This window comes from Bifidobacterium simiarum (assembly GCF_002802905.1).
GTDB classification, from domain to species: Bacteria; Actinomycetota; Actinomycetes; order Actinomycetales; family Bifidobacteriaceae; genus Galliscardovia; species Galliscardovia simiarum.
In genome coordinates, this window is record NZ_PEBK01000014.1 from 1 (window position 1) to 45,822 (window position 45,822).

The following is a 45,822-nucleotide window of genomic DNA, read 5'->3' on the forward strand; positions in this document are numbered from 1 at the left end:
TCAGGGACTACGTCCTCAGCCTCACCGACTAGCACACGCTGGTGGCCCCGCCGGCACCCCCGGCGGGGCCATGTCATACCCAAACCAGTTCACTCTTTTCCGGCCGCCCCAAAGAGTGAACCGATTGTTGTCCGTTATTCATGAGCGGTGTTCGATTCGCCGCTCACGGGGCGTCTTCGCGTTCGATGTTGTTCGCTTCCGATTCACTCTTTGCCGAGGCACCCCAAAGAGTGAACTCAAGAATGCAGGTCCCGGCCTATTCCCCAAGTCTGCGCAGAATCTTCCGCTCATCGTAGAACGCGAAGATGATGCCTCCCAGTCCGCACAATGCCGCCGCGCAGAACGCCGACAGCCGGTATCCCGTCCCCGATCCGCTTGCCGCGCCGATCGTTGCCAATCCGGTGAACAGCAGCATCGACACGCTCTGCCCCATCTTCATGGCGAACGTGCGCGCCGCATAGAACATGCCTTCGCGATTCTCCCCGGTCTCCGCCGCACTCGCCCCGGCGATGTTCGCCACCACCGCCTGCGGCAGGATGCCGAAGATGGCCATGGGAATCGCCGCCACCACGGCCAGCGCCAGTCCCTGCACCATCGGCGGCAGTACACCGATCAGGGGAGAGCCCAGCAATCCCGCATAGGCGTACGAGCAGGTGAAGATGACGAAGCCGATCAGCATCAGCCGTTTCTTGCCGAGACGCCCGGCGAGCCGGTTGACCGGCAGATAGAAGCACACCGACACCACGGTCATCAGCACGAAATAGATGGTCGTGGTGGTTTCGGGCAGGCCGAGCAGACTCGTCACGAAGAACGGCAGTCCAGTCTGGAACATGGTCACCGCCACCCAGTACACGATGTCGGACCCGACGAACTTGCGGAACTCGCCGTTGCGGAAGGTCTGCGCAAGCGAACGCAGGGCGGACTCATCGGTGGGGTGGGAGTCGACGTAATCCCGTTCCCGGATCGAGAACGTCGGCACCAGCATGCAGACGAAGGCCACGGCGGCGATGATGGTGAACGTGACGCGAATGGCATTGACGCGACCCATCGCCGGCAGGAACAGGTTCCAGATCACCGGCGCCACGTAGGCGATCGCGGTGCCGGCCACCCAGGTGAACGAGATCGCCGTCGAGATGGTCAGCTGCTGCTTCGAATCGTGCCCGAGCTCGGCGATCAGCGCGTTGTACGGCGTGCAGTAGAACGTGAGCGCCACGTAATAGCCCATCACCATGAGGAACAGGAACGCGGCGTTGACCCAGCTCGTGCCGTTGATCGGGCTCCAGAACACCAGTACGGTGACCGCGGCGAGCGGCAGAGCCGCGAATCGCAGGAAGGGGATGCGTCGGCCGGCCTTGGAGCGGCAGCGGTCCGACAGGCTCGCCACGGCCGGATCCACGAAGGCGTCGAAGAATCGGGCGAACGCCGTGATCGCGCCGATGACGGTGAACAGTCCGATCAGCACCAGTCCCTGCGGCACGAAGACGGTCTGTCCCTGAGAGATGGATTCGCGATCCGGCTGATAGAAGTACACCAGCCAGTTGGAGATCAGTCCGGACAGCATGGCCCAGCCGAACTGTCCGATGGCGAAATGCCACACCTTAGCGATCGGCAGGTCCTTCGGACGGCGTTCGGCTTGTTTCCCCGGCGTGCGGTTCATGTCGGTGAAGTCTTCGGACTGCCGGTCCGTGGTGTGCGCTGCGGTCATATGAACCTCCCCGTAAGACGCCGATGTCGTCACCATGGTATGTCACGGGCAGGCTGGTATACTGTGTTCTCGTTGTTTTTGGCCCCGTAGCTCAGCTGGATAGAGCATGTGACTTCTAATCTCAAGGTCGCCGGTTCGAGCCCGGCCGGGGTCACGTCCAATCCCTTGAAATCGTTAGGATTCCAAGGGATTTTTGCTTTGGCCGCCGGTCATTCCGGACACGATGGGACCCGATGGCAGTGGTTTCGTCCGTGATGGTCCCTGATGAATTTGCCGGTTCGCATGCGGAGGGGCTTCCCCTGGCAGGGGAAGCTGTCAGCGGAGCTGACTGATGAGGTGAAGGTGGCCCATGGCCTCGATTTGGATGTTCGGCGGCCGTGCTTTGTCATCGTCACCTCATCCGTCCGACTTCGTCGGCCACCTTCCCCTCGGAGGGGAAGGCAAATCGGAGGGAAGGTGAGGATGGGCGGACTATCGTCATCCCGTTCTTAGTTCTTGTCGGCCACTTTCCCCCTCGGAGGGGAAGGCGAGTCGGAGGAGAAGGCGAGGGCTTCCGCCCGGCCGTCAGACCGATGGGGATGCCACGGTGGTGACGGGCAGGGTGATCCATTGGCTGGCGGCGTAGGGGTCGCCGGTCTTGTCGTCGCCGCGCGAGCGGATCTGGTCGAGCAGATTGCGTGCCGCCTGCCGTCCCAGCAGCTGCGGATCCTGTTCCAGCAGGTAGATGCCGTCCTGCACGTACTGCGACCAGCGCCAGTCGTCGAAGCTCACCAGGCCGATGTCCTGCGGATACCGGATGCCCAGCGTCCGAAGCACGGCGAGCACATCGAACAGCAGCGGGCCCATCAGTGAGATCAGCGCGGTCCGGCCGTTCAGATGATCCAGCGTGGTGCCGATCTCCCGTTGCAGCCAGTCGCCGTCGTGGGAATCCGCCTCGATGGTGAGCATCAGCATGTGCCGTTCCTCGGCGGCCCTGCGCAGTCCGGCGATACGGAGGGCCTGGGCGGAGACCTCGCTGCGCGTGCGGCTGACCACCACGAGGTTCTCGTACCCGAGGTCGGCGAGGGTCTCGCCCAGACGGCGGCAGGAGTCCTCGTTGTCGCTCACCACCTTGGAAACGGTTTCGGGCTGGTCGGTGGTTTCGCGGTCGACCATGACCAGCGGCGTGCGGGAGGAGATGATGGGTTCGTAGGTGGCGAACCGGCGGGAGTTCGGCTGGATGATCAGGCCGTCGACCTCCTGGGAGAGCAGCCGGTCGATCTCCCCGTGCTCCTGTTCGATCGCATTGTTGGAGTTCATGAGCATGACGTCGTATCCCGCGGGTTGCAGTTCCGCGTAGATGCCGTTGAACAGCAGCGAGGAGAAGACGTTGGAGATGTCGGCGACGATCACGCCGACTACATGGGTCGACTGCTGGCGCATGCGTCGGGCCGAGGCGCTCGGCCGGTATTCGAGCCGGTCCACGGTCTGCTGAATCCGGTCTCTGGTGGTCTGGCTCATCTTGCCGTAGTTGCCGTTGATGAACCGGGAGACCGTGGTCACGGAAACCTGCGCCTCGCGCGCGATGTCCGCGATGGTCACCTTGGCCATGTCGTCGCCTCCGTCGATGTCGTCTTCGTCCTCGTCTTCGTATCGGCCGCCCGTCCCGGTCTCCCGTGGCCGCCTGATACGGGTCACCAGTCTAGAACGGTTTCGCGCCGGCCGGACCATATGGCCGGATCCGGGGGAGAGGCGGGTTTCCGAAAGCCGTTGCAAACCGTGGCAACACGCCGTCGGTTGACGGTTTTTCCGACTCGGGTATATCTTTGGGGTATCGATACACCAAAACAAAACACAGCAGTTTTCCGGTATTGAAAATATCGATAACCTATACCGGTTACTATGCCTTACCCACCATCAAAGGAGATATGGATACCATGGCGGAGTTTTCCATCAACAGCTTCGAACTCACCGACAAGGTGGTGCTGATCACCGGTGGTGCCAGCGGACTGGGCCGGTACTACACGCAGGCTGTGAGCCGGGTCGGCGCCGACGTGTTCGTCGTGTCCTATGACGACAAGGGCTGGGACGAGACCCGCGCCGACGTGGAGGCCAACGGCCGCCGGGTCGTCTTCCTCAAGCAGGACATCACCGAACCCGGCGCCGCCAAGGTGATCGTGGAGAAGGCCCTAGAGGCGTTCGGCCGCATCGACGTGCTCATCAACAACGCCGGCATGCAGCGCAGGCACGATCTCGTGGACTTCCCCGACGAGGACTGGAAGGCCGTGATCGACCTCAACCTCAACGCCCTGTACTACCTCTCCCACGAGGTCGCCAAGGTGATGATCAAGCAGAACAGCGGCAAGATCGTGAACATCGGATCCATGCAGTCGTACCGCGCCGGCAAGTTCATCTACCCCTACGCGGCCAGCAAGCACGCGGTGATGGGCCTCACCCGCGCCTACGCGGACGCGCTCGCCCCGCACAACATCCAGGTCAACGGTCTGGCCCCCGGATACATCAACACCCCGATGACCAAGGCCCTGCAGGAGGATCCCGTCCGCAGCGTGGAGATCCGCGAGCACATCCCCGCCGGCCACTGGGGAGAGCCCAAGGAGCTCATGGGCGCCATGGTGTTCCTCTGCTCGGCGGCCTCCGACTACGTCACCGGCGTCATGCTCCCCGTCGACGGCGGCTACCTGCTGCGCTAGTCGGCATCCTCGGCCGGCATCCCCGGCCGGCCGATCTCGTCCCCGTCCCGATTCCCCAATCTTTCAACCGACAGTCATCCAACCCATAATCAAAGGAGATTATGATGACATCCGCAGTCAACCCGGCCTCCTCGCAGATGAGCGAGGCCGAATACGCCGATCAGCTCAAGCGGGCCACACTGGCCTCCAGCCTCGGCAGCGCCCTCGAATACTTCGACTTCGCGCTGTATGGCCTGTGCACCGCACTGATCTTCAACACCCTGTTCTTCCCGCAGGACAATCCGGCCATGGCCACGGTCGCCTCGTTCGCCACCTTCGGCGTCGGCTTCATCGCCCGTCCGTTCGGCGGTCTGATCTTCGGCCGTCTCGGCGACAAGATCGGCCGCAAATGGGTGCTGGTCGTCACCATCATCCTCATGGGCGGCTCCTCCACGGCCATCGGCTTCCTGCCCACCTACGAATCGGTCGGCATGGCCGCGCCGATCATGCTGGTGATCGCCCGACTGCTGCAGGGCTTCGGCGCCGGCGCCGAGCAGACCGGCTCCTCGGTGCTCATGGCCGAATACGCGCCCGTCAAGCAGCGCGGATTCTTCGCCGCCCTGCCGTACATCGGCATTCAGGCCGGCAGCCTCATGGCCTCCGTCGCCTTCTTCCTGCTCACCCTGATGCCCGAGCAGCAGCTCATGGCCTGGGGCTGGCGCATCCCGTTCCTCGCCTCGTTCCTGCTGATCCTGCTCGCCCTGTTCATTCGTATGCACCTGCGTGAATCGCCGACCTTCGTGGAGCTCAAGGCCGCCGATCAGGTCTCCGAGCACCCGCTGCGCGAGCTGTTCACCAGCGGCACCCCCGGCGTCGTGGCCGCGTTCGGCATGCGTATGGCCGAAAACGGCGGCAGCTACATGCTGCAGACCCTGTCGATGTCGTACTTCGTGGCCGTGGTCGGTTCCACCGCCGACAAGGGCATCCTCTCCTGGGGCGTGGCCCTCGGCGCGCTGATCGGCCTGTTCACCGTGCCGTTCTCCGGCGCCCTCTCCGACAAGTACGGCCGCCGCGCCGTCTACCGCTTCGGCTCCGTGTTCCTGCTGGTCTTCGCCTTCCCGGCATGGTGGCTGCTCTCGCTGGGCAACCACTTCATCGCCGTGGCCGTGGTCGCCCTCGGCGTCGGTTTCGGCGTGAACTTCATGCTCGGCCCGCAGTGCGCCATGTTCCCCGAACTCTTCGGCGCCCGCCACCGCTACCTTGGCGTGGCCATGGCCCGCGAGCTCTCCGCCGTGGTCGCCGGTGGTCTGGCCGGCGTGCTCGGCTCCTACATCATCGCGGTCAGCAACGCGAACTGGGTGCTCATGGCCGTGTACATGACGGTGCTCGCCGCCATCACCACGCTCTCCACGTTCATGGTTCCGGAAACTGCCGGCCGTGACCTGACCCGTCTGGACGACGCCGTGAAGATTTCCCAGCACGAGCGGTCCTCCGCGAGCGACCCGGTCGTCGTGCCCGAAGCCATCGCCACGCCGCTCGCCTCGGTGGCCTGATCAATCCGTGGCCTGAACGACCCAGTGGCCTGAACAACCCGGTGATCTGATCGCCTCGGTGGTTTGATCCGCCAGGCGATCCGATCCGTCCGGCAACCCGAACCATATTGATTGCAATGAAAGGAACCTCATTCATGACAACCGCAACCCCCAACGCCTCCACCGCACCCGTCGCCAACGCCTCGGCGACCTCGGCGTCCGACCGCCGACTGCGCGTCGTGGTGGCCGTGCCGCTGAACGAGCGACTCTGCCAGCTGGTCGAAACCCTGGAGCCCCGCATCGATCTTATCCGCGACCACACGCTGCTCAAGCCGATGCGCGGCCCCGCCGACTGGTCCGGCGACCCCGACTTCCACCGCACCCCCGAGCAGCAGCAGGCCTTCGATGACCTGGTCGACTCGGCCGACGTGCTGTTCGGCATCCCCGACGTCGAACCCGAGGCGCTCGCCCGCACGGTCAAGGCCAACCCCGATCTCAAATGGGTGATGACCACCGCGGCCGGCGGCGGCAGCCAGATCAAGGACGCGAACCTGAGCCGCGAGGACCTCGACCGCATCGTCTTCACCACCAGCGCAGGCGTGCACGGCGGCCCGCTGGCCGAATTCGCCGTCTTCGGCGTGCTGGCCGGCGCCAAGAACCTGCCGCGACTGCTCGCCGACAAGGGCACGAAGACCTGGCCCGACCGTTGGGAGATGCGTCAGGTGGACGAGATGACCGTGCTGGTGATGGGCCTCGGCGGCATCGGCTCCGAATGCGTGCGCCGTCTCAACGCGCTCGGCGCCCGCGTGATCGGCGTGGCCGAAGGCAATCCGCAGGTCGAGGGCGTCGACAGGGTGGTCTCCGCCGCCCAGCTGCCGGACGTCGTCGGCGAGGTGGACGCCATCATCAACACCCTGCCCGGCACCGACCAGACGTACCACATGCTTGGCAAGGACGTCTTCGCCAACATGAAGCCCGGCACGATCATCTCCAGCGTCGGCCGCGGTACCGTGATCGACGAAACCGAACTGCTCAAGGCTCTGGACGACGGACGCGTGGCCTTCGCCGCCATGGACGTGTTCGAGCAGGAGCCGCTGCCGGCCGACTCGCCGTTCTGGACCCACCCGCAGGTCGTGGTCAGCCCCCACACCGCCGCGCTGAGCAGCAAGGAGGAGGAGCGCATCGCCCGCAGGTTCGCGCAGGACGCCACGGCGTTCCTCGACGGCAAGCCGATGCGGGCCGTGGTCAACACCGTCGAATTCTACTGACGGATCCCCGTTGCCGACGGATGGTCTGACGGATTATCGATCCGACGGACCATCCGGCCAACCGATATGACGGACTGACCAACCGATCCGATGAATCATCGTTTCAGCCGGCTGATGGCCTATCGCCTCAGCCGGCTTTTTGCCGTATCCGGCGTCCTGATCGTCATCGGCTGTTTACTGGCTTATCGACTTACTGGCTTATCGGCCCAGCCGGTCCAGCACCCGTTCGCCGATCCGATCGGCAGTCAGACCGTACCGTTCGCGCAGCATGGTCATGGGGACCTTGTCGGTGACCTCCTTGGCCGCCCCGACGTTCAGCACCTGCATGGGGGAGCGGCCGGTCGTATGATCCGTATGGTCCGCGGTGTGGTTTGCGTAGAACGCGGTGATCTTCTCGCCCCAGCCGCCGTCAAGCTGACCGTCCTCGATGGTGACGACCATCCGGTGATCGGCCTGCAATCCGAGCAGCGTCTGCTCGTCCAGCGTGGAATACTGACGGGGGTTGATCACCGTGGCGTCGATGCCGTGGCCGGCCAGCGTCCGCGCGGTGGATTCGGCCAGCGGATACGCATTGCCCAGTCCGATCAGGGCGACCTCATGCCCGCGGTGGGTGATGCGGTATCGGTGATAATCGTCAGCCGTCGGAGTGCAGGACGTCGTATCGGATGCCGACGGATATGCCGGATACCCACCCGCCCGTTCCGCGGCGAGCACCGCCTCGCCGGGTACGCGGATCGCCACCGGATGCTTCGCCGGGCCGGTCGCCCAGGCGAGCATGTCGAGGAATTCGTCTCCCGAGGTCGGTGCCAGACAGGTCAGGCCCGGGATGTTGCCGAACATCACCACGTCGGTCGCGCCGGAATGGGTGTTGTCGGTCCCCGAGACCCCGCCGCCGAAGATCAGCAGCGTCCCCGGCACCCGGTTGAGTGCGAACTCCTGATGGATCTGATCGTAGGCCCGCTGGAAGAACGTGGCCGACGTCGCCAGCACGGGGGTTCCGCCGGCCCTGCCGATGCCCGCCGCCAAAGCGACCGCATGCTCCTCGGTGATGCCGGTATCGAGGTAATGCCGACCCGCCGCCGCCCGGAATTCGCGGGTGATGCCGTTCGACCCCGGCGTGGCGGGGGAGATCACGATCAGACCGGGTTCGGCGTCGAAGCGGTCGGCCAGCGCATCCATCGCCCGCATGCCGTAGACCTTGCGCGCGCCGAGCGGCCGGCCGGCGGCGCTCACGGCATTGTGCCAGTGGTTGCTCTCCACCCGTCCCTCCTCGGACGGGCTCAGGCCCAACCCCTTCGTCGTATGAATATGGACGACCACCGGATGATCGAGGTCCTTCACCTCGCGGAACGCTCGGACCAGTTCGGCCACGTCGTTGCCCCGCTCCACATACCGGTAGTCCAATCCGAAATCACGGAACAGATTATGTTCCGCGGTGCCGTTGCTGGCCCGCAGCCCGGCCAGATTCGCGTACATGCCACCATGGTTTTCGGCGATCGACATCTCGTTGTCGTTGACCACGATCAGCAGGCCGCTGCCCAGCTCGCCGGCCTCGTTCAGTCCCTCGAACGCCACCGCGCTGGAGAGCGAGCCGTCGCCGATCACCGCGACCACATGGTTGGTTCCGCCGAGCAGATCGCGCGTGCGGGCCATGCCGCAGGCCAGTGAGATCGACGTGCCGGTGTGGCCGAGCACGAACGGATCGTCCGCGCTTTCCAGCGGATTCGTGAAGCCGGTCACCGTGCCATATCGGTCCGGATCGGTGAATGCCCGACGGCGTCCGGTGAGCATCTTGTGCGTATAGCTCTGATGGGAGACATCGAAGATGATGTGGTCCTCGGGCGAATCGAAGACGTAGTGCAGGGCGATGGTGGCCTCCACCACGCCGAGATTCGACCCCACATGGCCGCCGCACGCCGCGCAGTAGTCAAGCAGGGTATGGCGCACCTCGTCGGCGAGATCGGGCAACTGATCGATGCCAAGACGCTTGAGGTCCTCGGTGCCGTCGATGTGTGCCAGATAATCGCTCATCCAATGCTCTCCTTGGTGTGGCTCTCCCTGTGATGTCCGCCGTGGCGTCCGCGGGCGGACGGCTGCCACCGTGTCCACGCGTTCCGGCAACCGATTGTAACCGGGCAGCACGTCATGCGTCCCCCGTTGTCGGAACATTCTCACCATCTACCGATTTCGCGGTAGCGGTTTTCGCGGTGGCGGTGCCGCTTGCGGTGTGGCGGTGCCGCGAGGGAGCCGCCGGCCAGACGATAATGAAAGCAGACCGGAAGAAAGGAACGCCGATGAAAGCCGTATACGCCGCCGATGTGAACCCCGAGAACCCGCTCGCCGCGCTGGGCGTGGGCGACCAGTCCGAGCCGCAGCCGCGCGAATACTGGTCCACGATCACGGTGAAGGCCGCGACCGTGAACCACCATGATCTATGGAGTCTGCAGGGCGTGGGACTCTCCGCCAAGCAGACCCCGATGATCCTCGGCACCGACGCCGCGGGCATCCTCGACGAGGACGTCCCCGTGCGCAAGGGGCTCAAGGCCGGCAGCGAAGTGGTGCTGTACACCTTCGTCGGTACCGACGGCAACGGCGTGGCGCCGGGGGAGCGGCGCAGCATCCTGTCCGAGCGGTATCCCGGCACCTTGGCCGAACGGACGGCCGTGCCGAGTGCCAACGTGTTCGCCAAGCCCGCGAACCTTGACTTCGGCGAGGCCGCGGCGCTGGGCACCAGCTGGCTGACCGCCTACTCGCTGGTGTTCTCCGCGGCCAACGTGAAGCCGGGCGACACGATCCTGGTGCAGGGCGCCGGCGGCGGCGTGTCTACCGCGGCGATCCAGCTGGCCCACGCGGCCGGCCTCGAGGTGTTCGTCACCTCGCGCAGCGAAGCCAAGCGGGCCAAGGCCCTGAAGCTGGGCGCCGACATGGCGTTCGAACCGGGCGAGCGGCTGCCGCGCAAGGTGGACGCCGTCATCGAATCGGTGGGCGCGGCGACGTGGAGCCACTCCGTCAAATCCGTGCGCCCCGGCGGCGTCATCGCCATCTGCGGCGCCACCACCGGCGACCAGCCGGGAGCCGAACTCACCCGCGTGTTCTTCCAGGACATCCGCGTGCAGGGCGTCACCATGGGCACCCGGGACGACTTCGGCCGACTGCTGCGATTCGTGGAGCACGCCGATCTGCATCCCGTCATCGACGGCGTCTACGGGATCGATCAGGCTCCCGAGGCGTTCGCCAAAGTGCAGTCCGGCGACGTGTTCGGCAAGGTCGTGATCACCCTGTGACGACTCTGTGATCACCCGGTGGCCGGCCGATCGCCCGGTGACTGGACCGTGATCACCCGGTGGCCGGGCCGTGACCGCGCGGGCATGGCCCGACCATCGGCGTGCCGGGTGGCGGGTATGACGATTATTTGATACCGGCATACAGACGTCGCTTATATCCGACGGTGCCGGACCTGACGAAACCCTTGTCGTTCCAGTGATTTTCCAGCATCGGTCGATCCGACGTCCAGCGTTTTGCCGGCAACACTCCCTAGCGTGTGGCTGGAAACGATCGACAAACTGCAATACCATCGCAGACAGTGCATAGTGAGCGGAAGTGTGCGATGAAAGGGGGACTGCCTTGGCCGATTCGATAGTGATCCGTGACGTGACGAAGACGGTACTCACCCCGGACGGACCGAAATCCCTGCTGAAGGGCGTGGACCTGCATCTGGAACAGGGTCGCATCTACGGGGTGATCGGTCTTGGCGGTGCGGGCAAGAGCACGCTGCTCAAGCTCATCGCCGGGGAGATCCGGCCCACCTCCGGCACCGTGGAACTGTTCGGACGTTCGATCCGGGAGCTCGACGACGCCGATCGCACCGAACTGCTCGCCAACGTGGCGAAGGTCGGCGTGACCCCGGATCTGGCGCCGGACCAGACCATCATCGAATCCGTCGCCGAGGTCGCCCAGCATGCGCAGGAGAGGCGGGACCGTCTCGGCGAAGACAAGGACAAGCCGCGGCTGGAACCCTCCGAGATCGCACTGCACCTGCTGCGCGCCCTCGGACTGCGTGCCCTGCGGAACCTGTATCCCGCACAGCTGTCCGGCGGCGAACTGCAGCGGGCCTCCGTGGCCCGGGCGCTCGCGGACGAACCGCGGATCCTTCTGCTCGACGAGGTCACCGGCGCGCTCGACCATCTTGAAAGCCGGGAGATCCTGCGGCTGATCCGCCAGCTGGTGAAGGAACGCAACATCACCGTCGTGCTCGCCACCCACGAGATCTCCGCGATCAAGGAGATCTGCGACAACGTGATCGTGCTCGACCGGGGACTGGTCGTGGAGGAGGGGCCGGCCCACGCGGTGATCGCCGATCCGCAGGCCGACCGGACCCGCGCGTTCGTGCAGTCCGCGTCGAGTCTCGGCAAGGTCTCCGATCTGCTCGCCGGACCGGATCCGGTGGTGGATCTGCGCCCCGGGCAGAAGCTGATCTCCCTGCGGTACGTGAGCGAGGACGTCTCCGAACCGCTGGTTTCGCTGGTCACCCGCAAGTTCGGCATCGACGTGAACATCATGCTCGCCGACATCCAGATCGTCGGCAAGTATCCGATCGGCGGGATCGTCGGCATCTTCGAGGGGCCGGAGCGCAACATCCGCGACGCGATCATCTTCCTGCGCGGCAAGAAGGTGCGCGTGGAGGTCATCGCCGAAAACTGATCTTCGGAACATGGCTGCCCGGTGCGGGTCGAGGGGATTCGGTTGCCGGGCCCGGCCGATGTCTTATGGCCTTCCGGATTTGCCGGCGGTTGTTGGACGTCGGTTGTTGGATTTGTGCCGAGCAGTGCGTACAGTGGTGCGTGTTCCACGAACGGAGGTTGAGTCATGGCCGAAAACACGCCACTTGTCGCTGTCGTAATGGGGTCTGCCAGTGATTGGGAGACGATGAAGCATGCCTGCGAGATGCTCGATCAATTCGAGGTCCCGTATTCCAAGCAGGTGGTGTCCGCGCACCGCACGCCCGAACTGATGGCCGATTTCGCGCATTCCGCCCGTGAAAAGGGCATTCATGTGATCATCGCGGGCGCCGGCGGTGCCGCACACCTGCCCGGCATGGTGGCCGCCCAGACCACGCTGCCGGTGATCGGCGTGCCGGTGCGCTCGCATGCGCTGTCCGGCTGGGATTCGCTGCTGTCGATCGTGCAGATGCCCGGCGGCATCCCCGTGGCCACCACGGCCGTGGGCAACTCCGGCGCCACGAACGCCGGTCTGCTGGCCGTGAGCATCCTCTCCACCACGGACGAGCGTCTCGCCAAGGCCCTGCAGGAGTACCGCGAAGGTCTGAAGAAGAAGGTGGAGGAATCCAATGCCCAGCTTGTCTGAGGAGACGAACGGCAAGGTGACGATGCTTGAGCCCGGTGCCACGATCGGCATCGTCGGCGGCGGTCAACTCGGCCGCATGATGGCGCTGTCCGCCAAATACATGGGCTTCCGCATCGGCGTGCTCGACCCGACCCCGGACTGCCCGGTGGCCCAGGTGGGCGACTTCCAGGTGGTGGCCGACTATGACGACAAGCAGGCCATCCGCGAGCTCGCCGAGAAAAGTGATGTGCTCACCTACGAATTCGAGAACGTGGACGCCGACGCGCTGGACGAGGTGCGTGGGCAGGTGGCCGTGCCGCAGGGCACCGACCTGCTGCGCGTGACGCAGAACCGCATCGCCGAGAAGAGCTTCATCAACAGGCACGGCATCGAGACCGCGCCGTGGCGTGCGGTGAACAACCGCGCCGATCTGGACGCCGCGCTGGCCGAACTCGGCTACCCGGCCGTGCTCAAGACCTGCGAGGGCGGCTACGACGGCCACGGACAGATCGTGCTGCACGACGCCTCCGATCTGGAGCGGGTGTGGCCCGACGACGACTTCCCGCCGGCGATCCTCGAAGGCTTCGTGGACTTCGACTTCGAGGCGTCGATCATGGTGTCGGGCGACGGCGAGCATTACGTGACGTTCCCGATCGTGCGCAACATCCACAAGAACAACATCCTGCATGTGACGCTGGCCCCCGCTTCGGTGGCGCCGGCGGTGGAGGCCCGCGCCCACGAGCTGGCCAAGACCCTGGCAGGCGGCTTCAAGCTGGCCGGTACGCTCGGCATCGAACTGTTCGTCACCAAGGACGGTCGCGTGCTGGTGAACGAGCTGGCGCCGCGTCCGCACAACTCCGCGCACTACACCATCGAGGCGTGCTCGATCGACCAGTTCGACGCGCACATCCGCGGCATCGCCGGATGGCCGATCCCTCAGCCGAAGCTGCTCAGCCCGGCGGTGATGTTCAACCTGCTCGGCCAGCATCTCGGACCGGCCCGCGCGCAGATTCCGACGCATCCCGAATGGAACGTGCATGACTACGGCAAGGCCGTGGCCAAGCACAACCGCAAGATGGGTCATGTGACGGTGCTCACCGACGATCCCGAACGCACGATGGCCGAGATGGAGGCCACCGGGGTGTGGGACGATCTGAAGTGATTGGATGATCTGCCGGTCGGTGATATGTCAATCGATGATATCTTGACCGGTGGGTGATGCGATCAGTGTCAAGCCGTTTCGATTACGGAACCGAATCCGGTGCCTGTGATCGGGACGGCTTTTCTGTACATATGAAAAAGGCGGCCCTTGGCCGCATCGTTATGCAGATCTGATGATTATGAAGATCTGATGGTTCCGCAAACTTGGTATGCGGACGCCGTTGTCCGTACGCCTTGTCTGTGTATTTTGTCTGTGTGTTGCAGTTGTTGCAGTTGCTGCGCTGTCGCTATCGCCGCGTTCAGCGGGCGATGCCGCGACGCTGGGCCTCGGCCATCTTCTCCTGAGCGATGGCTGCGGGCATCAGGTTCTCGGCGCAGTAGTTGATGAAGCTGCCGAAAATGCTCTTGTTGGCCATGATCCTTACCTTACCTTTCGTATGGTGTTGTTCTTGGCTGATATTGTCGGTCGCTTGCTATCGGCGGTATGCCGAACGGGTTCAGCGCTCGTTGGCGATGTCGAGGATGGTCTCGGCAACCTGCTTGTTGGAGGCAACGCCGGTCATGGTGGAGGCGCCGTACATAGCGAAACCGTGGAGGATGCTCTTCTTGAAGTCCATGATGGTCTCCTTCTTGTCGATCCGTTTTCGGATCATCGGATGTCTGTTTGATCGTCGGCCTGTTTGGCTGACATGACTTACGATAGTCACCTTGCCTCGTTGTGCAAGCGCTGGCGCAAAATGCCTACCGGTTGGTAGGTTTTAAGCCGTTCTCTCGGCGTGTCGAATATGGGGTGAGATGACGTAAGGTCTTCTCTTTATTGGGAAATGTTATGGTTTGGTTATCTATGAATAGGTGAAATGAACATGCGTAATGTGCGGTTGCGCTTGTGGTAACGTGGGGGGGTGGGGATGGTGGCATGTGAGGGATGGGTTGGCGGCGTGCCGGTGATATGAGGTGGCGGCAGGCTGAGGTGCGTCGGCGGTGCGTTGATGGCGACGCTACGATGGGCGTGCGGCGGGGATGAGGTCCGTGGATCCTGCCGTGTGCCTCCGGAGGCGATGACCGTAGAATGGGAGACGATGATGACCGATAACGGTTTGCGATATCGGTGACAGTGCCGCCGCTGATACGGAATCGGCGGCGATGATGACGTCGGCGGCTATGCCGGCGGGGGAGTGATGTCATGGCCGAGCATGTGACGAGACGGACCGCGCAGAAGGAAGCGGTGCGTGAGGCGTTGCGGGAAACCCGGAACTTCGTGTCCGCGCAGGGTCTGCACCGGCGATTGGTCGACGCGGGTTCCAGGATCGGTCTGGCTACGGTGTACCGTCAGCTGAACAATCTGGCCGCCGAAGGCGAGGCCGACACGATCCGTATGGGCGGCGAGCAGCTGTTCCGCGACTGCGGGGAGGACTCCTCGCATCACCATCATCATCTGGTATGCGAGCGGTGCGGCAAGACCGTGGACATCGAGCCGCCGAGCGAAACCTGGTTCCGCCGCGTGGCGCAGGAGAACGGCTTCACCGTCAACAGCCACATCCTCGAGGTCTTCGGCACCTGCGCCGACTGCCGCGACCGCGACGAACGCGAGGATGCGGCGCCTCCCCGCACGGAGGGGCAGGGCTGGGCGGAGTGATCCCGGGCGTTCCGCGCTGATCCCTCCCTGTTCCCATCCCCTCATCAGACGGCTTCGCCGCCAGCTTCCCCAGAGCGGGAAGCCTGAAATCGTACGTTGGTTTTCCTTTTTGATGACGGGGGCGAACGATACGGTATTTATACATACGTTCATACATGTTGCGGCGTATTCAGGAGGGCAATCATGAACAGATTACAAGGATTGGGTGGCCTGAGTTTCGCGCTGTTGGCCGCCGCGTGCGCGATGAATGGCGTGGCGGGGTGGATTACGGCGCTGTTTGCCATCGCGGCCGGAATCAACTGTCTCACTCTCGGACTGTTTGGAGGTCGCAATGACTGAGCATTACCTTGGCGTCAAGCAGGTCGCCGAACGTCTCGGCATCACGCAGGGGGCATTGCTCAGTCTCAAGCTGCCCGAACCGGACGCGATGATCGGCCGTACACGAGGCTGGTCGGCCGAGACGATCGATGAATGGAACCGCAATAGGCCCGGCCGCGGCGTGGGAGGTGGACGACCGCGCAAGCATCCCAAGGATGAAGAGCAGGCGACATGAGCGATATGGATGCCGATATGAGCGTTCCACTGTACGACGGCGGCTCGTTCCGTCTGTACGGCAACCGAATCGAAAAGGACAAGGGACTGTTCTTCAAGAGCACCGAGGTGACGTACTACGACGATGTCGTCTCGGCCCGGCTCGCAGGCAGGACACTGACCATCGCCCGAACCGGGTGGAAGCCCAGCATCATGCTTGACTTCCGCCGCAAAGAGCATGCCAGAGTCGCGTTGGACATCATCAATCTCTGCAAATCATGACACCGGGGTCATGTGTGGCCCTGCAGAACGGCAATATCAAAGGAGTGCTTTATGGTCGATCGGCAGAACGATCCGTGGGCTGCGCGGCTCAAGGCGGCCGTGTATGGCGAGGCGGTGGGGGACGCGCTTGGCGTGCCCTACGAATTCCGGGAGCGGGACACCTTCCGGTGCGAGACCATGACGGGCGGCGGCGCGCATCGACGCCCGGCCGGCACGTTCTCCGACGACACGTCGATGATGCTCGCCACCTTGGATTCCTTCGGCCATTGCGGAGGCCGGGTCAACCCCGACGATCTGCGCGAACGGTTCCGCGCATGGCGCTACGACGGCGACTACACGGCCGACGGCATCGTCTTCGACGTCGGTATCGCCACCGACCGGGCCCTCGAAACCGGCCGCGGCATGACCGGCGAATACGACAACGGCAACGGTTCGCTGATGCGCTCCATTCCGCTCGCGTTCTTCCCCGTCTCCGACGACGAAATCCGCGAATCCAGCGCGATCACCCACGCCCACCGAATCAGCACCGACGCCTGCGTGGCCTACGTGCATGCGGCCCGAATGCTCATCGACGGCCGGACCGCACGGGAAGCGGCCGCCGCCATCGGCTTCGACCGGCTCTGGGAAACCCCGCGCGAGGAGATCGAATCCACCGGGTTCGTCCGTCACACGCTACGGGCCGCATTCTGGTGCCTGACCGTCACGGACTCCTACGCCGACTGCGTGCGCACCGCCGTGAACCTAGGTCTCGACACCGACACCACGGCCGCGGTCGTCGGTGCGCTCGCCGGCATCGTCTACGGATTCGGCGGGCGGACCGGCATCCCGGACGAATGGGTGAACGTCCTGCGAGGCCGGGACGTGATCGACCGGATCCTTGACGGCGCGGTCGATAACGCGTACGGCGGCGGGAGTGAGGTGTGACATGCGACTGACGATGATCTCCGACATCGATTTCGGCCATGATGGTATTGATGGTCCGGACGGTACCGGTGATTCGGATGGTGCCGCTGACCTGTATGTGATGTTCCACGGATACGGCAACGACGAGCAGGAGATGATCCGCATCATCAAGGCGATCGACCCGGAAGCCGACTATATGACCGTGCGCGGTCCGATCGGCCGGCGATACCTCGGCGGATACGCGTGGTACGACAGTGTCGGATGGGATGACGCGCGGATTCAGTCGCAGTGCTCAGCGATCGGCGACAGGATCGTGACCCTATTGGATGCGAACGGATTGCGGCGGAGACGGATCGTGCTCGTCGGATTCTCCCAGGGCGGGTATCTGTCCTACCGGTTGCTCGCCGATCACCCGGACGTCTTCGACGCCGCGGTGTTGCTCGCCCCCTCGTTCCATGATGACCGGACCGTGACGCCTGACCTTGGCGGCGCGGGGCTTGGTGGTGATGGCGATGCCCGTGGTGATGGTCTTGGTGGCGGTGGGCGACCGGCCGTGTTCCTCGGATACGGCACTCTCGACCGACAGATTCCCGATCGGCAGAAGGAGGCGATACGCAAGGCGCTCGCCGGTTTCGCCCGGGTGGAGGAGCGGACCTACGAGGGAATGCGGCATGATGTGTGCGAGCGGGAATTCGAGGATATCCGTGAGTTTCTGCGGCGGTGACAGGTGCTGGGGCGCGCTGCTGAGACGGTAACGTGCATTGCCGGAGAGTCGCTGAGGTGATTGCGGGGTGGCGATGGAGCTTGCGCCACGCCGAGGATTTGCGGGACGACGATGATGTGATATTCTGTTTTCTCGTTGCGCTTAGCAGCATCGGACCGTAGCGCAGTTTGGTAGCGCACTTGACTGGGGGTCAAGGGGTCGCGGGTTCAAATCCCGCCGGTCCGACCAGAATGGCGGAGTCCCAACGTTTTCAGGACGTGGGATTCCGCCTTTTTGCGTCGTAGGGGACATTCAGGGGACATTGCTGGGCTTGGAACGGCCTATCCGAGCGGTCGGACGGTCCGCTGGTCGATCCATCGGTCGAGGTCCCCGCGCCGGTATCTGACGACCCTGCCGACCTTCACGTATGGCAGTTCGCGTCGTTCGCTGCGCCATCGGGCCAGCGTGCTTGTGGGAATGCCGAGGATGCGTGCGGCCTGTGCCGGGGTGAGCAGGACGCCGGTCTCCGTCACGGCCGATGCTGATTGGTGTTGCGTGGTGTTCATGCCCGTGGCTATGCGTCGCGTGGCACTGCCGGACGCATAGGGATCATCATGGCACGAGCATGGATCGAGGACCGGTGGCTGAAACCGGCGGAGAAACGACTTTCGGATGGCGGCGTGGTACGGGTGGATCCCCCCGCGTCGGTGAAACGCAGCCTGTCGATGCGCATGGATGATCCCGGGCGGGCCGCGGTGCCCGAGGAGTTTCGGACCGCGGCGTATGGCAGGGGTTCGCGTTGGGCGGTGTACTGGCGTGCGGACGGGAAGCGGCGTCGGCGCAGCTTCCGTGACTACCGGGATGCGGAGGCGTTCATGGCCGGTCTGGAGGACGACATCCGTTCCGACCGGTATGTCAGCCCCGATGATATGGAACGTTCGTTCGGCGAGGTGGCACGCCTGTGGGAGGCCACGCTGTCGGGCGGCGTCAAGGGCAGTACCGAGGCGAGGTATAGGCGCGAATTGCGCGTGTGGGTGCTGCCCCGCTGGGGATCGGTGCCTTTGGGGCGGATCACCACGGGCGCGTTGCAGGCGTGGGTGGCGCAGCTGGTGCGCGGCGAGGCCCCTCGCGACGGCAGGATCGGACAGGCCCGTCCCCTGGCGGCGAAATCGATCCGCTCGATCGTCTCGATCGTGACCGGCGCCGTGTTCTCCCATGCCATGAGCGAGGGCTGGGTGCTCCGGAATCCCGTGAAGGGCGTGAAGGTCCCCCGGCAGGTGCCCCGGGTACCGCGCGTGTACCTGACGCCGGAGGAGATCCGGGCCATCGCCGGTCAGATGAGGCCAGCCGACGCGGCGTGCGTGTACCTGCTGGCCTACACGGGCATCCGCATCGGCGAGATGATGGCGTTGCGGTGCGGGGACGTGGATTTCGACCGTCATACGATCGCGGTGGACCGCACCCAATCCGTTGACGCCGACGATCGGATCGTCGAGACCCTGCCCAAGGGAAATCGCACCCGGCGTGTACCGGTCCCGGGTAGCCTGACGCCCCTGCTGGCCGGTCTCGCGGACGGTCACGGGGACGACGAGTATCTGGTCCGCGCTCCCCGCGGCGGGCGGCAGACCACGAACAATTGGCGGAATCGGGTCTGGGCTCCCGCGTTGCGGGCGGCGGGCATGGACGGGATCGAGGGGCTCGTGATCCATTCCCTGCGCCACTCGTACGCGTCGATCGCGATCCGCAACGGGTGCGACGTGAAGACCCTGCAGTCGGTGATGGGGCATGCGTCGGCCGCGGAGACCCTCGACACGTACGCGGACCTGTGGCCCGACCGGGCGGGCGAGGTCGCGGAGGCGATCGACGGCGACATCCTCATGTAGGGTCCCCGCCACGGCGGGGGTTCTGGGGACTGCGGGGGAGCGATCTCCCTGTCCTTCTTTTTCTTCCCTGCTCCTCCCATTAATCCATGCAGGGGGAAGAGAGAAAAGCCCCCGGAGTCCCCGGTCTCCCCCGAAGCGGTGTTTACGGGCGCGGGCATCGTCGCTCCGCCTCGTCGTTCCCGTCGTCCGTCTTCCCGTCCCGTTCGTGGGCGATGAGGCGGATGATGTCGAGCGCGATGGGGACCTCCCCGGTCTCGGTGCGCGAGCACAGGTGCGCCAGGAGCGTGGGGCTTCGTCTGAGCCTGCGCCATGTGCGCGGGGCAATGGGGTACAGGCGCATGCCCGGGATCGTGTCGTCGATGATCTGCCGGTCGCTGGCCTCCCGTCCTCCCACGAGGCTGCTTCTCAGATGCCGACTCCAGGTGATCGAGCGTCGTCGCTGGGTGGATTCCACGTATTCGATCCACAGGCTCCTCGCCCGCCATTCGCCCAGTCGTCGGATCACGGGCGGGTCGAGCAGCTGGAACGGCGTGAGGGAGTCGTGGCCGCGCCCCTGCTTGCGGTCCATGCGGGTGATCTCGCTGCCGATCCGGTCGGGCGGCTTGCTCAGGTAGGAGGCCGCTCCTTCGGGTGTGGTCTCCACGTTCTCGCACAGGACCCCGTGGCGTTTCGACGGCCTGCGGGAACCGAGATGCTCGAGCGCCCGGCCCCACATGTCGCACAGTTCGTCCTGCAGCCTCTTGCGGTCCACGGGCGCGTCGGCGAACAGGAGCGCGTGGACGTGGGCGTGCCAGCCGTGGCCGGGGCTCCAGGTGATCTCCACGCTTCTGGCGTGGTGGCGGATCCCGAGATCGTTCCTGAGTTTGCGCCATCGCTGGCTGCCGGTCATGTCCGACCATGCGCGGGCGACGAGGTCGAGGCCGTCGGCAAGGGGCTCGCTCTTGGTGTGGGGGCGGGTGAGCGTGACGAACACGAGCGCGTGGCCCTCCCCGGTCCACCGGTCCGCGGCCCGCTGGAGGTCCCGGGCCCTGCGGGCGCGGATCACGGGCGTGCATACGGGGCATGCCCACGGGCTGGCGCAGTGCTCGAGGCCGGTGGCGTACGCGCGTCCGTCGATCAGGGTCATGTCCACGCGTCCCAGGGGCCAGCCGCATCTCGCGGGCCGCATGGGCAGTGCGAAGCCGCGCAGCCGGTCGGTCCGGGTGGCGTGTTCGATGGCATGGTCGATGAGCCATGAGGCGGACCGGTTGCGTCGCCGCCACATGTCGATGCGCAGGTTGCGGCGTTCCTCGAGGCGTTGCATCGGGGTCCTCCCGCCGCCGGCGTCGGATGCCGCCCTTCGGGGCTTGTCCCCGCCCGTCGTGTTCTGGTTCATGGGGTTTGGCTATGCGCATAGTCATGGGTGCGTGGGGATGGTCCCCATGCGACCGGAACGAAGGGAGATTCATCATGAATCGCATACCGGTGGATTGCGCCGCCCTGGGGGACATGAGGTTCCTCTCGGCCGAGGCGCGCATGGACCAGGACGGCAAGCCCGTGCTGCGTGACGGGGTGCCCGTGCAGCGGGTGAGCGTGCTGGTACGGCCCGCGGACGGCCGACAGGAGGTGATCGAGATCAACGTGGCACGTGTGGAACCGGTCCGTATGGCCGATCTGGCCCGCGTGCGGATCACGGACCTCACGGCCCGTCCGTGGGTGATCGACGGACGTGACGGGATCAGCTGGAACGCCGACGATGTCACGCCGCTGGGAGGCCCCCAGAACGACAACAAGTAGTGCGATGCTGGTCGGTGCGCCGACTGATCGCATGAGGAAGACCCGGAGTCGTCCACTCCCCGCAATGGGTTCGGACGAGGCCCCGGGCCTTTTCGTATGTGGACTACGGCTTTTCTCTTTCGTGCCGGCGGTCTAGGCGAGCCGGTCCCAGCGTACCCACTGGCCGCCGTCGCCCGTGTCGATGATGGACAGGCCGCGCCACCGGTCGCGTTCCACTCCGGTGAAGCTCATGCCTTCGATCTGTTCGTTGGTCCACCCGAGGACCGCCTGCGTCTTGGACCGTTCGCCGGACCAGAACGCGATGCGGGCGAGCTGGCTGCGCACCGCGGTGTCGATCACGTCGCCGGTCCAGTCCTGCGAGATCAGGATCGTGATCCATCCCGCGGACGCGCCGGCGCGGATGAGGGTGAGCAGGTCGCCCCGGATGGCCTGCAGCGTCTCCGCCTTCCCGCGGTCCCGGGTCTTGGCCCATAGCTGCTGGCATTCGTCCACGACCACGAGGCGCACGGGATCGGCTTCGGTGACCGTGTGATCCCAGTAGGCGGGACGGTAGCGTCGCTGTCGTTCGCGCATGTCCCTGACCTCATGGTCGAGCGCATCCCTGACCCGGTTCAGGCTCTCCGGACTGCCGTCGTCGGCGATCACGGTCGCGCCCATGCTCAGGACCGAGCCCGTGTCACGGCCGAGCGGCGACTCGTAGTCGGATCCGGCCTTGCAGTCGATGACCAGCGCCCTCGCGTAGCCCGCGTGCAGGAGACCGGCCAGCAGGAGCGTGACCGCGCGGGTCTTGCCCGATCTCGAGGCCCCTCCCACGCACAGGCCCGGCAGGTTGCGCAGCTGGAGCACATGGGGCGTGCGGTGTTCGCCCATGCCGATCTCGAGCGCCAGCCCGTGCCCGTCGTTCGACACGTACGGCAGCCGGTCGAGCGTGCGCGGCGGGTCGAGTTCGACGTACCGGGGATGCTCGTGGAACTCGACCATGCAGCGGACGCCGTCCACATGGGTCACGCGGGCGTCGACCATGTCGATGCACGGGGCCGCCGTTTTCATGACCGTCCCCAGCCGGTCGGGCGCCAGTCCCGCGCCCAGTCCCTCGCCGATCCCGAGCGTGTGCGTCCTCTCGTTCCACGCCACGTCGTAGTCGCGGGCGGGCGTGTCCTTCGCGTCACGTACGACGCCGAGCTCGCGCAGGATCCGGTTGCCTCGGCGTCGCCTGATGCGTTGCCGCCACCGACGGGCGTCCTCCACGGGCGAGAGACGGGCCAGCTGTGTCATTCCCATGTCCCCGGCCCACTCGTCGGCCCTGACCACGCCGTCCCCCGAGGGGATCGGGACCGGCAGGGCGATGACGGACACGGCCAGCATCATGGCCAGCACGGCGGGCGACCACCAGTCGGGTATGGGCGTGATCCACGGGACCAGTATCAGCGTCAGCCATACGGGGGTCCTCCACGAGTCGCCTACGGACTGCCACACGCGTCCCGCCCTGCCGGGCTGACGGGGTTTTGCCACACGATGATGATAGTCGAGCATCTGTCTCCTCCTTCGGATGGGTTTCGTGTGAACACCGGAGGCTATACGGGGGTGAAGTGCATCAATCCGGGGACGCATAATAGGGGGTGACGGACGATCCTGGGTATTACGCTGGGATCGGACAACGATTCAAAGAAGAGGAAAAGAGGTTCGCATATGAGTGGATTGTCAAGACGACTGGCCCGAACGGGGGCGGTGATCGCCTCCATGCTGGCAATGGTCCTCACCGTGGCCATGGCCCCGGCCGTGGGCGCCTCGGCCGCCGAAGGATGGTCTGCGGGGCTGACCGACCAGCAGATTCACTCATCCTACGGGTTCATCAAATGGATGACGGTCAACGGGGATTCGGCGGACCAGAGAGCGGATGCACGAAGGGCCCTATATAATCTCGAAGATGCCATGACGAACAAGGAGTTTCCCACCTATACGCATCTGGGGCAGGTGAGCGATGCGACGTCATTGGACAACACCCGCAAGGCACTACGAGAAGATATCCGTTCCAACCAGTTCCGCACCGGTCTGAAAAACGAGCCATGCCGCATGGATCTTCCCGAAGGCAAGGGGCGTCGCTGCGACGACCCAAACAAACGACTTCAGGTCCAGCGGATGAATCTCCAGCTTCTCGTTATCGCTCAGTCCGCCGCCAATTATACATACGCCACTGGCGACCATTATCATGGCGGCAGCGCCGAGAATATCGGCGGTATCGAAAACTTCTACAATGAGAAGAGCGAATACGACCGAGATATGACGGACGGCAGGATCGACGGCAAGGCCGCCGATGGTAGCGTGGCCTACAATTCCGGTCATTACGTGAACTATGTGAATGACAAATACGTGTACGCATCTGGCGGCATGTACGGCAATGGCACCACCGAAGGCAATGGCTTCGTACAGGAGTATTATCTTGCTGAGGGAAAGGGTCCTATTACTAAACCATATGTGCCCGGATTTGGATTCCCGAATGATATCGTCCCCGAGGATTCAGATTATGTAACCAATCAGGGCATGACCCTCCCCCAGAACCTTCTGGCGAAGTTCGACCAGTACACGGCCATGCTGGATGCCAACACCACGTACACGGTGTCCTTCGATTCCGCAGGCGGCAGTACAGTGGCCTCGCAGACCGTGAGGAAGAACGCCAAGGCCACGCAGCCAGCCAACCCCACCCGCTCTGGCTACTCGTTCGCCGGATGGTATAGCGGCAGCGCCAAATGGGACTTCAGCAAGCCCGTGACCGGCAATCTGACCCTGACCGCCAAGTGGACCCGCAACGCCACTCCGTCCAAGCCCACGGACCCGTCGAAGCCGAGCTCGAAGAAGGTGCCCGTGTACCGCGTATACAACCGCAATTCCGGTCTGCATCACTACACGACCAGCAAGGCCGAGAACGACATGCTCGTGAGGCTCGGCTGGCGTGACGAGAACCACGGCAAATCCAGCTTCATCACCGTGAGCAAGGACACTCCCGGCGCCAGGCCCGTGTACCGCGAGTACAACCGCCGCTCGGGCAACCATAACTGGACGCTGAACAAGGCGGAGCACGACATGCTCGTGCGCCTTGGCTGGAAGGACGAGGGCATCGCCTGGTACACCAGTCCCACCGGACAGAACGTGTACCGCCTGTACAACCCCAAGCCCTATCACAAGCCGAAGAACGGGCGCGGCAACGGCGGCGGCGAGCATGTGTACACCACCAGCTACGCGGAGTACCTGGCCGTCATCAGGGCAGGCTGGCGCGGCGAGGGCGTGGCGTGGAAGTCACTGTAAGTCGGTAGGCGCCCCCCCAGATAGGCCCCTTGGGAAGATCCATGACAGGCTTCCCAAGAGGCCTTTTATTGTCTCATTGCCCTATCGGCCTATTTTGGAGGACCTTTTTCCATCCGTTACAGTCGAACCACCTTGACAACACCCCCTATATATGTGTGCCATCAGGGTCATTACCGTTGCCGCGGCAGGAGCTAGAATAATAGCCACCCGGTCTTCTGCCCCCTGTATCTCGATGGAAAACAGGGGACATTTAGGGGACATGGCTATGACAAGTACCGTAAAACGGCGTAAATCGACGCGATGCAAGAAAAGGTGAAAAACGTTGAAATTGCAACGAAAACAAGTGTTATGCATAGCGGTGCAAAACAGCGTAAAAAACGTTGGATCTAACAAGGGGTCGCGGGTTCAAATCCCGCCGGTCCGACCACATAGCCCGGAATCGTTGAGGTTCCGGGTTTTGTTTTCCACGATTCTTGTCGGGGCGTGCGAACTTTGTTGCAGTCATCCTAAGATGAGAGTATGTCAACCACAATTCATGTGTATCCAACGACGGATTATCTTCCTCTTGTTGAGGAAACAAGGCTGCGGACACAGGAATTGTTCCAATGGTTTCTGCACAAGCAGAATATTGGCGGGACTTTGGAAGTGCAGGCGTTTTATCAGGGGAAAAGGCGCTGTCGGGTGGAGTCTTCTGTTCGGTGGCAAGTGGGAATGGATCTGGGGTTCGCCTATCTGATCGATGGCGAATGGCGTGGTGGCTCATGGCCTGAATTATGGGAACGAGACCGAATCGATCAGTGGTGGGTCGATGACTATGAGAAGTCAGATGGAAAGTTCGGTTTTCCCTCCTCTATGTTGGGACAGATTGTTCCCTTGGATAACGATGATTTTGCGGGAAATCTTTCTGAAGAGGAATTGCGGGTGGTAAATTCCTTCGACTATTTCTGGGATGAGTATCGCAATGCCGGCGCTCCTGCAGTGACTTCTGTGGGGTACGGCTTTGCTGCGGCGGCATTGGCTGAGGAAACAAACGGTAGGCTGGTGTCGTTTGATGGCGCGTTCGATGATATTGGTCACAATGGGGAATTCGCCGATCAATTCCTTTCGTGGTGGGGAGATGCGCAGATGAAATTCTATGGTGTGGATGCTTTTCGATGGTGAGGGATTGATGATGGATGTCGATGCAGCTGAAAAACTGGTGAAAGAAGCCTATGAGAGATTCAAGAAGCTGTAAGCGGTTTCATTGGTCTCATTGAGTGGTCTCATGCATGTTATTACATGTCTGAATTCGACGAGATTGGCATTCCTGCGATTTTGGGTTTTCCGTTTCAGTGATGACTGCAGCTTTGGTTTTTAGCGGATGGTCTGTGGGTCTCATTATTCGTCCGATTTTGTCGGTCGTCTTTCGATTGAAAAAGAGGATGATCATACCGGGGCCGGAGACGGTCTTTCTTGGCTTCCCCTTAGAGGGGAAGCTGGCAGCCGTGAGGCTGACTGATGAGGTGTCGGGTGGAGTCACCATGCCGGCTGTTTCGGCCTCGAGGGTCGCATCGCCGTTTATCCGGAATATGTTCTTTTTTTTTGGGGGGGGGCTTCGCTTATTTGTTCTCGCTACGATGCCGTGGTGAGGGGTGCTGTTCGCGTTGCCTGACCGAGTAGATGTCCTGATTGTAGTAGGCCGCTTGTTCCTCGACCCGTTTGCGGGCTTCCTCGTCCTTGCCCCACCAGATACTGAACCTTCCCGGCCGCGGCCGGTCCTGTCCTTCGTCTCTCGCCATGCAGCGTAGCGCCTTCGGGTCGAACACCTTCCTGGCGCGGAAATTCGTCAGACGGTCACGTCGGATGTAGACGATGGCGAGCCTCCATTGCTTGCGTGGTTTGCCGATGACGCGCAGCACGCCGCCATGGTCGAATGAACTGTCACGCCAGATAGACGACACGTACACCTTCGTGCCGGGGCTGAAGATCTTCGTTCCGTTCTCGATGTGATGGTCCTGTCCGACCTCGTGTTCGTCCACGACGTTCGCGACCAAGCACCACGAGAACAGTTCGCCACGCTGCCGCTGCTTCGTTTCTTCCATACTCCTATGGTGGCATGGAATGCGGTATTGCGTTGATTGTTGGTTCCGTGGCGGGATTCTGGAACTCTGCGTTATTGGGATCGTGGCGATTTCAAGGGTTTGGTGTTTCTGAAGGGAATGAAATCTGGCAGGGAAGGGAGAAAGTGAGAGCATTCACGTTCCGTGCCGGGAAATTGTGGTAGAGAACGTCGAATATGGGGAATAGGTCGTTCCGTGCCGGGGGATCGTGGCAGGGAGCGGGTCAAGTGCAGGATATAACGCCCTGTGCCATAAGTTGACATCAGAGAATGCTGAAAGTGCGAAATTTGGCATTCTGTGGCCAGCATGTGATGGGTCATGATTACGGCTATTCCATTTATTGCGGCCGAGGCGCAGTGGTGCGTCGCTCGGTTGTTGTCATCGGATCAGATGTCGATAAACTTCGCCCATGCGAGCGTTCTTCGTAATTCATGCCGATTCGGATATCTGCCGACGACGTGGGCGGCGATGGAGCGCGCTTTGTCCATGCCGAGGATCGCTGCATAGTTGTTGAGAACCTTGATGATATGCCCATAGGCGTCGTTGTTGTCGGCAAGCAGTAAAGGTCCTGACAATGTTCCTCGGGGCAGGGGACCGAGCAGGATGGTATCTGTTTCCTGCGGATGGGATATCGCCATGATCCGGTAGATCGGATACGAAGGGCATGTCGTGTAATCAAAGTAGCGCAGTGCCATATTCGAAAGACGTTCTTTGACGATAAGGCGCTCGAGTGCAGGATTGCGTAGTGAGTTTTTCGACTCGGCTAGGGTTTTCCTGCGTTTCAGTTCGGAGAAGGATTCGTTGCAAATGCGTGGGATGAGATCGGTCCATTCCGTTGGCGTGCATATGCTGCGCAGATAAAAGACATAGTCGATATCTTCGTTGCGTCGGGCATGGGTGATTCGCTGCACCAGCCCTTCCATGGCGCGGTTGTGCATGGGCGTTGCTGTGCCGGCGCGTCTGAACAGATATGTTGTGTCGTATGCGCAATCCTGCCAGCACCGATGCGTTCCGGTAATGTCTTCGATGAGTGAATCATGCATGATGTGGCGTATAAGCATGATTCCATTATGTGGGCGGAAACGGTCTTTCATGTCGGTGGCAGCATGACCATCACGGATAGGGCTAACTGAGTCGCAATGGATTCCATACCTGCACTACGTCATCAGGTTCGATCCACCAGAACACAGCTTGTACGTAACGATTCGGCAAGATCATGAGGTCATCGGTTGAATCGATGGTTCGTGCGGCATCGCCATCGCTTCCATGACAATTGTTCAGATCGCATCCGATGGGTTCATGTCCGGTGGGGATGAGCACATGTTGGCGCCATTGTTGGCGTTTCGTCTCGATGGGATCGTCCCAGTGCTCTTCCAGCCATGTGCTCAACCTCGCGTTATCCCAGCATGAGGACTCGTTGGGCGGTATGGGCCAACGATTCAGTACGTTGTGCCAGCTGTCCAGATCAGAGAGCAACACGCGACGAGATGGGATGCGAAGATGAATCAGGTGGTCTTGCCTGTTGTCAGGAGAACGGAATTCGTGGTATCTGCGGTCGGGTCTGGATCTCGGCCTGTCATGATTGTCGGTCCAGCGAGCATATGCCCAGATCGCTGTGAGATCATCGGGAACAGTGATCGTCGTTCGAGTGATCATACGATTGCGGATTTTCATGGTTTCGGGGAACGGTGTGATTCCGGCATGTAGCATTTCATTTTCAATCCACCGGTAGGCGTCGGCGAATGTGCCATCCTCATCGTTTCGTAGACATCCGGCTTGGCGTGCGTCGGCTACCGTCGCATGATAAACCGATCCGTTTGCGAAGGCACGCTCAATGGCTTCGAATGGTTGAAATGTGTATAGGTCGAGCAGATGATCAGGGGAGACATTGCTGTCTGTCTGTTCGCTATGTTTCAGGATTTTCCGGTTATTCATTATCGAATTCTGTTCATCAATATACAAGTTCGTCCTACCGATCGTAGACAACAGATACAGCATATCGTTGCGATGTCCTACGGAGTTAGGTGGGAAGATGATGGCACGGAGTGCGGTATGTTGCGGATTGTTGATTCCGTGGCGGAAAATGAGGATTCGTCGATTTCGGGATCGTTGCGATTTCAAGGGTTTGGTGTTGCGGGAGGGGAAGGAATCTGGCAGGGAACGGCGGATACGGGGATATGTGCGTTCCGTGCCGGGAAAACGCGGCAGGGGGCACGGGATATGGGGATACGCGCGTTCCATGACAAGAACTCGTGGCAGGGAATGCAGGATGGGGAACGGACGACCTTCCGTGACATGGCCTTGTGGCAGAGAACGACGGGAGTGCGACCTATGGCGTTCCGTGACGAGGCTGTGCGTCAGGGAATGAAGACGCGGGGAGCATACGCGTTCCGTGCCATGCGGGCCCGTCGAAACGGTACGTTCCTCCGTCCCCGGACGGGTGTTATCATGGTGGGCGGTGAGCATTGATCCGTCATCAGCGGGGAGCTTCCGGAAGAACGGCCGACATCCGTCGCGCGGCATGGCGCATGCGGAACATCGCATGCGGAACATCGCGCGGTGGCAACGGCTTATTAGACCCGGCGGGTAGGCCCGAGACAGCCGAATTCAAGCGGTCGCATCGCCGTCCCAAGGCAGTTCGGGGCATGATGCGGCAAGCGAGGTGGTACCGCGGTTCGCCGCGCATCGAACGACCCGCGCCGCACGTGGCGCGCAACCGATGCCGTGCGATTCGTCCTCGTGGCAGTAGTAATGACGAAACTGTGCATGAGGAGATAGCGGTGAGCAACAAGTTCCCCAAGGCCGCAGCCGACTCCAGCATGGAGCATGTGGCACCGAACCCGAGTTTCCCCGATCTTGAGGTGAAGACCCTCGACTATTGGGACAAGGACGACACCTTCCAGAAGTCCGTCGAACGCAATCCTTCCGGCGATCACAGCCAGAACGAGTTCGTGTTCTTCGACGGCCCGCCCTTCGCCAACGGTCTGCCGCACTACGGCCACCTGCTGACCGGCTACGCCAAGGACGTGATCCCGCGCTACCAGACCATGAAGGGCCGCAAGGTCAACCGCGTGTTCGGCTGGGACACCCACGGCCTGCCCGCCGAGCTCGAAGCGCAGAAGGAGCTCGGCATCGACTCGGTCGACCAGATCGAGAAGATGGGCATCGACAAGTTCAACGACGCCTGCCGCGCCTCCGTGCTCAAGTACACGAACGAGTGGCAGGACTACGTGCACCGTCAGGCCCGCTGGGTGGATTTCGAGCACGGCTACAAGACCCTGAACATCCCGTACATGGAGTCGGTGATGTGGGCCTTCAAGCAGCTGTACGACAAGGGCCTGGCCTACCAGGGCTACCGCGTGCTGCCGTACTGCCCGAAGGACCGCACCCCGCTGTCCGCCCACGAGCTGCGCATGGACGCCGACGTGTACCAGGACCGTCAGGACACCACCGTCTCCGTGGCCGTGAAGCTTCGCGACGAGGAGGACGCCTACGCCGTGTTCTGGACGACCACGCCGTGGACCGTCCCCACCAACTTCGCCATCGTCGTCGGCGCCGACATCGACTACGTCGAGGTCAGGCCCACCGAAGGCAAGTACGCCGGCAAGAAGTTCTACTTCGGCAAGCCGCTGCTCGCCAAGTACGAGAAGGAACTCGGCGAGAACTACGAGATCGTGCGCGAGCTCAAGGGCTCCGAGATGGAAGGCTGGCGCTACTGGCCGGTGTTCCCGTACTTCGCGGGCGACGAGGCCGAGTCCGAGGGCCACGTTCCCGGACCGCAGGGCTACCAGATCTTCACCGCCGACTACGTCGACACCGTCGAGGGTACCGGCCTCGTGCATCAGGCCCCCTACGGCGAGGACGATATGAACACGCTCAACGCCAAGGGCATCAAGAGCACCGACGTGCTCGACGCCGGCTGCCGCTTCACCGCGCAGTGCCCCGAATACGAGGGCATGTACGTGTTCGACGCCAACAAGCCGATCCTGCGCAACCTGCGCAACGGCGACGGCCCGCTCGCCGAGATCCCGGAGGATCGTCGCGCCATCCTGCTGCAGGAGAAGAGCTACGTGCACTCCTACCCGCACTGCTGGCGCTGCGCCACCCCGCTGATCTACAAGCCGGTGAGCTCCTGGTTCGTCTCCGTCACCAAGATCAAGCCGCGTCTGCTCGAGCTCAACCAGCAGATCAACTGGATCCCCGAGAACGTCAAGGACGGCCAGTTCGGCAAGTGGCTCGCCAACGCCCGCGACTGGTCCATCTCCCGCAACCGCTTCTGGGGCTCCCCGATCCCGGTGTGGGTCTCCGACGATCCGAAGTACCCGCGCGTCGACGTCTACGGTTCGCTTGAGGAGCTCAAGCGCGACTTCGGCGACTACCCGCGCGACCGTGACGGCAACGTCAACATGCACCGTCCGTGGATCGACAACCTCACCCGTCCGAACCCGGACGACCCGACCGGCAAGTCCACGATGCACCGCATCTCCGACGTGCTCGACTGCTGGTTCGAATCCGGCTCCATGTCGTTCGCGCAGTTCCACTACCCGTTCGAGAACAAGGAGAAGTTCGAGCAGCACTTCCCGGCCGACTACATCGTCGAATACATCGGTCAGACCCGCGGCTGGTTCTACCTGCTGCACGTCATGGCCACCGCCCTGTTCGACCGCCCGGCCTTCAAGAACGTGATCTGCCACGGCATCGTGCTCGGCTCCGACGGTCAGAAGATGTCGAAGCACCTGCGCAACTACCCGGACGTCAACGGCGTGTTCGACAAGTACGGTTCCGACGCCATGCGCTGGTTCCTCATGTCGTCCCCGATCCTTCGCGGCGGCAACCTCATCGTCACCTCCGAAGGCATCCGCGACACCGTGCGTCAGGTCATGCTGCCGCTGTGGAGCTCCTACTACTTCTTCACCCTGTACGCCAACGCGGCCAACAAGGGCGAGGGCTTCGACGCCCGTCTGCTCAAGGCCGACGAGGTGGCGGGCCTGCCCGAGATGGACCGCTACCTGCTGGCCCGCCTGCGCAAGCTCGTGGCCGGCGTGCAGAAGGACCTCGACGAATTCGCCATCTCCGACGCCTGCGACGAGGTGAGCGACTTCATCGACATGCTCACCAACTGGTACATCCGCAACACGCGCGACCGCTTCTGGAACGAGGACGCCAACGCCTTCAACACGCTGTACACCGCGCTCGAGGTGCTGTGCCGCGTGATGGCCCCGCTCGCCCCGATGGAGACCGAAACCATCTGGCGCGGCCTGACCGGCGGCGAATCCGTGCATCTGGCCGACTGGCCGTTCCTCGCCGACGAGAAGACCGGCGAAGCCACCGAGCTCGGCAAGGTGCTCGTGGCCGACGACGAGCTCGTCGCCGCGATGGAGAAGGTGCGCGAGGTCGTCTCCGGCACGCTCTCGCTGCGCAAGGCCCAGCAGATCCGCGTGCGCCAGCCGCTCGCCAAGCTCACCGTGGTCGCCGAGGACGTGGCCGCCGTCGAGCCCTACACCGACATCCTCAAGTCGGAGCTCAACGTCAAGGACATCGAGTTCTGCACCATGGAGGACGCCGCCACGCAGGGCCTGAAGATCGTGCACGAGCTGCGTGTCAACGCCCGCGTGGCCGGCAAGCGCCTGCGCAAGGACGTCCAGCTGGCCATCAAGGCCTCCAAGACCGGCGCCTGGCACGTCGGCGCGGACGGCGCCCCCGTGGTTGAGACCCCGAACGGCGAGATCGCGCTGGTCGAGGGCGAGTACGAGCTGATCAACCGTGTGGAGGAGGAGAACGCCCATGAGGCGGCCAACTCCGTCTCCGCCGCGCTGCCGACCGGCGGCTTCGTGATCCTCGACACCGAGCTCAACGACGATCTGATCGCCGAAGGCTATGCCCGCGACGTGATCCGCGCCGTGCAGGACGCCCGTAAGGAGGCCGATCTCGACATCGCCGACCGCATCAGCCTCAAGCTGACCCTGCCCGCCGCCGACGCGGCGAAGGCCGAGCAGTTCAAGGATCTGATCGCCCACGAGACCCTGGCCGAAGGCGGCGTGGAGATCACCGCCGCCGACGACGCCAAGGAGATCGGCGTCGAGGTCGCCCGTATCTGACCGGAACGCAATGATCCGATCGGAATGATCTGACCGATTACGGAGGCCGGAACCGTTGTCCATCGACGGTTCCGGCCTCTTTCGTATCCCGTTTCGCATCCCGGCACACCGATCGTCTTCCGGCCGCTAATACGCCGGGCCGCGCTTGTCAAGACTTGACCGAGCAAACGCGGCAAAGATTGGCAACATTTTCATCGTCGCGGTCGACTCCTCCCTACTCTGGGAACCAGATACCGAAGCTTCCGGTACGAAGCGGTAAACGGCGTTTCGGTTTCGGTATGGCTGTATTCACTCCCAAACAAGGAAAGAGGAGCACCATGGCACAGAACGATCTTCCGGTCCTCAACGAAGAGGTCGCACTTGAGAAGGGATTGACCACCGAGGAGGCGCGCAAGCGTCCGGTCAAGATCATTCAGTTCGGCGAAGGCAACTTCCTGCGCGCATTCGTCGACTGGATCGTGCAGCAGATGAACAACAACGGTCTGTTCAACGGCAACGTCGCGGTCGTCCAGCCGATCGCCCAGGGCCGTGCCAAGGAGATCGAGGCGCAGGACGACCTGTACACCGTGATCCTCGAAGGCCTGAAGAACGGCGAGCAGGTGCAGAGCCGCGAGGTCATCGACTCCATCGCCAAGACACTGAGCGCCGTGGCCGACTGGGATGAGTTCCTCGCCCTGGCCGACGACCCCGACACCGAGATCATCATCTCCAACACCACCGAGGCCGGCATCGCCCTCGACGACGCCGACTCCTCCGCCGACATCGTGCCGCCGAAGAGCTACCCGGCCAAGCTCGTCCAGCTGCTCAAGCGTCGCTTCGACAAGGGCCTGCCCGGATTCCTGATCATCCCGTGCGAGCTGATCGCCGACAACGGCACCACGCTGAAGGCCGATCTGATCGAACAGGCGAAGCGCTACGGCTACGGCGAGGACTTCGTCGAGTGGATCGACTCCGCGAACAAGTTCTGCAACACGCTGGTCGACCGCATCGTCCCCGGCTACCCGCGCGACCGCGCCGAGGAGCTGTGGAACGAACTGGGCTACGTGGACAACAACATGGTCAAGGCCGAGCCGTTCCTGCTGTGGGTCGTCTCCGGCGACACCGAGGCCATCGACAAGGCCCTGCCGGCCAAGCAGCTCGGCATTGATCTGGTGACCCCCGAATCCGTGGTGCCCTACCGCGAACGCAAGGTGTTCCTGCTCAACTGCCCGCACACCACGCTCGCCTCCGTGGCCCGTCTGGCCGGCGTCGCCACCGTCGGCGAGGCCATGAACGACGAGGACGTGCGTCCGTTCATCGAGAAGGAGATGGCCGAGGAGATCATCCCGGTGCTGTCCCTGCCCGAGGACGAGCTCAAGGCGTTCGCCGCCGCCGTGCTGGAACGCTACGCCAACCCGTTCGTCAAGCACGCGCTCGACTCCATCGCCCTGAACTCCGCCTCCAAGTACGTCACCCGCTGCCTGCCGGTGCTGCTGGGCAACACCAAGGAGGGCCGTCTGCCCAAGCGTCTGGTGCTCGCCTTGTCCGGCCTGCTCTACACCTACGGCGGATTCGCCGAAGGCAAGGTCGCCATCACCGACAACCCCGACACGCTCGCCAAGTTCGAGGCGGCCGCCAAGTCCGACGACTACGTGGCCACCATCCTCGCCGACGCCTCCGTGTGGGGTCAGGACCTCACCGAGGTCGAGGGACTGGTCGATGCGGTGAAGGCCAACATCGAGTCCATCAAGGCCGACGGCATCCGTCCGCTCATCAAGGCGCTCGCCTGAGCCGACTCCATCAATCGCGTTTCATGGGCTTCCCGAGTGCGGTCCGTGCGGCCAGTGACCGTGCGAACCGCATCGGGAGGCCCCGATCCATGTTCACCGTAAGGTTTAGGAAGGGCTTTCATCATGGATACGATTCATCTCGATCCGCATGACAAGGTCGCCGTCGCCGCCCGCGATCTGAAGAAGGGCGAGGCGGTCAAGGTCGAGGGACTGGCCGAACCGGTCATCGCCCTCGAGGACGTCGGCCGCGGTCACAAGATCGCCATCGAGGACATCCCCGAAGGCGAGCAGATCATCAAGTACGGCTATTCGATCGGCCACGCCAGGTGCGACATCGCCAAGGGCTCGTGGGTGCATACGCATAACACGAAGTCGAACCTCGGCCCGGATCTGCAGTACACGTACGATCCGGTGCCGGACGTCGTCAAGCCGGGCAGCAAGCCCAGCGACCTGACGTTCCAGGGCTACCGCCGCGCCACCGGCAAGGTGGGCATCCGCAATGACCTGTACATCGTGCCGGCCGTCGGCTGCATCAACTCGCTGTGCGACAACATCGCCAAGCAGTTCGAGGCCCTGCACCCCGATCGCGGCGCCTTCGACTCCATCATCATCGCCCATCATCCGTACGGCTGCTCCCAGCTGGGCGGCGACCACGAGATGACCAAGCGCATCCTGCAGGACATCGCCATGCACCCGAACGCCGGCGGCGTGCTCGTCGTGGGTCTCGGCTGCGAGAACAACCAGATCCCGCAGTTCAAGTCCGAGATGACCCCGCTCATGGGCTGCTGCGGCACGGACGCCGAGCCGAGCGACGCCGTCGTCAAGGATCTGCAGGACGGGCTCGTCTATGACCCGCACCGCGTGAAGTTCATGATCTGCCAGCTTGAGGACGACGAATACGAAACCGCCGGCAAGCTGCTCGAGGAGCTCAACGAGGCGGCTCTGAACGACCACCGTGAGCCCATCCCGATCAGCGAGCTGACCGTGGGCGTCAAGTGCGGCGGCTCCGACGGCCTGTCCGGCGTGACCGCCAACCCGCTCGTCGGCAAGTTCGCCGAATGGCTGGCCGCGCAGGGCGGCAAGGTCGTGCTCACCGAGGTGCCCGAAATGTTCGGCGCCGAGCAGGTGCTCATGAGCCAGGCCAAGGACGAGGAGACCTTCGAGGACATCGTCCACCTGATCAAAAACTTCAAGGACTACTTCCGCAAGTACCACCAGCCGATCGGCGAGAACCCGTCGCCGGGCAACAAGGCCGGCGGCATCACCACCCTCGAGGACAAGTCGCTCGGCTGCATCCGTAAGGGCGGCAAGTGCGAGGTCACCGACGTGATCGCCTACGGCCATCAGGCCGAGAAGCCGGGACTGACCCTGCTGCAGGCGCCCGGCAACGATCTGGTCTCCTCGTCCGCGCTGGCCAGCGCCGGCTGCAACCTCGTGCTGTTCACCACCGGCCGCGGCAACCCGTATGGTACCTACGTGCCCACGTTCAAGGTCGCCACGAACGTGCCGCTCGCCACCAAGCATTCGCGCTGGATCGACTTCAACGCCGGCCGTCTGCTCAGCGAGCACATGGAGGACGTGCTGCCCGACTTCATCGCCAGCGTGATGGCCACCGTCAACGGTGAGCGCAGCACGCGCAACGAGGAGTACGGTATGCACGAGATCGCCATCTTCAAGGACGGCATCACCGAGTAGTCGCCCGGTCGACCGTCTCCCGTCTACCCAAGGTCCGTTTCCGCCGCGATCGCGGGGACGGGCCTTTTCGTCGTCGAAGTTCGGCGTGTCTCGTCAATCGCCCCTCATCAGTCTCGCTGCGCTCGCCAGCTTCCCCCGAGGGGGAAGCCCGGAAGGCGGGCGTTTGACCCTTAGGCTTCCCCTTGAGGGGAAGCTGTCGGCAAAGCCGACTGATGAGGTGACATGTTGAGGTCATGGTGAACTGTGCTTCGGCGTGTCAGACGGGGCGTCCGGTGTGTGGCGGTCGGGGAATGCGCCTGCGGTTGTCTACACTGGGAACCGTTGCTGTGACTTCAAAGGAGTGTCATGAAGAAGGTCACCATTCGCGATGTTGCGAAAGCCGCGGGCGTCTCGCCATCCACCGTGTCAAGGGCGTTCTCGATGCCGGGCAGGGTCAGTCCGGAGACCACCAAACGCATCTTCGCGGTGGCCGACGAACTCGGCTACCATGAGATCCCCATCGAATCACGGCCCAGCAGCGGGCATCGCGGGCTGATCGCCATCATCGTGCCCGACATGGCCAATCAGTTCTTCACCGACATCGTGCGCAGCGTGCAGCAGGAGTGCGCCCGTCAGGACGTAGGCCTGCTGGTGTGCGAGTCGCGCGAATCCGCCTCCCAGGAGCGCAAGGCCTTCGATCGGGCCGTCTACTACGCGGACGGGGTGATTCTCGCCTCCAGCCGCATGCCCGATTCCATGATCCGCAAATGCGCGCAGGTCAAGCCCGTGGTGGTGACCAACCACATCATCCGCGGCGTGCCCAGCGTGGTGAGCGACATCTCCGACGGCATGCGGCAGTCGGTGCAGCATTTCAAGTCGCTCGGCTTCGACCGCGTCACCTATCTCGACGGCCCGGCCCACTCATGGTCGGCCGGCGTGTGCTGGAACGAACTGACCCGGGCCTGCGCCGACGAGGGCCTGCGCATCAAGCGCCACTGGCCCGGCTGGCCCACCTACGAGGGCGGATACGCGCTGGTGCGGGATTATCTGCGCAGTCCCACCGGCGCCGTGCTCGCCTACAACGACATGATGGCATTGGGATTCATCGCCGGCATGCGCAAGAACGGGTACGAATGCCCGGATGCGTATTCGATCATCGGCATCGATGACGACATCGTCGGCAAACTGGCCTGGCCGGCGCTCTCCTCCATCTGCCGGTCCACGCGCATGCTGGGGGCCAAGGCCGCCCAGATGCTGCTGAGCCGATATACGGGAGGGGCCGTGGAGGCCACGTTGCAGAGCGTGCCGACCCGACTGGTGGTGCGCGACAGCACCGGCCCCCGGTCGCAGCGGGTGCCGAAGGGACGGGGCGTGGTATAACCGTTGAGGTTACCGGCCACATCGCACCGATAGCGAGCGATAGAGCCGCATCGATAGAGCAGTACAGAGCAGATAGAGAAAGGGGATGCCATGCCGCTTCCCAAGCCGCCGGAGGATTCCGGCTACAGTCCCGTCCACGCCGATGAACTCGCCCGGGCCCACGGGGCCACCGAGGCCGATCTGGCCGAGGCCAAGGCATTCGGCGAGGAGCTGACCAAGCATCACGCGTGGGGACTGCCGTTCAACGGATACGCCAACGCCGCGGGATACGGCTACGTGCAGGAGCCCACGCTGGCCGTGGCGCAGGACGGATGGGACTCCCACGAGGCCTTCGAGCGGCTGAGCGTCGGCGCCCAGATCGCCGTGGTGTACCACAGCCTCGAACGCGGCCACGACATCGATCGCGAGTCCGCCCGCAACTTCCTCAAGCACGAGCACGGCATCATCATCCACGGCAACCAGCCGTACTAAAGCGCGGTCACGGTCGTCCGAACGGACACGGCAAAGGGCGGGAATCCGGCAAATGGAACCGGATCCCCGCCCTTTGCCGTGTCCGACGGTCACCATCCGGCGATCATCGGACACCCGGACTCATCGGTAATCGGCCGAGTTCAGCGTACGGATGCCGCTGACCACCACCTTGGTGTCCTCCGAACCGAGTCTGGTGCCGTCCTTCGCATGGAACACCGAACCCTCGTCCAGCACGCGCACGCTGAGCTGATAGTCGCCGGTCTCCAGCAGCGGGCCGATGAACATCGCGCCGTTGTAGCGCGTGGGCGCATAGAACGTGAACGGCTGCGACAGCACCGGAATGCCCCGGCTGTCGGTGATCTCCACGTTCGCGTAGCCGCCGTGGCAGGATGCGGAACCGAGGATCACCACACGGCCCTCGCCGTCGATGTCGAACGGCAGACGGATCTCCTCGCCCACATGGTTCGAATTCAGCTTCGCCGGAATCAGATGGCCGCTGAGCAGCACCTGCGTGGCCGAACGAGGATCCCACGCCGGCCAGTACTCGGGAATCGACAGGGTCGTGCCCTTCGCGGCCATCGGCAGCATGACCAGCGAGGCGGCGGACGCCTGATGCGGGTACGACCAGCGGTCGCCGATGTACACCGGCACCGTGGAGCCGTCGGCCATCCTCAGCGGGAACACGTAAGCGCACTGGGAGTTCCAGGTGCGCGTGCCCTCCGGGGCGAACGTGCCCTGGGCCGTCCACGGTCCGTCGATGGACGTGGCGCTGTAATAGTAGTTCTCATTGCTGTCCCACGCGGTCTTGCCCGAGAACAGCGCGAAATACGTGTCGTCGATCTTGGTGAGCACGGGGGAGGAGCTGCCCGGAGCCATGCCCTTGACCACCAGCTCGGCGGCCGACGTGTAGTCGTCGGACAGGCGATAGATATCACCCTCGCAGAACACCGCGTAGGCGGTGCCGTCCTCCTCCTGGAACAGACCGAGATCGCCCTTGCGCAGCGGCGCCTCCTCATACTCGAACGCGCCCAGCAGCTTGTACTCGCCGTTGACCGAATCGCTCACCGCCACGCAGGTGATCGGATCGGTGTGCTTCTTGTTGTCGGTGCGGGCCAGCAGCACGTACTTGCCGGTCTTCGGATTCCTCAGCACCTTCGCGCGCGAACCGATGCGACGCGGGCCGAGCAGGGAGGTCTCCTCGGTCTGCGGGGCGAGGATGATGCGCTCGAAATGCCAGTGGGCCAGATCATCGGATGAATAGCAGGCGAACCCGCCGAAGCCGTTTCCGTCGTCGGTCTTGCGCTCGCCGATGAGCCAGTAGCGTCCCCCGTCCTCGATGATGGAGGCGCCGTGTGCGTTTACCGTGTGCCGTTCGTCGTCGAACCAAGGCACACCATTGAAAATAATTGGTGTTTCCATACTCCCTACTCTAGAGCCGCGTGCGGATCGCCGTGTGATTTACACGTCGGAAAATAGGCAACAACGTTCGGAGAGCTTGCCGTTCGTGCGCGGATCCTGCCGAACCGTGGCGAAAACGGCAACGATCCGGCGCGATATCGGTCGTCTGAGTATTCTTATCCGGGTGAACGAGAGAGCGACGAGGAAGATCAATCTGGCCAATGCCGTCGGATACGGCATCGCCGACTGCTACGGCGGCGGGGGACCGACCCTCACCGGCACGTATCTGGCCGTGTTCTGGACCCACTTCTGCGGATTCGACATCAGCACGGCGCAGGGGATCATCGGCGGGGCCGCGGTGGCCAGCGCGGTGTGCGCGATCCTGTTCGGCCTGCTGTCCGAACGGTTCTACCTGTTCCGGCTGGGACGACGGTTCGGTCGCCGGCGCTTCTTCATCATGCTGTGCTCGCCGCTGGTGCTGGTCACCCTGCTCATGTGGGTGCCGGGCCTGCCCAAGCCGGTCTATTTCGCCATGTACGTGCTGTACATCGTGCTGCTGCAGATGTTCGGCGTCTGCTATGCGGCACTGCCCGGCGAGATGACCCGCGACTTCGCCGGCCGGTCCATGCTCTCCACCGTGCGTCTGCTGCTCAGCGGCATCTCCACCGCCGTCATTCCGATGTTCGCCAGCTGGGTGCTCACCCGGTTCGGCGAAAGCCACGCCTACTCGTATCAGCTCTTCGCCACGGTGGTGACGCTGTGCTTCTCCGTCGTGGCGTTCATCAGCTCCCGCGTCACCTGGGAGCTGACCCCCGAGGAGGCCGGATACGGCGAGGAGGAGCTGGCCCGTCGGCGTGCCGCGGCCCACCGTCGCACGCCGCGCGAACTCATGCAGGCGTTCGGCCGCGTGATCCGCGAATACGCCTCCACGTTCCGCATTGCCACGTTCCGCGTGCACATCACCCTGTACCTGATCTGCCTGACCCTGCAGGACATGTTCACGCAGACCTTCGTGTTCTTCGTGCTCTACGACTGGAACCGCACGGCCGCCTACGCCTCGCTGCTGCTGTCGCTGGCCGTGGTCGCCGAGGTGTTCAAGCCGCTGTGGGGCTGGCTGTTCATCCACATCGGCCCGAAGAACCTGTATGCGCTGTGCTACTGCGGCGCGCTGATCGGACTTGGCCTGCTGTTCCTCACCTGGCGTCTGGTCGGTGTGCTGCCGGACGGATGGTGGGTGGCGCTGTCGGTGGCGTCGTATCTGGTGTGGTGCGTGTTCCGCTCGCTGTCCGGCACCTTGCCGTGGCTGATCTTCCCGTTCATTCCCGACGTGGACATGATCGTGACCAAACGCAACCGCGCGTCGATCTTCTCCGGACTCACTACATTCCTGCGCTTCATCTGCACCGGCGTGGCGTCCATCGCCTGTGGATCGTTCCTTGCGATGACCGGCTTCGAGCCCAATCACTCGGGCGGCCAGAGCACGAGCGCGCAGATGGGCATCGCCTTCGTCTGCCTGGGATGGCTGGCCATCGGCTTTCTGGTGGCTCTGATCATCTCCCGGCGGTTCGCTCTCGACCAGCGTGGCGATCTGATCGTGCTCGGTGAGATCGACCGGCTGAAGAACGGCGGCGACAAGGCCGACGTGGATCCGCAGACCCGCGAGGTCGTCGAACGGCTTACCGGCGTGCCGTACGAGCAGTGCTGGCGGTGAGTGGACGACTGGGCTGGCTGATCGGCTGGGGCTGATATGCCGGGGCTGAATGACCGACGGGGCGGGCTGGGCTGTCGGGCTGAGCCGATCGGCCGTCAGTCCAGATGGAAGACCTCGCGCAGATCCTCGCATACCGGGGAATTGTCGGGATTCGTCTCCATCACCGGAGCCATGAAATCCCACCACTTGCGGTTGATCGGGGTGTCGGCCGACTGCGCCCAGCGATCCTCGCTCTCCACCTCGATGTAGCCGAACAGCGTGTTCGTCTCGGCGTCGAAGGCGATCGTGTAGTTGCGGCCGCCGTATTCGTGGATCATCGCCTTCATCTCGGGCCACAGTTCGTGGTGCCGCCGGGCGTACTCCTCCACCATGCCGGGGTACAGGTGCATCTTGAAGGTCTTGCGGATCATGGTTCCTCCTTTGGAATCCCTGGGATCTGGCTCGATCGGCTGACGTTGCCGTCGGGCTGACGTTGCCGTCTACCGGAATCGTAGGCGGGGCGATCCTGTGCGTTCGGGAGGAAACATGCCGGGGATTGACCGCCGGCTATCCGATGTTGCGATCCGATACCATTCCGGGGGTGCGGCTACTCGTGCGGGGCGAAATGCACCACGCCGGCGTTGTCGCTTTCCCGGAGGAACTCCTTGGTCGTCATATGGAACTCCTGCTTGAAGCAGCGCAGGAAATGCGTGTACGAGGAGAATCCGCACTGCTTGTAGATGTTCTGCGCGCTGCCGTAGGAGCGCAGCAGCTCCTTGGACTTCAGCAGACGCTTCTTGACGATGAACTCGTGCAGGTTGAGGCCGGTGCTCTTCTTGAACTGGCGGGAAAGATAGTACTTGTTGATGAAGAAGCGGTCGGCGATCGCGTCGAGGGACAGGTCGTCGTTGAGATGCTCGGAGATGTACTCCATCACGTTGGTGATGAGCGCCGACATCGGCTTGGAATGCGGGACCACGTCGGTGCCGCCGTCGGCCACGGCGCGGTTGAGATCCACCATGAAGTCCAGGAACTTGCGCTCGTACTCCAGATCGGAGCCGTAGGAGTCGTCCGGCTCCTGATCGAGCAGATCGATGTGACGGCGCAGATCCGCCGGATCCATCTTGATGACGCGGCTGGTGGGCTTGCCGTTGCTTTCGAAGCAGGCGTTGAGGTTGGTGTGCGGCGTGGAGCGCGACTTGAGGAACTGCTCGCGCACGTAGATGTACGCGCGCTCGTAATACTGGCTGGACTGGCGCACGATGTTGTGCAGGTCGTTGCTGTGGGCGAACGTCACCGTGCCCGCTTCGGTGGTGTATTCGCTGCCGCCCAGATGGAACAGGCCGGTGCCCTGCAGCACGAGATTGATCTCATGGAAGTCGTGGTAGTGCAGCTGCGCATGTTCGATGACCTGCGAGTCGACGTGATAGATCTCGAACCGGTCGGAGATCATCTCATTGACGATGACCGCGCGTTGCGGCCGATCCTCCCGTACCTGATGCAGCTGCTGGGTCTGCTGGATCGATGTCATGATACCCCCCGATCGCTGGAAGCCACCCTGCCGACGTCGTCGTCCAACGGTGCGATTCCATTTCTATCTCACCTTCTCAGTGTAGTGGAGAGGGAGCAAAAAAACGAAGATAATGTGCAAAAACTGTTGGTAAAGACTGTTTGTTCTTGGGGTGTTTCTGCCTATGGTTGCGATGACGATGCGAGACGATCGAAAGGCGGTGCGGCATGATCAACTTCGGAGCGCGAGGTCATGACGTGACTTGGGCGGATACTCCTGAACTGCTGGCGCAGGGGCTGGACGGATACGGCGTGCATAACGTGCAGCTGGCGTTGCCGAGGCAGTTCCCGGACCTCGCCGACCGGATCAATCCCGGCATGGGCATGTACTTCCGTCGCGTGCTGGGGGAGCGGGGCGTGGACATCGCCGTGCTGGGATGCTATATCAATATGACGCATCCTGATCCGGACTCGCGCGAAGCCGCGCTGCGCCGGTTCGAGGCGTATCTGGCCAATGCGCGGTTCTTCGGCGCCCCGGTGGTGGCCAGCGAGACCGGCTCCGTGGACGCCGCTCCGGGACGGTTCACCGAGGAGAACTTCACCGAGGCGATGTATCAGGAATCGCTGGCCTCGGTGCGACGTCTGGTGGACTTCGGTGCCCGGTTCGGCACCATCGTGGGCGTGGAGCCGGGGGCGAACCATCCGATCTACGACATCGCCACCACCGAGCGTCTGCTGGCCGACGTGGACTCGCCGTATCTGGGCATCGTCTTCGATCCGACCGCATACACGGCGCCGGACGGGCGCACCGTGCATGACGGGGATCAGGTGGAGATCACGCATAAGGCGCTTAAGGCCTTCGGCGAGCGGATCGTCGCCGTGCACATCGACGACTTCACCGTGGGTGAGGACGGGCTGCATCGCTGCAATGTGGATGAAGGCGTGATGGACGTGCGCGGCGTGCTGGAGGCCGTGAGCGCCGCCCTGCCGTATGTGCCGGTCATTCTCGAGGAGACCCGGGATGAGGCCATCGCCCGGACCGTGCGTCGGTATGGTGCGTTGTAAGCGGAGCGGATGTGATCGGATTGATGGCGGAGTGTGTGCGGGCGGTATGCCGTCGTTTGGTGCGAAGGTGTGAATAAGACCGTTATTGTCCACAATCGGGGATGTGAGGACGGAGTTATCCACACTGGTCGGACGAGAACAGTCCGTTCGCGCACATACTGCGATATCGCTTCATCTTCAGTGCTATGCGTCGTATGGTCGCCATATGGAAATGTCACAGGATATGAAAGCAGGGCGGATTCCGGCGACGCCATACATGGAAGTGGTGTTGGCGGAGCGACGTAGGGAAGCCATTCGGTCATGCACGGAGGTCGCCCGACGGGTTGGGGCCGGGGTGCTGTTCGGCATGCAGACGGCATTGATGCTGCAATCGATTCCGCTTCCTGAACATTGCGATCTGGATGATTCGGTTCTGCATACCGTAGTGGGGGCGGGTGGGAAACGAGTACGTGGGCGAGGTGTGCAGGCGCATGTCTGGAAAGGGTATGAGCGTGGTGCCTTCGTTCGCGTCAATCAGTATGTGTACGCGCTGAATGCCATGCACGCGTGGGCACAGCTCGCCCCTCATATCGCATTCGATGAGTTGGTTGTGCTGGCGAATTCGGTCATCACCGCGCTTTCCGAGAAGAATTCGGGGAATGCGGGGGCAGGGGGACGGAATGTCGTGCAGGGGTCTGTCTTGGATCATGATGGTCCAGCGAAATCGGTATATGGGGAATTCTGCGAGTTTCTGGATCGTCGCGAGCGTTTTGCCGGAGTGAGGAATTGCCGTCTGGCGCTGAGATTGTGTCGTGGTGGTGTCCGTTCTCCGATGGAATCTCGGACGTATCTTTCGCTGATGAGCCATGGCGTGCCTGTTCCGCAGATCAACTTCATCGTTCCTGGGATGACGTTTCGTTCGAAGGTGCCGATGACCGTGGATCTGGCGTGGCCGGAGCTGAAGGTGGCGGTCGAATATGACGGCGACCAGCATCGGACAGACAAGGCGCAGTGGCGGCGTGATCAGGAGAAGCGGGAGCTGCTCAGAAGCCGTGGATGGATCGTGGTCATCGTCACCGCTGATGATCTGCGTGATGACGATGCCCGCGCCGCGTTGGCGTTTCGGGTGAGTCGATATCTCGTCAAACGTGGGGCGAAGTTCGAATTTTCCGTGACCGCCGTGCCTTTGCTCGAGCTGGCGAAGAGAACTGCCGCGATACGGTGATGGCTGGTGTGTGGTTTGGTGGGGTGCGGAATGGGGATGATCGCGGAATACCGGGATCGGCGGTGATTGGGTATTCCGTGGCGGGAGCCATGTCAGGGAGGGTGGAGATCAGGGAAGATCAATGTTCCCTGTCGGGTGGTCGTGGCAGGGAATGGGAATACCGGCCGGGACCGTGTTCCCCGACACGATCCCGTGGCAGGGAACACGGCCTGCCGGGGAAACGGCGATCCCGTGCCGGGAATCGCCGGCATGACGATCGACGGACCGTTGGGATTCCAACGGTCCGGCGTGACATGGAGCGTCATGGTCATGGCACGGAACGAGACCATGCGACGTCGGTCCATCGCCTGCCATGGAAACGTGGCACGGAACGACGGGGACCGGCGGTGTTGACGTTCCGTGGCGGTCAGGTGCGGCAGGGGACACCGTGATCGCGGGAACCTGTGTTCAGTGACAGGGGGCGTGCGGCAGGGAGTAAAAATGACCTATGAGGATCGTGTTCCCGGCCAGTGACATGGCACGAACAAGTGCTTCGCATGCTTTGGGGTGAATATCGAATATGACAACACCCCGTCGGAGGAGAGACGACGGGGTGCGAGAGCCGGAAAGCACGGTCTTCGCCGAATCCGGATTGTTGATCGGCGAGGACCATGGTGGGAAATTGCTGTGGTGCGGGGCCTGTTGTTTGTTCGGGTGCTAGTCGGTGAGGCTGAGGACGTAGTCCCTGATCTCGCCGGGCCGGGCGTGCGCCTCGAACAGCTCGCGGAAAC

37 protein-coding genes and 2 tRNA genes are annotated in these 45,822 nt (G+C 63.2%); 27 read left to right on the forward strand and 12 right to left on the reverse strand.

Features of this window, described 5'->3' with window-relative positions:
- Positions 1-256: 256 nt before the first annotated feature.
- Positions 257-1,657 (reverse strand): MFS transporter, encoded by a 1,401-nt coding sequence (locus CSQ87_RS10295; protein WP_100513820.1) that lies wholly within the window; start codon positions 1,655-1,657, stop codon positions 257-259.
- A 128-nt stretch (positions 1,658-1,785) separates the two neighbouring features.
- Here CSQ87_RS10295 and CSQ87_RS10300 point away from each other — a divergent pair.
- A tRNA-Arg gene (locus CSQ87_RS10300) sits at positions 1,786-1,859 on the forward strand.
- Positions 1,860-2,269: 410 nt separating this feature from the next.
- Here the strand turns inward: CSQ87_RS10300 and CSQ87_RS10305 are convergent.
- A complete protein-coding gene (locus tag CSQ87_RS10305) occupies positions 2,270-3,295 on the reverse strand; it encodes a LacI family DNA-binding transcriptional regulator (protein ID WP_100513821.1) in 1,026 nt (341 codons plus the stop codon).
- Between the two features lie 326 nt (positions 3,296-3,621).
- Between CSQ87_RS10305 and CSQ87_RS10310 the strand changes: the two genes are divergently transcribed.
- The 3 genes from CSQ87_RS10310 (at position 3,622) to CSQ87_RS10320 (ending at position 7,174) form a co-directional block, all read left to right on the forward strand.
- On the forward strand, positions 3,622-4,395 hold the full coding sequence (locus CSQ87_RS10310; protein ID WP_100513822.1) for a glucose 1-dehydrogenase: 774 nt from the start codon (positions 3,622-3,624) through the stop codon (positions 4,393-4,395).
- A 101-nt stretch (positions 4,396-4,496) separates the two neighbouring features.
- Positions 4,497-5,927, forward strand: coding sequence for an MFS transporter (locus CSQ87_RS10315; protein ID WP_207761144.1), 1,431 nt, complete (start codon positions 4,497-4,499; stop codon positions 5,925-5,927).
- A gap of 134 nt (positions 5,928-6,061) precedes the next feature.
- On the forward strand, positions 6,062-7,174 hold the full coding sequence (locus tag CSQ87_RS10320; RefSeq protein WP_100513791.1) for a D-2-hydroxyacid dehydrogenase: 1,113 nt from the start codon (positions 6,062-6,064) through the stop codon (positions 7,172-7,174).
- 198 nt (positions 7,175-7,372) lie between these two features.
- Here CSQ87_RS10320 and CSQ87_RS10325 read toward each other — a convergent pair whose 3' ends face one another.
- Complete coding sequence (locus CSQ87_RS10325) at positions 7,373-9,205, reverse strand: 1-deoxy-D-xylulose-5-phosphate synthase (RefSeq protein ID WP_100513792.1); 1,833 nt, start codon at positions 9,203-9,205, stop codon at positions 7,373-7,375.
- Between the two features lie 263 nt (positions 9,206-9,468).
- Between CSQ87_RS10325 and CSQ87_RS10330 the strand changes: the two genes are divergently transcribed.
- The 11 genes from CSQ87_RS10330 to CSQ87_RS10375 all read left to right on the forward strand — a co-directional run bounded on the left by CSQ87_RS10330 (position 9,469) and on the right by CSQ87_RS10375 (position 17,982).
- Positions 9,469-10,458, forward strand: a complete 990-nt coding sequence (locus CSQ87_RS10330; protein WP_100513793.1) for a zinc-binding dehydrogenase — start codon at positions 9,469-9,471, stop codon at positions 10,456-10,458.
- A 340-nt stretch (positions 10,459-10,798) separates the two neighbouring features.
- Positions 10,799-11,875, forward strand: coding sequence for an ATP-binding cassette domain-containing protein (locus tag CSQ87_RS10335; RefSeq protein WP_165776828.1), 1,077 nt, complete (start codon positions 10,799-10,801; stop codon positions 11,873-11,875).
- Between the two features lie 165 nt (positions 11,876-12,040).
- Positions 12,041-12,538, forward strand: coding sequence for a 5-(carboxyamino)imidazole ribonucleotide mutase (gene purE / locus CSQ87_RS10340; RefSeq protein ID WP_100513795.1), 498 nt, complete (start codon positions 12,041-12,043; stop codon positions 12,536-12,538).
- Entirely contained in the window at positions 12,522-13,679 is a 1,158-nt protein-coding gene (purK, locus tag CSQ87_RS10345) for a 5-(carboxyamino)imidazole ribonucleotide synthase (protein WP_165776829.1), read from the forward strand. The genes purE and purK overlap by 17 nt, the downstream gene beginning before the upstream one ends.
- A gap of 1,182 nt (positions 13,680-14,861) precedes the next feature.
- The gene (locus CSQ87_RS10350) at positions 14,862-15,314 is read left to right on the forward strand and encodes a Fur family transcriptional regulator (RefSeq protein WP_100513796.1); all 453 of its coding nucleotides are present in this window, start codon (positions 14,862-14,864) and stop codon (positions 15,312-15,314) included.
- A 183-nt stretch (positions 15,315-15,497) separates the two neighbouring features.
- Positions 15,498-15,653, forward strand: coding sequence for a hypothetical protein (locus tag CSQ87_RS10960; RefSeq protein WP_165776830.1), 156 nt, complete (start codon positions 15,498-15,500; stop codon positions 15,651-15,653).
- On the forward strand, positions 15,646-15,867 hold the full coding sequence (locus CSQ87_RS10355) for a hypothetical protein (RefSeq protein ID WP_100513797.1): 222 nt from the start codon (positions 15,646-15,648) through the stop codon (positions 15,865-15,867). Before CSQ87_RS10960 ends, CSQ87_RS10355 begins: the two co-directional genes overlap by 8 nt.
- Positions 15,868-15,884: 17 nt before the next feature.
- The gene (locus CSQ87_RS10360; protein ID WP_133122393.1) at positions 15,885-16,127 is read left to right on the forward strand and encodes a hypothetical protein; all 243 of its coding nucleotides are present in this window, start codon (positions 15,885-15,887) and stop codon (positions 16,125-16,127) included.
- Between the two features lie 51 nt (positions 16,128-16,178).
- Positions 16,179-17,051, forward strand: a complete 873-nt coding sequence (locus CSQ87_RS10365) for an ADP-ribosylglycohydrolase family protein (protein WP_100513799.1) — start codon at positions 16,179-16,181, stop codon at positions 17,049-17,051.
- Position 17,052: 1 nt separating this feature from the next.
- Complete coding sequence (locus tag CSQ87_RS10370; RefSeq protein WP_100513800.1) at positions 17,053-17,754, forward strand: alpha/beta hydrolase; 702 nt, start codon at positions 17,053-17,055, stop codon at positions 17,752-17,754.
- A gap of 151 nt (positions 17,755-17,905) precedes the next feature.
- Positions 17,906-17,982: transfer RNA gene (locus CSQ87_RS10375), tRNA-Pro, on the forward strand.
- 92 nt (positions 17,983-18,074) lie between these two features.
- On the opposite strand, the gene CSQ87_RS10380 is transcribed toward CSQ87_RS10375, so the two are convergent.
- Entirely contained in the window at positions 18,075-18,266 is a 192-nt protein-coding gene (locus CSQ87_RS10380) for a helix-turn-helix domain-containing protein (RefSeq protein ID WP_243388915.1), read from the reverse strand.
- An 81-nt stretch (positions 18,267-18,347) separates the two neighbouring features.
- Between CSQ87_RS10380 and CSQ87_RS10385 the strand changes: the two genes are divergently transcribed.
- Complete coding sequence (locus CSQ87_RS10385) at positions 18,348-19,616, forward strand: tyrosine-type recombinase/integrase (protein WP_100513802.1); 1,269 nt, start codon at positions 18,348-18,350, stop codon at positions 19,614-19,616.
- A 142-nt stretch (positions 19,617-19,758) separates the two neighbouring features.
- On the opposite strand, the gene CSQ87_RS10390 is transcribed toward CSQ87_RS10385, so the two are convergent.
- Positions 19,759-20,919: a protein rep gene (locus CSQ87_RS10390; protein WP_100513803.1), complete on the reverse strand. Its 1,161-nt coding sequence runs from the start codon at positions 20,917-20,919 to the stop codon at positions 19,759-19,761.
- A 146-nt stretch (positions 20,920-21,065) separates the two neighbouring features.
- Between CSQ87_RS10390 and CSQ87_RS10395 the strand changes: the two genes are divergently transcribed.
- Positions 21,066-21,392, forward strand: a complete 327-nt coding sequence (locus tag CSQ87_RS10395; protein ID WP_100513804.1) for a hypothetical protein — start codon at positions 21,066-21,068, stop codon at positions 21,390-21,392.
- Positions 21,393-21,524: 132 nt separating this feature from the next.
- Here CSQ87_RS10395 and CSQ87_RS10400 read toward each other — a convergent pair whose 3' ends face one another.
- Positions 21,525-22,925 (reverse strand): hypothetical protein, encoded by a 1,401-nt coding sequence (locus tag CSQ87_RS10400; protein WP_100513805.1) that lies wholly within the window; start codon positions 22,923-22,925, stop codon positions 21,525-21,527.
- A 156-nt stretch (positions 22,926-23,081) separates the two neighbouring features.
- Here CSQ87_RS10400 and CSQ87_RS10405 point away from each other — a divergent pair, with 156 nt between their 5' ends.
- Complete coding sequence (locus CSQ87_RS10405) at positions 23,082-24,695, forward strand: InlB B-repeat-containing protein (protein WP_100513806.1); 1,614 nt, start codon at positions 23,082-23,084, stop codon at positions 24,693-24,695.
- Between the two features lie 519 nt (positions 24,696-25,214).
- On the forward strand, positions 25,215-25,856 hold the full coding sequence (locus CSQ87_RS10410; RefSeq protein WP_133122394.1) for a hypothetical protein: 642 nt from the start codon (positions 25,215-25,217) through the stop codon (positions 25,854-25,856).
- Between the two features lie 437 nt (positions 25,857-26,293).
- Here CSQ87_RS10410 and CSQ87_RS10415 read toward each other — a convergent pair whose 3' ends face one another.
- The 3 genes from CSQ87_RS10415 to CSQ87_RS10825 form a co-directional block, all read right to left on the reverse strand.
- A complete protein-coding gene (locus CSQ87_RS10415) occupies positions 26,294-26,776 on the reverse strand; it encodes a hypothetical protein (protein WP_100513808.1) in 483 nt (160 codons plus the stop codon).
- Between the two features lie 404 nt (positions 26,777-27,180).
- Entirely contained in the window at positions 27,181-27,888 is a 708-nt protein-coding gene (locus CSQ87_RS10420) for a hypothetical protein (RefSeq protein WP_133122395.1), read from the reverse strand.
- A 31-nt stretch (positions 27,889-27,919) separates the two neighbouring features.
- Complete coding sequence (locus CSQ87_RS10825; protein ID WP_133122396.1) at positions 27,920-29,035, reverse strand: hypothetical protein; 1,116 nt, start codon at positions 29,033-29,035, stop codon at positions 27,920-27,922.
- A 578-nt stretch (positions 29,036-29,613) separates the two neighbouring features.
- Between CSQ87_RS10825 and ileS the strand changes: the two genes are divergently transcribed.
- From ileS to CSQ87_RS10450, 5 genes are all read left to right on the forward strand, one after another.
- Positions 29,614-32,892 (forward strand): mupirocin-resistant isoleucine--tRNA ligase, encoded by a 3,279-nt coding sequence (gene ileS, locus CSQ87_RS10430; RefSeq protein ID WP_133122397.1) that lies wholly within the window; start codon positions 29,614-29,616, stop codon positions 32,890-32,892.
- Positions 32,893-33,209: 317 nt separating this feature from the next.
- A complete protein-coding gene (locus CSQ87_RS10435) occupies positions 33,210-34,661 on the forward strand; it encodes a tagaturonate reductase (RefSeq protein ID WP_100513811.1) in 1,452 nt (483 codons plus the stop codon).
- A 123-nt stretch (positions 34,662-34,784) separates the two neighbouring features.
- Positions 34,785-36,356: a UxaA family hydrolase gene (locus CSQ87_RS10440; protein WP_100513812.1), complete on the forward strand. Its 1,572-nt coding sequence runs from the start codon at positions 34,785-34,787 to the stop codon at positions 36,354-36,356.
- A 345-nt stretch (positions 36,357-36,701) separates the two neighbouring features.
- Positions 36,702-37,715 (forward strand): LacI family DNA-binding transcriptional regulator, encoded by a 1,014-nt coding sequence (locus tag CSQ87_RS10445; protein ID WP_100513813.1) that lies wholly within the window; start codon positions 36,702-36,704, stop codon positions 37,713-37,715.
- A 90-nt stretch (positions 37,716-37,805) separates the two neighbouring features.
- On the forward strand, positions 37,806-38,186 hold the full coding sequence (locus tag CSQ87_RS10450) for a glycerophosphodiester phosphodiesterase (RefSeq protein WP_100513814.1): 381 nt from the start codon (positions 37,806-37,808) through the stop codon (positions 38,184-38,186).
- 120 nt (positions 38,187-38,306) lie between these two features.
- Here the strand turns inward: CSQ87_RS10450 and CSQ87_RS10455 are convergent, their stop codons facing one another.
- Positions 38,307-39,605 (reverse strand): glycoside hydrolase family protein, encoded by a 1,299-nt coding sequence (locus CSQ87_RS10455; RefSeq protein ID WP_117434932.1) that lies wholly within the window; start codon positions 39,603-39,605, stop codon positions 38,307-38,309.
- Positions 39,606-39,768: 163 nt separating this feature from the next.
- Between CSQ87_RS10455 and CSQ87_RS10460 the strand changes: the two genes are divergently transcribed.
- Positions 39,769-41,295, forward strand: coding sequence for an MFS transporter (locus CSQ87_RS10460; protein WP_165776831.1), 1,527 nt, complete (start codon positions 39,769-39,771; stop codon positions 41,293-41,295).
- 95 nt (positions 41,296-41,390) lie between these two features.
- On the opposite strand, the gene rhaM is transcribed toward CSQ87_RS10460, so the two are convergent.
- Both rhaM and CSQ87_RS10470 read right to left on the reverse strand, forming a co-directional pair.
- A complete protein-coding gene (gene rhaM, locus CSQ87_RS10465; RefSeq protein WP_100513817.1) occupies positions 41,391-41,705 on the reverse strand; it encodes an L-rhamnose mutarotase in 315 nt (104 codons plus the stop codon).
- Between the two features lie 176 nt (positions 41,706-41,881).
- Positions 41,882-42,805, reverse strand: a complete 924-nt coding sequence (locus CSQ87_RS10470; RefSeq protein WP_100513818.1) for an AraC family transcriptional regulator — start codon at positions 42,803-42,805, stop codon at positions 41,882-41,884.
- Between the two features lie 206 nt (positions 42,806-43,011).
- On the opposite strand from CSQ87_RS10470, the gene CSQ87_RS10475 reads away from it, so the two are divergent.
- Together CSQ87_RS10475 and CSQ87_RS10480 are read left to right on the forward strand one after the other, a co-directional pair.
- Positions 43,012-43,848: a sugar phosphate isomerase/epimerase family protein gene (locus CSQ87_RS10475; RefSeq protein ID WP_100513819.1), complete on the forward strand. Its 837-nt coding sequence runs from the start codon at positions 43,012-43,014 to the stop codon at positions 43,846-43,848.
- A 205-nt stretch (positions 43,849-44,053) separates the two neighbouring features.
- Complete coding sequence (locus CSQ87_RS10480; RefSeq protein ID WP_243388916.1) at positions 44,054-45,052, forward strand: endonuclease domain-containing protein; 999 nt, start codon at positions 44,054-44,056, stop codon at positions 45,050-45,052.
- Positions 45,053-45,822: the final 770 nt, after the last annotated feature.

Excerpts from the sequence above, each read along its gene's own strand:
- CSQ87_RS10410 (WP_133122394.1), top strand. The coding sequence starts at position 25,215 with ATGTCAACCACAATTCATGTGTATCCAACGACGGATTATCTTCCTCTT.
- CSQ87_RS10470 (WP_100513818.1), bottom strand. The coding sequence starts at position 42,805 with ATGACATCGATCCAGCAGACCCAGCAGCTGCATCAGGTACGGGAGGAT.
- CSQ87_RS10390 (WP_100513803.1), bottom strand. The coding sequence starts at position 20,919 with ATGCAACGCCTCGAGGAACGCCGCAACCTGCGCATCGACATGTGGCGG.
- CSQ87_RS10315 (WP_207761144.1), top strand. The coding sequence starts at position 4,497 with ATGATGACATCCGCAGTCAACCCGGCCTCCTCGCAGATGAGCGAGGCC.
- CSQ87_RS10350 (WP_100513796.1), top strand. The coding sequence starts at position 14,862 with ATGGCCGAGCATGTGACGAGACGGACCGCGCAGAAGGAAGCGGTGCGT.
- CSQ87_RS10415 (WP_100513808.1), bottom strand. The coding sequence starts at position 26,776 with ATGGAAGAAACGAAGCAGCGGCAGCGTGGCGAACTGTTCTCGTGGTGC.
- purE (WP_100513795.1), top strand. The coding sequence starts at position 12,041 with ATGGCCGAAAACACGCCACTTGTCGCTGTCGTAATGGGGTCTGCCAGT.
- CSQ87_RS10370 (WP_100513800.1), top strand. The coding sequence starts at position 17,053 with ATGCGACTGACGATGATCTCCGACATCGATTTCGGCCATGATGGTATT.
- CSQ87_RS10400 (WP_100513805.1), bottom strand. The coding sequence starts at position 22,925 with ATGCTCGACTATCATCATCGTGTGGCAAAACCCCGTCAGCCCGGCAGG.
- CSQ87_RS10480 (WP_243388916.1), top strand. The coding sequence starts at position 44,054 with ATGGAAATGTCACAGGATATGAAAGCAGGGCGGATTCCGGCGACGCCA.
- CSQ87_RS10330 (WP_100513793.1), top strand. The coding sequence starts at position 9,469 with ATGAAAGCCGTATACGCCGCCGATGTGAACCCCGAGAACCCGCTCGCC.
- CSQ87_RS10305 (WP_100513821.1), bottom strand. The coding sequence starts at position 3,295 with ATGGCCAAGGTGACCATCGCGGACATCGCGCGCGAGGCGCAGGTTTCC.
- rhaM (WP_100513817.1), bottom strand. The coding sequence starts at position 41,705 with ATGATCCGCAAGACCTTCAAGATGCACCTGTACCCCGGCATGGTGGAG.
- CSQ87_RS10455 (WP_117434932.1), bottom strand. The coding sequence starts at position 39,605 with ATGGAAACACCAATTATTTTCAATGGTGTGCCTTGGTTCGACGACGAA.
- CSQ87_RS10405 (WP_100513806.1), top strand. The coding sequence starts at position 23,082 with ATGAGTGGATTGTCAAGACGACTGGCCCGAACGGGGGCGGTGATCGCC.
- purK (WP_165776829.1), top strand. The coding sequence starts at position 12,522 with ATGCCCAGCTTGTCTGAGGAGACGAACGGCAAGGTGACGATGCTTGAG.
- CSQ87_RS10440 (WP_100513812.1), top strand. The coding sequence starts at position 34,785 with ATGGATACGATTCATCTCGATCCGCATGACAAGGTCGCCGTCGCCGCC.
- CSQ87_RS10295 (WP_100513820.1), bottom strand. The coding sequence starts at position 1,657 with ATGAACCGCACGCCGGGGAAACAAGCCGAACGCCGTCCGAAGGACCTG.
- CSQ87_RS10320 (WP_100513791.1), top strand. The coding sequence starts at position 6,062 with ATGACAACCGCAACCCCCAACGCCTCCACCGCACCCGTCGCCAACGCC.
- CSQ87_RS10385 (WP_100513802.1), top strand. The coding sequence starts at position 18,348 with ATGGCACGAGCATGGATCGAGGACCGGTGGCTGAAACCGGCGGAGAAA.
- ileS (WP_133122397.1), top strand. The coding sequence starts at position 29,614 with ATGGAGCATGTGGCACCGAACCCGAGTTTCCCCGATCTTGAGGTGAAG.
- CSQ87_RS10395 (WP_100513804.1), top strand. The coding sequence starts at position 21,066 with ATGAATCGCATACCGGTGGATTGCGCCGCCCTGGGGGACATGAGGTTC.
- CSQ87_RS10355 (WP_100513797.1), top strand. The coding sequence starts at position 15,646 with ATGACTGAGCATTACCTTGGCGTCAAGCAGGTCGCCGAACGTCTCGGC.
- CSQ87_RS10825 (WP_133122396.1), bottom strand. The coding sequence starts at position 29,035 with ATGGAACGCGCGTATCCCCATATCCCGTGCCCCCTGCCGCGTTTTCCC.
- CSQ87_RS10365 (WP_100513799.1), top strand. The coding sequence starts at position 16,179 with ATGGTCGATCGGCAGAACGATCCGTGGGCTGCGCGGCTCAAGGCGGCC.
- CSQ87_RS10960 (WP_165776830.1), top strand. The coding sequence starts at position 15,498 with ATGAACAGATTACAAGGATTGGGTGGCCTGAGTTTCGCGCTGTTGGCC.
- CSQ87_RS10445 (WP_100513813.1), top strand. The coding sequence starts at position 36,702 with ATGAAGAAGGTCACCATTCGCGATGTTGCGAAAGCCGCGGGCGTCTCG.
- CSQ87_RS10325 (WP_100513792.1), bottom strand. The coding sequence starts at position 9,205 with ATGAGCGATTATCTGGCACACATCGACGGCACCGAGGACCTCAAGCGT.
- CSQ87_RS10310 (WP_100513822.1), top strand. The coding sequence starts at position 3,622 with ATGGCGGAGTTTTCCATCAACAGCTTCGAACTCACCGACAAGGTGGTG.
- CSQ87_RS10360 (WP_133122393.1), top strand. The coding sequence starts at position 15,885 with ATGAGCGTTCCACTGTACGACGGCGGCTCGTTCCGTCTGTACGGCAAC.
- CSQ87_RS10435 (WP_100513811.1), top strand. The coding sequence starts at position 33,210 with ATGGCACAGAACGATCTTCCGGTCCTCAACGAAGAGGTCGCACTTGAG.
- CSQ87_RS10420 (WP_133122395.1), bottom strand. The coding sequence starts at position 27,888 with ATGAAAGACCGTTTCCGCCCACATAATGGAATCATGCTTATACGCCAC.
- CSQ87_RS10475 (WP_100513819.1), top strand. The coding sequence starts at position 43,012 with ATGATCAACTTCGGAGCGCGAGGTCATGACGTGACTTGGGCGGATACT.
- CSQ87_RS10450 (WP_100513814.1), top strand. The coding sequence starts at position 37,806 with ATGCCGCTTCCCAAGCCGCCGGAGGATTCCGGCTACAGTCCCGTCCAC.